Source organism: Rhizobium sp. AAP43 (genome assembly GCF_001296045.1).
Taxonomy (GTDB): domain Bacteria; phylum Pseudomonadota; class Alphaproteobacteria; order Rhizobiales; family Rhizobiaceae; genus Allorhizobium.
Map to the genome: position 1 here is coordinate 57,672 of NZ_LJHS01000007.1, position 56,704 is coordinate 114,375.

General features: G+C 58.5%; 53 protein-coding genes and 4 pseudogenes (2 of these 57 only partly in view). 35 read left to right on the forward strand and 22 right to left on the reverse strand.

Features of this window, described 5'->3' with window-relative positions:
- The 3 genes in view from IP76_RS06865 to IP76_RS06875 are tightly spaced (at most 22 nt apart) and all read right to left on the reverse strand, a layout consistent with a single transcriptional unit that may run on beyond the window.
- A protein-coding gene (locus tag IP76_RS06865) for a sarcosine oxidase subunit alpha family protein (protein WP_054157466.1) crosses the window boundary here: on the reverse strand, positions 1–1,564 show its 5' portion. Its footprint begins 1,400 nt before the window's first position; 1,564 of the gene's 2,964 nt are visible here — the first part of the coding sequence; its start codon is at positions 1,562–1,564; the stop codon falls past the left edge of the window.
- Positions 1,561–1,833, reverse strand: a complete 273-nt coding sequence (locus tag IP76_RS06870; RefSeq protein ID WP_054157467.1) for a sarcosine oxidase subunit delta — start codon at positions 1,831–1,833, stop codon at positions 1,561–1,563. Before IP76_RS06870 ends, IP76_RS06865 begins: the two co-directional genes overlap by 4 nt.
- 22 nt (positions 1,834–1,855) lie before the next feature.
- Positions 1,856–3,106 carry a sarcosine oxidase subunit beta family protein gene (locus tag IP76_RS06875; RefSeq protein WP_054157468.1) on the reverse strand — a complete coding sequence of 417 codons (1,251 nt, stop codon included), beginning with the start codon at positions 3,104–3,106 and terminating at the stop codon, positions 1,856–1,858.
- Positions 3,107–3,200: 94 nt separating this feature from the next.
- Here IP76_RS06875 and IP76_RS06880 point away from each other — a divergent pair, with 94 nt between their 5' ends.
- The 10 genes from IP76_RS06880 (at position 3,201) to IP76_RS06925 (ending at position 14,498) form a co-directional block, all read left to right on the forward strand.
- On the forward strand, positions 3,201–4,172 hold the full coding sequence (locus IP76_RS06880; protein ID WP_054157469.1) for a GlxA family transcriptional regulator: 972 nt from the start codon (positions 3,201–3,203) through the stop codon (positions 4,170–4,172).
- 31 nt (positions 4,173–4,203) lie between these two features.
- Complete coding sequence (locus IP76_RS06885; RefSeq protein WP_054157470.1) at positions 4,204–4,863, forward strand: XRE family transcriptional regulator; 660 nt, start codon at positions 4,204–4,206, stop codon at positions 4,861–4,863.
- A 90-nt stretch (positions 4,864–4,953) separates the two neighbouring features.
- Positions 4,954–5,859 carry a glutamine amidotransferase family protein gene (locus tag IP76_RS06890; RefSeq protein ID WP_054157532.1) on the forward strand — a complete coding sequence of 302 codons (906 nt, stop codon included), beginning with the start codon at positions 4,954–4,956 and terminating at the stop codon, positions 5,857–5,859.
- 33 nt (positions 5,860–5,892) lie between these two features.
- Positions 5,893–6,579 carry a GXGXG domain-containing protein gene (locus tag IP76_RS06895; RefSeq protein WP_054157471.1) on the forward strand — a complete coding sequence of 229 codons (687 nt, stop codon included), beginning with the start codon at positions 5,893–5,895 and terminating at the stop codon, positions 6,577–6,579.
- Positions 6,580–6,593: 14 nt separating this feature from the next.
- Positions 6,594–7,922 (forward strand): FMN-binding glutamate synthase family protein, encoded by a 1,329-nt coding sequence (locus tag IP76_RS06900; protein WP_054157472.1) that lies wholly within the window; start codon positions 6,594–6,596, stop codon positions 7,920–7,922.
- An 87-nt stretch (positions 7,923–8,009) separates the two neighbouring features.
- Positions 8,010–9,317: a type III glutamate--ammonia ligase gene (gene glnT / locus IP76_RS06905; protein ID WP_054157473.1), complete on the forward strand. Its 1,308-nt coding sequence runs from the start codon at positions 8,010–8,012 to the stop codon at positions 9,315–9,317.
- 142 nt (positions 9,318–9,459) lie between these two features.
- A complete protein-coding gene (purU, locus tag IP76_RS06910; RefSeq protein WP_054157474.1) occupies positions 9,460–10,341 on the forward strand; it encodes a formyltetrahydrofolate deformylase in 882 nt (293 codons plus the stop codon).
- A 153-nt stretch (positions 10,342–10,494) separates the two neighbouring features.
- Positions 10,495–11,592, forward strand: coding sequence for an ABC transporter ATP-binding protein (locus IP76_RS06915; protein ID WP_054157475.1), 1,098 nt, complete (start codon positions 10,495–10,497; stop codon positions 11,590–11,592).
- Between the two features lie 234 nt (positions 11,593–11,826).
- Positions 11,827–12,807, forward strand: coding sequence for an ABC transporter substrate-binding protein (locus IP76_RS06920; protein WP_054157476.1), 981 nt, complete (start codon positions 11,827–11,829; stop codon positions 12,805–12,807).
- A gap of 5 nt (positions 12,808–12,812) precedes the next feature.
- Positions 12,813–14,498 carry an iron ABC transporter permease gene (locus IP76_RS06925; protein WP_054157477.1) on the forward strand — a complete coding sequence of 562 codons (1,686 nt, stop codon included), beginning with the start codon at positions 12,813–12,815 and terminating at the stop codon, positions 14,496–14,498.
- A 165-nt stretch (positions 14,499–14,663) separates the two neighbouring features.
- Here the strand turns inward: IP76_RS06925 and IP76_RS06930 are convergent, their stop codons facing one another.
- The 6 genes from IP76_RS06930 to IP76_RS06955 all read right to left on the reverse strand — a co-directional run bounded on the left by IP76_RS06930 (position 14,664) and on the right by IP76_RS06955 (position 21,544).
- A complete protein-coding gene (locus IP76_RS06930; RefSeq protein ID WP_054157478.1) occupies positions 14,664–15,782 on the reverse strand; it encodes a glycoside hydrolase family 105 protein in 1,119 nt (372 codons plus the stop codon).
- A gap of 35 nt (positions 15,783–15,817) precedes the next feature.
- Positions 15,818–17,218 (reverse strand): hypothetical protein, encoded by a 1,401-nt coding sequence (locus IP76_RS06935; RefSeq protein WP_054157479.1) that lies wholly within the window; start codon positions 17,216–17,218, stop codon positions 15,818–15,820.
- A gap of 77 nt (positions 17,219–17,295) precedes the next feature.
- Positions 17,296–18,375: an ABC transporter ATP-binding protein gene (locus IP76_RS06940; protein ID WP_054157480.1), complete on the reverse strand. Its 1,080-nt coding sequence runs from the start codon at positions 18,373–18,375 to the stop codon at positions 17,296–17,298.
- Positions 18,376–18,434: 59 nt separating this feature from the next.
- A complete protein-coding gene (locus IP76_RS06945; protein WP_245281413.1) occupies positions 18,435–19,211 on the reverse strand; it encodes a carbohydrate ABC transporter permease in 777 nt (258 codons plus the stop codon).
- Positions 19,212–19,302: 91 nt separating this feature from the next.
- Positions 19,303–20,208 (reverse strand): carbohydrate ABC transporter permease, encoded by a 906-nt coding sequence (locus tag IP76_RS06950; RefSeq protein WP_054157533.1) that lies wholly within the window; start codon positions 20,206–20,208, stop codon positions 19,303–19,305.
- Positions 20,209–20,254: 46 nt separating this feature from the next.
- Positions 20,255–21,544: an ABC transporter substrate-binding protein gene (locus IP76_RS06955; RefSeq protein ID WP_082352441.1), complete on the reverse strand. Its 1,290-nt coding sequence runs from the start codon at positions 21,542–21,544 to the stop codon at positions 20,255–20,257.
- 233 nt (positions 21,545–21,777) lie between these two features.
- Between IP76_RS06955 and IP76_RS06960 the strand changes: the two genes are divergently transcribed.
- From IP76_RS06960 to IP76_RS06970, 3 genes are all read left to right on the forward strand, one after another.
- A complete protein-coding gene (locus IP76_RS06960; protein WP_054157482.1) occupies positions 21,778–22,701 on the forward strand; it encodes a LysR family transcriptional regulator in 924 nt (307 codons plus the stop codon).
- Between the two features lie 158 nt (positions 22,702–22,859).
- Positions 22,860–24,503 (forward strand): phosphoethanolamine transferase, encoded by a 1,644-nt coding sequence (locus IP76_RS06965; RefSeq protein ID WP_054157483.1) that lies wholly within the window; start codon positions 22,860–22,862, stop codon positions 24,501–24,503.
- Positions 24,500–24,889 (forward strand): diacylglycerol kinase, encoded by a 390-nt coding sequence (locus tag IP76_RS06970; protein WP_054157484.1) that lies wholly within the window; start codon positions 24,500–24,502, stop codon positions 24,887–24,889. Before IP76_RS06965 ends, IP76_RS06970 begins: the two co-directional genes overlap by 4 nt.
- Before the next feature lie 305 nt (positions 24,890–25,194).
- Here IP76_RS06970 and IP76_RS06975 read toward each other — a convergent pair whose 3' ends face one another.
- Positions 25,195–25,461 carry a PepSY domain-containing protein gene (locus tag IP76_RS06975; RefSeq protein ID WP_054157485.1) on the reverse strand — a complete coding sequence of 89 codons (267 nt, stop codon included), beginning with the start codon at positions 25,459–25,461 and terminating at the stop codon, positions 25,195–25,197.
- 156 nt (positions 25,462–25,617) lie between these two features.
- On the opposite strand from IP76_RS06975, the gene IP76_RS06980 reads away from it, so the two are divergent.
- The 4 genes from IP76_RS06980 to IP76_RS06995 all read left to right on the forward strand — a co-directional run bounded on the left by IP76_RS06980 (position 25,618) and on the right by IP76_RS06995 (position 31,590).
- On the forward strand, positions 25,618–26,286 hold the full coding sequence (locus IP76_RS06980) for a response regulator transcription factor (RefSeq protein WP_054157486.1): 669 nt from the start codon (positions 25,618–25,620) through the stop codon (positions 26,284–26,286).
- Complete coding sequence (locus IP76_RS06985; RefSeq protein WP_054157487.1) at positions 26,276–27,637, forward strand: histidine kinase dimerization/phospho-acceptor domain-containing protein; 1,362 nt, start codon at positions 26,276–26,278, stop codon at positions 27,635–27,637. Before IP76_RS06980 ends, IP76_RS06985 begins: the two co-directional genes overlap by 11 nt.
- A gap of 138 nt (positions 27,638–27,775) precedes the next feature.
- Positions 27,776–28,714 carry a FecR domain-containing protein gene (locus IP76_RS06990; protein ID WP_054157488.1) on the forward strand — a complete coding sequence of 313 codons (939 nt, stop codon included), beginning with the start codon at positions 27,776–27,778 and terminating at the stop codon, positions 28,712–28,714.
- A gap of 125 nt (positions 28,715–28,839) precedes the next feature.
- A complete protein-coding gene (locus IP76_RS06995) occupies positions 28,840–31,590 on the forward strand; it encodes an EAL domain-containing protein (protein WP_054157489.1) in 2,751 nt (916 codons plus the stop codon).
- Positions 31,591–31,613: 23 nt separating this feature from the next.
- Here IP76_RS06995 and IP76_RS07000 read toward each other — a convergent pair whose 3' ends face one another.
- Complete coding sequence (locus IP76_RS07000; RefSeq protein WP_054157490.1) at positions 31,614–32,255, reverse strand: TetR family transcriptional regulator; 642 nt, start codon at positions 32,253–32,255, stop codon at positions 31,614–31,616.
- A gap of 223 nt (positions 32,256–32,478) precedes the next feature.
- Here IP76_RS07000 and IP76_RS07005 point away from each other — a divergent pair, with 223 nt between their 5' ends.
- From IP76_RS07005 to IP76_RS23445, 12 genes and pseudogenes are all read left to right on the forward strand, one after another.
- A complete protein-coding gene (locus IP76_RS07005; protein ID WP_245281410.1) occupies positions 32,479–33,348 on the forward strand; it encodes a shikimate dehydrogenase in 870 nt (289 codons plus the stop codon).
- Between the two features lie 115 nt (positions 33,349–33,463).
- Complete coding sequence (gene dctP, locus IP76_RS07010; RefSeq protein ID WP_054157492.1) at positions 33,464–34,456, forward strand: TRAP transporter substrate-binding protein DctP; 993 nt, start codon at positions 33,464–33,466, stop codon at positions 34,454–34,456.
- A 68-nt stretch (positions 34,457–34,524) separates the two neighbouring features.
- Positions 34,525–35,043, forward strand: a complete 519-nt coding sequence (locus IP76_RS07015; RefSeq protein WP_054157493.1) for a TRAP transporter small permease — start codon at positions 34,525–34,527, stop codon at positions 35,041–35,043.
- Positions 35,040–36,341 (forward strand): TRAP transporter large permease, encoded by a 1,302-nt coding sequence (locus tag IP76_RS07020; protein ID WP_054157494.1) that lies wholly within the window; start codon positions 35,040–35,042, stop codon positions 36,339–36,341. Before IP76_RS07015 ends, IP76_RS07020 begins: the two co-directional genes overlap by 4 nt.
- A 9-nt stretch (positions 36,342–36,350) precedes the next feature.
- A complete protein-coding gene (locus IP76_RS07025; RefSeq protein WP_054157495.1) occupies positions 36,351–36,800 on the forward strand; it encodes a type II 3-dehydroquinate dehydratase in 450 nt (149 codons plus the stop codon).
- A 37-nt stretch (positions 36,801–36,837) separates the two neighbouring features.
- Complete coding sequence (locus IP76_RS07030; RefSeq protein ID WP_054157496.1) at positions 36,838–38,724, forward strand: bifunctional sugar phosphate isomerase/epimerase/4-hydroxyphenylpyruvate dioxygenase family protein; 1,887 nt, start codon at positions 36,838–36,840, stop codon at positions 38,722–38,724.
- Between the two features lie 393 nt (positions 38,725–39,117).
- Positions 39,118–39,312 (forward strand): annotated as a pseudogene (locus IP76_RS23440) (type II toxin-antitoxin system HipA family toxin); the annotation flags it as partial.
- 235 nt (positions 39,313–39,547) lie between these two features.
- Positions 39,548–39,949, forward strand: a complete 402-nt coding sequence (locus IP76_RS07035; protein ID WP_054157497.1) for a DUF350 domain-containing protein — start codon at positions 39,548–39,550, stop codon at positions 39,947–39,949.
- A 10-nt stretch (positions 39,950–39,959) separates the two neighbouring features.
- Positions 39,960–40,541: a DUF1190 domain-containing protein gene (locus IP76_RS07040; RefSeq protein WP_054157498.1), complete on the forward strand. Its 582-nt coding sequence runs from the start codon at positions 39,960–39,962 to the stop codon at positions 40,539–40,541.
- Between the two features lies 1 nt (position 40,542).
- Entirely contained in the window at positions 40,543–41,700 is a 1,158-nt protein-coding gene (locus IP76_RS07045; RefSeq protein ID WP_054157499.1) for a glutathionylspermidine synthase family protein, read from the forward strand.
- Between the two features lie 82 nt (positions 41,701–41,782).
- The gene (locus tag IP76_RS07050; RefSeq protein WP_054157500.1) at positions 41,783–42,742 is read left to right on the forward strand and encodes a DUF808 domain-containing protein; all 960 of its coding nucleotides are present in this window, start codon (positions 41,783–41,785) and stop codon (positions 42,740–42,742) included.
- Between the two features lie 363 nt (positions 42,743–43,105).
- Positions 43,106–43,374, forward strand: a pseudogene (locus IP76_RS23445) (SDR family NAD(P)-dependent oxidoreductase); the annotation flags it as partial.
- A 36-nt stretch (positions 43,375–43,410) separates the two neighbouring features.
- Here the strand turns inward: IP76_RS23445 and IP76_RS23450 are convergent.
- Both IP76_RS23450 and IP76_RS07060 read right to left on the reverse strand, forming a co-directional pair.
- A pseudogene (locus tag IP76_RS23450) lies at positions 43,411–43,659 on the reverse strand (alcohol dehydrogenase catalytic domain-containing protein); the annotation flags it as partial.
- A gap of 27 nt (positions 43,660–43,686) precedes the next feature.
- Entirely contained in the window at positions 43,687–43,965 is a 279-nt protein-coding gene (locus tag IP76_RS07060) for a metal/formaldehyde-sensitive transcriptional repressor (RefSeq protein ID WP_054157501.1), read from the reverse strand.
- Positions 43,966–44,357: 392 nt separating this feature from the next.
- Here IP76_RS07060 and IP76_RS23265 point away from each other — a divergent pair, with 392 nt between their 5' ends.
- Positions 44,358–44,891, forward strand: coding sequence for an antibiotic biosynthesis monooxygenase (locus IP76_RS23265; protein ID WP_054157502.1), 534 nt, complete (start codon positions 44,358–44,360; stop codon positions 44,889–44,891).
- 23 nt (positions 44,892–44,914) lie between these two features.
- Here the strand turns inward: IP76_RS23265 and IP76_RS07070 are convergent, their stop codons facing one another.
- Positions 44,915–45,829, reverse strand: a complete 915-nt coding sequence (locus IP76_RS07070; protein ID WP_054157503.1) for a LysR family transcriptional regulator — start codon at positions 45,827–45,829, stop codon at positions 44,915–44,917.
- Positions 45,830–45,959: 130 nt separating this feature from the next.
- Here IP76_RS07070 and IP76_RS07075 point away from each other — a divergent pair, with 130 nt between their 5' ends.
- The 3 genes from IP76_RS07075 to IP76_RS07085 all read left to right on the forward strand — a co-directional run bounded on the left by IP76_RS07075 (position 45,960) and on the right by IP76_RS07085 (position 47,680).
- Positions 45,960–46,958 (forward strand): alpha/beta fold hydrolase, encoded by a 999-nt coding sequence (locus IP76_RS07075; protein WP_082352443.1) that lies wholly within the window; start codon positions 45,960–45,962, stop codon positions 46,956–46,958.
- Positions 46,959–47,024: 66 nt separating this feature from the next.
- Positions 47,025–47,222, forward strand: a complete 198-nt coding sequence (locus tag IP76_RS07080) for a tautomerase family protein (RefSeq protein ID WP_054157504.1) — start codon at positions 47,025–47,027, stop codon at positions 47,220–47,222.
- A 92-nt stretch (positions 47,223–47,314) separates the two neighbouring features.
- Positions 47,315–47,680, forward strand: a complete 366-nt coding sequence (locus IP76_RS07085; protein WP_054157505.1) for a putative quinol monooxygenase — start codon at positions 47,315–47,317, stop codon at positions 47,678–47,680.
- Between the two features lie 714 nt (positions 47,681–48,394).
- Here IP76_RS07085 and IP76_RS07090 read toward each other — a convergent pair.
- The 7 genes from IP76_RS07090 to IP76_RS07120 all read right to left on the reverse strand — a co-directional run bounded on the left by IP76_RS07090 (position 48,395) and on the right by IP76_RS07120 (position 54,303).
- Complete coding sequence (locus IP76_RS07090) at positions 48,395–49,429, reverse strand: LLM class flavin-dependent oxidoreductase (protein ID WP_054157506.1); 1,035 nt, start codon at positions 49,427–49,429, stop codon at positions 48,395–48,397.
- A 13-nt stretch (positions 49,430–49,442) separates the two neighbouring features.
- Positions 49,443–50,060: an alpha/beta hydrolase gene (locus IP76_RS07095; RefSeq protein ID WP_054157507.1), complete on the reverse strand. Its 618-nt coding sequence runs from the start codon at positions 50,058–50,060 to the stop codon at positions 49,443–49,445.
- 13 nt (positions 50,061–50,073) lie between these two features.
- Complete coding sequence (locus tag IP76_RS07100; RefSeq protein ID WP_054157508.1) at positions 50,074–51,033, reverse strand: glutathione S-transferase family protein; 960 nt, start codon at positions 51,031–51,033, stop codon at positions 50,074–50,076.
- A 3-nt stretch (positions 51,034–51,036) separates the two neighbouring features.
- Positions 51,037–51,903, reverse strand: a complete 867-nt coding sequence (locus IP76_RS07105) for a VOC family protein (RefSeq protein WP_054157509.1) — start codon at positions 51,901–51,903, stop codon at positions 51,037–51,039.
- Between the two features lie 30 nt (positions 51,904–51,933).
- Positions 51,934–52,341: a DoxX family protein gene (locus tag IP76_RS07110; RefSeq protein ID WP_054157510.1), complete on the reverse strand. Its 408-nt coding sequence runs from the start codon at positions 52,339–52,341 to the stop codon at positions 51,934–51,936.
- 106 nt (positions 52,342–52,447) lie between these two features.
- Positions 52,448–53,365, reverse strand: a complete 918-nt coding sequence (locus tag IP76_RS07115) for a LysR family transcriptional regulator (RefSeq protein ID WP_054157511.1) — start codon at positions 53,363–53,365, stop codon at positions 52,448–52,450.
- Between the two features lie 38 nt (positions 53,366–53,403).
- Entirely contained in the window at positions 53,404–54,303 is a 900-nt protein-coding gene (locus IP76_RS07120) for a LysR family transcriptional regulator (protein ID WP_054157512.1), read from the reverse strand.
- Between the two features lie 91 nt (positions 54,304–54,394).
- Between IP76_RS07120 and IP76_RS07125 the strand changes: the two are divergent.
- Both IP76_RS07125 and IP76_RS07130 read left to right on the forward strand, forming a co-directional pair.
- A pseudogene (locus IP76_RS07125) lies at positions 54,395–55,027 on the forward strand (NADPH-dependent F420 reductase); the annotation flags it as partial.
- A 120-nt stretch (positions 55,028–55,147) separates the two neighbouring features.
- Positions 55,148–55,843, forward strand: coding sequence for a hypothetical protein (locus IP76_RS07130; protein WP_197278315.1), 696 nt, complete (start codon positions 55,148–55,150; stop codon positions 55,841–55,843).
- A gap of 267 nt (positions 55,844–56,110) precedes the next feature.
- On the opposite strand, the gene IP76_RS07135 is transcribed toward IP76_RS07130, so the two are convergent.
- Positions 56,111–56,704 carry the 3' end of an efflux RND transporter permease subunit gene (locus tag IP76_RS07135; protein ID WP_054157514.1) on the reverse strand. 2,541 nt of this gene lie beyond the right edge of the window, so only the last 594 of its 3,135 coding nucleotides appear in the window; its start codon lies beyond the right edge, outside the window; its stop codon occupies positions 56,111–56,113.

The following is a 56,704-nucleotide window of genomic DNA, read 5'->3' on the forward strand; positions in this document are numbered from 1 at the left end:
GAACAGCCAGCCCGAAATCCTTGACATGCACATCGTTCTGGAGGTCGACAAAGGCCTTCGCTTTGATACCAGGAATGGACCAGAGCGGTGGGGCTGGTGCGAGCACACTGTCTCCCTCGATCACTGGGATGTCACAGGCTTTCGCGGAAACGCCAAGCTCGGCAAGAGCCTGAACGGCTGTCTTGCTGGCCGATTCCATGGATGACCTGATGCCCGATACACCGGCGGCGGCACCCGCGATCTGCAGATCCGTCAATCCATCCGGCGCCAAGAAGGCGGCATGGTCATCCGACCAGCGCGGCTTGCCGCCCCGATGGCAGGCCAGGTGGATCACAGGCGAGAAGCCGCCTGACATGGCGAGGCTGTCTACCCCAATCCGTTCGGTTTGCCCTTCATGCCAGATCTCGATCGCTCTAACACGCTTGCGACCCGATACATTGGCGACGAAACCGCCCCTTACGAGCCGCGCGCTACCCTTGAAGTCAATCGCCGCGTCGCGGCGGCTGTCGACGACAACGGCAACCTCGACACCAGCTTTTTCCAAGTCGGCAGCAAGCGCATAGCCACTGTCGTTCGTTGTAAAGATTGCGGTCTTGCGACCGGGCGCCACAGCATGGCGGTTCAGATAGGTGCGCATGGCACCTGCCATCATGACGCCGGGAACGTCATTGCCGCCGAAGACCAGCGGGCGTTCTTCCGATCCGGTCGCCAGAATTGCCTTCCTGGCCGCAATCCGCCATAGGCGCTCAACCGGGCGGTTGGCGTCCGGCGATGCAACATGTTTTTGCACGCGCTCCACGGCACCGAAGACCTGGCCGTCGTACCAGCCGAATGCCGTGGTCCGCGGCATCAGCCTGACATTATCCAGCGAGGCAAGTTCATCCAGGGCACTGGCAACGAAGATCGCTGCCGTCTTGCCTCCGATGCTTGCCGTCTCGCTCAAGAGGAACCCGCCGATTGCGGCATTCTCATCGATCAGGATGACGCGTGCTCCGGCACGCCCGGCCGTCAAGGCGGCCGCAATCCCGGCAGCACCACCGCCGACAATCAGCAGGTCACAATGCGCCCAGCATTTTTCATAGGAGTCGGGATCGGCTTCATAGGTCGCACGGCCAAGCCCCGCCGCCCTGCGGATGACGGGCTCATAGAGCTTTTCCCAGAACTTGGCAGGCCACATGAAGGTCTTGTAATAGAAGCCCGCCGACAGAAAGGGCGAAAGAAGCCCGTTTACGGCACCCATATCGTAGTCGAGAGAGGGCCAGCGATTCTGGCTGTTCGCCTCGAGCCCCTCGTAAAGCTCCTGCATCGTGGCACGGCTGTTGGGTTCGGTACGACCACCGCTGCCAATGGTCATCAGCGCATTGGGCTCGGCCGATCCTGCTGTCAGAATGCCGCGTGGGCGGTGGTATTTGAAACTGCGTCCAACGAGTTGGCGACCATTCGCCAGAAGTGCGGAGGCGAGCGTGTCGCCGGCAAAGCCGCTCATCGGGCGGCCGTCAAAGGTGAAGTTCAGCGGAGCGGTCCGATCGATCAGGCCGCCCTTGCCGAGACGGTACGAGCTCATGCCATCACCGCCTTTGCGTCGGATGCATCCCGGCAGGAGCCCACCTCGTGCGTGGCCGTATCGCGTGTGACGATCAACCAGCGTCGGCAGCCGGCGGTGTGGTGCCAGTATTCATTATAGGTGCCATACGGGTTGTCGCGCAGATACACATAGTCGTGCCAGACTTCCGCGCCGGCCTCGGCATCAGGGCGCGGTAGTGCGGCCCCCTTCACGGTGAACTCTTCCTTGGGTCGAAGCCCGCAATGGGGGCAGGGGATACGGCTGGCCATCGTCGTTGCGCTTTCGGAAAACTCAGTGAAGGTTCGGCTGGGCACCCTGGCCCTTTTCGTCGATCAGATAACCGCGGCGGAAGCGATCCAGCCGGAAGGCCCGCGCAGTCTCATGCGGTTCGCCCTTTGCAATGAGATGGGCAAAGCAATAGCCGGAGGCCGGCGTCGCCTTGAAGCCGCCATAGCACCAGCCGGCATTCAGATAGAGATTGTCGAGATGGGCGCGGTCTATGATGGGCGATCCATCCATCGACATGTCCATGATGCCGCCCCATGATCTCAGCACGCGGATCCGCGACAGGGCAGGGATCATCGCCTTGCCCGCTTCCGCGACATGCTCGACCGTCGCCAGATTGCCGCGCTGGGCATAGGAGTTGTAGCCGTCGATGTCTCCGCCGAAGACAAGGCCGCCCTTGTCGGACTGGGAGACGTAGAAGTGGCCTGCCCCGAATGTGACGACCCCGTCGATGAAGGGTTTGAGCCCCTCGGAGACGAAAGCCTGGAGGACGTGACTTTCGATCGGCAGCTTGAGGCCCATCATGTCGGCAACCCGTGAGGAGTTTCCGGCGGCGGCGACTGCAAGCTTGCCGCAACCGATGAAGCCGCGTGTCGTCTCGACGCCGATGGCCTTTCCGCCCTCGCGGCGAATACCGGTAACCTCGCAGTTCTGCAGAATATCGACGCCATGGCTATCGGCCCCGCGCGCATATCCCCAGGCGACGGCATCATGGCGAACCGTTCCGCCGCGCCTTTGCAGGATGCCCCCCTGGATGGGGAAGCGGGCATTGTCATAGTCGAAGAAGGGCAGCATCGCGCGCACAGCCTCACGATCCAGAAGCTCCGCATCCACCCCATGCAGGCGCATGGCATTGCCGCGCCGCGTATAGGCGTCGCGCTGCGCATCCGAGTGGAAAAGATTGAGGACGCCGCGCTGCGACACCATGGCGTTGAAATTGAAGTCCTGCTCGAGCCCCTCCCAGAGCTTCATCGAAAACTCGTAGAAGGGGTTGTTGCCGGGCAAGAGATAGTTGGAGCGGATGATCGTGGTGTTCCGACCCACATTGCCCGAACCGATATAGCCCTTCTCGACCACGGCGATGTTGCGGATGCCGAATGTCTTCGACAGGTAGTAGGCGGTTGCCAGTCCATGACCGCCGCCGCCGACAATGATTACATCGTAGTGCGGTTTTGGTTCCGGCTGGCGCCAGTGGGCCGCCCAGTTGCGGTTGCCAAAGAGCCCGTTGAGAAAGATCGAGAGTGCCGAATATCGCATCCACTGCTGCCCGGTTCGAAGAATGGGGCTCAGCCTAACGGCGCATCGGAAACTTAAATTGCAGGTTAGAGCCATTTTGCGATACATTGAAGACATGACAGTCTCCCTTGCTTCGTCTCAGCGCTATGGCTTCGTGCTGATCCCGAATTTTGCATTGATGTCCTATGCCTCGGCGACCGAGCCGCTCAGGGCCGCGAACCTGATTGCCCAGACTGCACTTTACGAGGTGGTTCCCCTGTCGTTCGGCGGCCAACCGGTTCCATCCTCGTCGGGATTCGCGGTCCCCTGCGAAGATCTCGCCAAAGCCGGTACGCTCTGCCACACGGTGTTCGTCGTCGCCGGCGGCAATCCGGAGGACTGGAGCGAGGCGGCGGCGCTCCAACCCTTGCTCCGACGTCTCGCCCGCCAGGGCGTTCGCATCGGGGGGATTTCCAGCGGATCCTTCATTCTGGCCGCTGCCGGCCTGCTCGATGGTCGCGATTTTACCATTCATTGGGAGCACGCTCCGGCCTTGCGCGAAGCCTTTCCTCATCTGTCTCCGCGCCAGGCCCGCTACGTAATTGATGGTGACCGGGTGACATGCGGTGGCGGCGTCGCACCGCTCGACCTGATGCACGCCGTGATCGGAAGTCGGATGGGCGCCGCCTTTGCCCGCCGTGTCAGCGACTGGTATCTGCATACGGCTGTTGCCGACCCGACAGCGCCGCAGCGGGGGTCGTCGAGCGAACGCTACGGGACGCATCACCCCGCTCTGATCACGGTCCTCGAGAAGATGGAAACGACGATCGAACAGCCGCTTGATCGACGCAGCATGGCCCGGCTTGCATCCGTGAGCCCCCGACATCTCGATAGGTTGTTTTCGGAGCATCTTGGCGTGAGTTTTCACGATACCTACCGGCGGATAAGGCTCGATCACGCCCGGCGCCTGCTGGAGCAAAGTCCGCTCTCACTCTCTGAGCTGGCCTTTGCCGCAGGCTTTTCGAGCGCCTCGCATTTTTCCCGCGCCTTCAAAGAGCATTTTGGACTGACGCCAAAATCCGCTAGAGCAAACAAACGGACGTCTTGAGGGCGTGCCGAGGCCCGGAGGAAGAGACACGATGGCAAAGAGCGGGAAAGAGCTGGTGAACCCTGCCAAGGCGGCACTTGCCCAGGATCCCCATGCAGTTCGTGAGCCGCGTGCCAACAATCTCGAAATGGCAATCGGCCATGAGGTGCGCACGTATCGCAAGAAGCTCGGCATCACGGTCGCCGACATGGCCGCCGCCACCGGCATGTCCGTCGGCATGCTGTCGAAGATCGAAAACGGCAACATTTCGCCTTCGCTGACAACCCTTCAGGCATTGTCCAAAGCGCTTGGCGTGCCGATCACCGCCTTCTTTCGGGGCTTTGAGGAACCGCGTAGCGCAAGCTTCGTCAAGGCCGGGGAAGGCGTGCATCTGGAGCGTCGGGGAACTCGTGCCGGCCACCACTACAGTCTGCTCGGTCATATCGAGAACAACACATCAGGCGTCATCGTCGAACCCTATCTGATCACGCTGAACGCCTCCTCCGATGTCTTTCCGACGTTCCAGCACGAAGGCATGGAGTTCCTCTACATGCTGGAGGGCGAGGTGGTTTATCGCCATGGTGATAGCCTCTACCGCATGGAAGCCGGCGACAGCCTGTTCTTCGATGCCGATGCGCCGCACGGCCCGGAAGAACTGGTCAAATTGCCGGCGCGCTACCTGTCCATCATCTCCTATCCGCAGCAACAATAGTTGCCTAAAAAGAAAAAAATATTCCTAAGGATTGATTTTGCTAACGCCCACTGCTAGGTCTGTCTCCAACGAAAAATGGAGATCACGGCCATGTGCGGCATTGTGGGTTTGTTCCTGAAAGACAAGACGCTGGAGCCCCGTCTAGGGGATCTGCTGTCGGATATGCTGATCACCATGACCGATCGTGGACCGGATTCCGCCGGTATCGCGATCTATGGCGGCACGACCGACGGCAAGGCCAAGGTGACGATCCAGTCTGCCGATCCGGCCAGCGATTTCCCGGGCCTCGACGCAGATCTGGCGAAAGCCGGCATTGACGCTGCCGTCACGATCAAAAGCACCCATGCGGTCATCGAGATCGCAGCGTCCCGGCTTGGCGAAATCCGCGCAATCCTGAGCGATATCCGTCCCAACACCCGCATCATGGGTTCGGGCGAAAGCGTCGAGATCTTCAAGGAAATCGGCCTGCCGAAGGATGTGGTCAGGCGCTTCGACGTCCGCTCTATGGGCGGCACGCATGGCATTGGCCACACCCGTATGGCCACCGAAAGCGCCGTCACCACGCTCGGCGCCCACCCCTTCTCGACAGGGGCGGACCAGTGCCTAGTCCACAACGGCTCGCTGTCGAACCACAACAATCTGCGCCGTGAACTCATCCGTGAAGGCATGAGCTTCGAGACCCAGAACGACAGTGAAGTCGCCGCCGCCTATCTCACGGCGGAGATGGCCAAGGGCAAGGACCTCGGTGAGGCGCTGACCGGCGCGCTCGACGATCTCGACGGCTTCTTCACCTTCGTCGTCGGCACAAAGTCGGGCTTCGGCGTTGTGCGCGATCCGATCGCCTGCAAACCGGCCGTCATGGCCGAGACCGATCAGTATGTCGCCTTCGGCTCGGAATACCGTGCGCTGGTCAATCTGCCGGGCATCGAGACCGCCCGCGTCTGGGAGCCGGAACCGGCAACCGTCTACTTCTGGGATCACGACAAGGCCGCTTGAAGCCTCGCCTCACACGACACGAAAGTTTGCTCCATGCCTGTTTTCGATCTTTCTCAGACGCCGCTGCGTGACCTGAACAGCGCTCTTCACGCGCTCAGCGCCGGCGCCAATGATACTGCCTTCGAAGTCGTCAACCCGCGCGGCAGCCATGCCGTCGCCGTCGGCATCGACGCCCCCGTCACCGTCGAGGTCAAAGGTTCCGTCGGCTATTACTGTGCCGGCATGAACGACGGCGGCACCGTCACGGTCCATGGTTCCGCCGGACCGGGTGTTGCTGAAAACATGATGTCTGGCACCGTGATCATCGAAGGCGACGCTTCGCAATATGCCGGCGCCACTGGTCGTGGCGGGCTGCTCGTCATCAAGGGTAACGCCGCCTCGCGTTGCGGCATCTCGATGAAGGGCATCGATATCGTCGTCAAAGGCTCGATTGGCCATATGTCGGCCTTCATGGGCCAGTCCGGTCACCTCGTTGTCTGTGGCGACGCCGGCGAAGCGCTCGGTGACAGTCTCTATGAGGCAAAGCTCTTCGTGCGCGGCACGGTGAAGAGCCTCGGCGCCGACTGCATAGAGAAGGAGCTGCGACCCGAACACCTCGAAAAGCTCGCCGAGCTTTTGGCAAAGGCCGGCATCACGGACGTGAAGCCGGAAGAGTTCAAGCGCTACGGTTCGGCCCGCAAGCTCTACAATTTCAATATCGACAACGCTGACGCGTACTGAGGCGAGGAACAGCCATGAGCTACCACAACCCTTTCACCCCGCCGCGCAAGTCCGCAACCTTCGACGATTACACGCTGGCCGAAATCCGCCGCGCAGCCGCTACCGGCATCTATGACATCAGAGGCGCCGGCACCAAGCGCAAGGTCCCGCATTTCGACGACCTGCTCTTCCTCGGTGCGTCGATCTCGCGTTATCCGCTCGAAGGCTATCGCGAGAAATGCGACACGTCCGTGGTGCTCGGTACCCGCTTTGCCAAGAAGCCTATCTACCTGAAGACCCCGATCACCATTGCCGGCATGTCCTTCGGCGCTCTCTCCGGCAATGCCAAGGAAGCGCTCGGCCGCGGCGCCACACTTGCCGGCACATCGACCACCACAGGCGACGGCGGCATGACCGACGAGGAGCGTGGCCACAGCCAGACGCTGGTCTATCAGTATCTCCCCTCGCGCTACGGCATGAACCCGAAAGACCTGCGTCGTGCCGACGCGATCGAAGTGGTGGTTGGCCAGGGTGCCAAGCCCGGCGGCGGCGGCATGCTGCTTGGCCAGAAAATCTCCGACCGCGTCGCCAACATGCGCAATCTGCCCAAGGGCATCGATCAGCGCTCCGCCTGCCGCCACCCGGACTGGACCGGTCCGGACGATCTCGAAATCAAGATCCTCGAATTGCGCGAGATCACCGACTGGGAAAAGCCGATCTATGTGAAGGTCGGTGGTGCCCGCCCGTACTATGATACGGCCCTTGCCGTGAAAGCCGGTGCCGATGTCGTTGTGCTCGACGGCATGCAGGGCGGGACGGCCGCCACCCAGGACGTCTTCATCGAGAATGTCGGCATGCCAACGCTCGCCTGCATCCGTCCTGCCGTGCAGGCGCTGCAGGATCTCGGCATGCATCGCAAGGTGCAACTGATCATCTCTGGCGGCATCCGCTCCGGTGCCGATGTGGCGAAAGCCCTGGCACTGGGCGCCGATGCGGTGGCGATCGGCACGGCAGCGCTCGTTGCCATCGGCGACAATGACCCGAAGTGGGAAGAGGAATATCAGAAGCTCGGCACCACGGCCGGCGCCTATGACGACTGGCATGAAGGCAAGGACCCAGCCGGCATCACCACCCAGGATCCGGAACTCGCCGCCCGCCTCGATCCGGTGGCTGCCGGTCGTCGGCTTGCCAACTACCTGAAGGTCATGACGCTGGAAGCCCAGACGATTGCGCGCGCCTGCGGCAAGAACAAGCTGACCAATCTCGAGCCGGAAGATCTCTGCGCGCTCACCATGGAAGCTGCCGCCATGGCGCAAGTGCCGCTCGCCGGCACCAGCTGGTATCCCGGCAAGGGAGGTTTCTAACACCCTGATGGCCGCATCCGACCTCCCACGGATGCGGCCATTTCCTTTCAACCAATGTGTCTCAATCCATAAAAACAGGGGAACGACGTGACACAGGATCTTGCAAGCTTCGCCGCCGAGCGCGGCATCAAATATTTCATGATCAGCTATACCGACCTCTTTGGCGCCCAGCGCGCCAAGCTGGTGCCGGCAGAAGCGATCGCCGACATGCAGAAGGATGGTGCGGGCTTTGCCGGCTTCGCAACCTGGCTCGATCTGACACCGGCCCATCCCGATCTTTTCGCCATTCCCGACGCCTCCTCGGTCATCCAGCTTCCCTGGAAGAAGGATGTCGCCTGGGTCGCCGCCGACTGCGTGATGGAAGACAAGCCCGTCGAACAGGCACCGCGCGTGGTGCTTAAGCGGCTGGTCGCGGAAGCCGCAGAGCTGGGCCTCAGGGTCAAGACCGGCGTCGAGCCGGAATTCTTCCTGATCTCGGCTGATGGCGAAAAGATCTCGGATGAATTCGATACGGCCGAAAAGCCCTGCTACGACCAGCAGGCTCTGATGCGCCGCTACGATGTCATCGCCGAGATCTGCGACTACATGCTGGAACTGGGCTGGAAGCCCTACCAGAACGACCATGAAGACGCCAACGGCCAGTTCGAGATGAACTGGGAGTATGACGATGCGCTTGTCACGGCTGACAAGCATTCCTTCTTCAAGTTCATGGTGAAATCCGTCACCGAAAAGCATGGGCTGCGCGCCACCTTCATGCCGAAACCCTTCAAGGGCCTGACCGGCAATGGCTGCCATGCGCATATTTCGGTCTGGGATACGGACGGCAAGTTCAATGCCTTTGCCGACAAGGCCATGCCCTTCGGTCTCTCGGCCAAGGGCAAGACCTTCCTCGGCGGCATCATGAAACATGCCTCGGCGCTCGCTGCTATCACCAATCCGACGGTCAATTCCTACAAGCGCATCAACGCGCCGCGCACGGTCTCCGGGGCCACCTGGGCACCGAACACTGTCACCTGGACGGGCAACAACCGCACCCACATGGTCCGTGTGCCCGGTCCCGGCCGCTTCGAACTGCGCCTGCCGGACGGCGCGGTGAACCCGTACCTGTTGCAGGCGATCATCATTGCAGCCGGCTTGAGCGGCTTGAAGTGTGATGCCGATCCGGGTCCGCACCACGATATCGACATGTACCGCGACGGGCATCTGATCAAGGATGCGCCGAAGCTGCCGCTCAACCTGCTCGATGCGCTGCGCGCCTATGAGGAAGACAAGGGCCTGCAGGCAGCCCTCGGCACTGAATTCTCCGCCGCCTATCTCAAGCTGAAGCACGGCGAGTGGAATACCTATTGCTCGCAGTTTACCGCCTGGGAGCACCAGACGACGCTCGACGTCTGACATCGTTGAAAGATCCGCAGATGTCTCGGTTCCGATCCGAGGCATCTGCACCCTCTCGCCATCATTCCCGTTGCAGATCCGCGCCACACCGGCGAGGATGGCGGCGCAACACCGACCTATGCCCAGACCGGAGCCTGAACCGATGAAACACGTCCTGACCGTATCCTGCAAGTCGACCCGCGGCATCGTCGCCGCGATCACGGGCCTGCTTGCAGAGAAGGGCTGTTACATCGTCGACTCATCACAGTTCGACGATCTCGACACTGGCCTGTTTTTCATGCGGCTCAGCTTCATCATCCAGGATGGCGCGACGATCGACGAGATCGTGGCCGGGCTTGAGCCGGTGAAAAAGAGATTCGGCATGACCGCCGAATTCCATGACGGCGATGCCAAGATGAAGGTGCTGTTGATGGTCTCGCGCTTCGGCCATTGCCTGAACGACCTTCTCTATCGCTGGAAGATCGGCGCGCTTCCGATCGACATTGTCGGCGTTGTCTCCAACCACTTCGATTACCAGAAGGTCGTCGTCAACCACGACATCCCCTTCCACCACATCAAGGTGACCAAGGACAACAAGCCTCAGGCCGAGGCGCAACTCCTCGATCTGGTCGAACAGACCGGCACCGAGCTCATCGTTCTCGCCCGCTACATGCAGGTGCTCTCAGACAGTCTGTGCCGGAAAATGTCGGGCAAGATCATCAACATCCACCACTCGTTTCTGCCGAGCTTCAAGGGCGCGAACCCCTACAAGCAGGCCTATGAGCGCGGCGTGAAGCTGATCGGGGCGACGGCCCATTACGTCACCGCCGATCTCGACGAAGGCCCGATCATCGAGCAGGACACCGTGCGCGTGACCCATGCCCAGTCGCCGGAGGATTACGTCTCGATGGGTCGCGACGTGGAAGCCCAGGTTCTGGCCCGCGCCATCCACGCCCATATCCACCACCGCACCTTCATCAACGGCAACCGCACCATCGTCTTCCCGCCGAGCCCGGGCTCTTACGCCTCCGAGCGCATGGGGTGAGCACAAAGCGGGTTCGGTTTGCGTGACCAGTTTCGGGCGTTTCGCTCACTGGATTTTCGTCGGCGTTCCCATCGCCACTATTACAATTCTCAGATTTCATCTGGCTGTCACGAGCCGGTGGCAAGGCGATCTCGAACGAACGAGAGTTGTGCCGTGCCCCGTCTGACCCTGAATACAATCACCAAACACTTCGCCAACTTCCAGGCGCTGCACGATGTGAGCCTGTCTGTCCCGGATGGTGCATTCCTGGCGCTGCTTGGACCTTCAGGCTGTGGAAAGACAACACTGCTTCGAATGATTGCCGGGCTCGATGTGCCGGATCGCGGCGAGATCCGCTTCGATGATACTGTTGTTGCAGGGCCGTCCGCATTCATTCCGCCGGAACAGCGCGAGGTCGGGATGGTGTTCCAGTCCTATGCGCTCTGGCCGACCATGACAGTCAGGGGAAATATCGAATTTGGTCTCAAGGTCGCTGGTCTCTCATCGCGTGAGCGTAACGCCCGGATCGAGGAGGTTCTCGAGGTTGTCGGTCTGAGGGGGTTCGGAAGTCGCCGACCGCATGAACTCTCGGGCGGCCAGCGTCAGCGGGTGGCGCTGGCGCGATCTCTTGCAATGCGGCCAAAGCTCATTCTGCTCGATGAACCGCTCGCCAATCTCGACGCACATCTGCGCGAGACCATGCTCGCCGAGTTTCGCCGCATCCACAGCCTGACGGGGGCGACCTTCGTCTTCGTCACCCACGACCAGGATGAGGCTATGGCTGTTGCGACCCATGTCGCGGTGATGGATCGTGGCAAGCTGGAACAGATGGGGACGCCTGAAGACCTCTATTTGAGACCTGCCACGCCGATGGTGGCACGGTTCATAGGCCGCGGCCGCACATTGCCGGTCAACGTCCTACGCTCGCAGGGCGATCGAGTGGTCGTGCAACTTGGCGGGCATGTGCTTGAACTGCCGGGACAGGCGCGGGTTGGTCGCGGATGGCTCTGCATCCATGCGTCCGATCTTTCGCGCGTGGCTGAGGGCGGCCACCTGAAGACGGAGCTCGCAGGGCAAGTTTTCCAGAACGGCGCCTGGCTTAGTCACTGTGTGCCGACCGAAATCGATGGCGATATAGTCAGTCTCCCGCTGAAGGATAGGATAGCCCCGGGCACGCCAATTGACCTTGTCGTCAACAGCGGATGGGTGATCGGACATGCTGATAAGGAATCTGCCTTGATGCCGGCAGGGGAGAATGTTGAGAGCGTTTGATCCCCGGATCATGCTGTCCCGTAGCGACGGGCATGTCTACACAAGACGGATGTAACGCCTCCTCACCAAAGAGCCGGTGAATGTCACGGGACGATCATCAAACTGTAGTCTAGCCGTCATCGGTGCGCGTTAGGCGGAAGGGGCTGGGCCGCCGTAATCCGGCGTCGCATTTGCTTTCTTTCGTCTGGTCTCGGCCGCCCTACAGCGTTCCTAGACTTTTCCAACGAGGTTTCCATGTCGTTCATCCGAATGCTTGTCGCCACCACCGTTCTTGCCGGTTTTGCTTTTCATGCTCAGGCAGAGGACACGATCACCGTCTACACGTCGCAGCCGCAGGACCAGATGACGGATGTCATCAAGGCGTTTAACGTTGATCATCCGGAGATCAAGGTCGAGCTCTTCCGTTCCGGCACGACGGAAGTCATGGCCAAGCTGCAGGCTGAATATGCTGCCGGCAACAGCCCTGCCGATGTGATCCTGATCGCCGACACGGTCGCGATGACGCAGCTCAAGAATGATGACCGACTGCTCGCCTATACCGACGCGCCGGTCGAAGGCATCGATCCGAGCTTCTTCGATGCCGACAAGACATTCTTCGGGACGAAGGTCATAACCACCGGCATAGTCTATAACACTGACCTGGTGAAAACCGCACCGACGAGCTGGAACGACCTCCTGGCTGCCGATACGGCGAAGAGCCTGATCATGCCGAGCCCGCTTTATTCGGGTGCCGCCGTTATCCACGTGGGCACGATGGCGCAGCAGCCTGAGTTCGGCTGGGCCTATTACGAGAAGCTGGCGGATGCCGGAGCCGTCGCCGGCCAGGGCAATGGGACAGTCATCGAGGCCGTTGCCCGCGGCGAAAAGGCCTACGGCATCATCATCGAATACATGGCGCTGAACGCCAAGAAGAAGGGCTCGCCTGTTGACTTCGTCTTTCCGGCCGAAGGCGTCAGCTCGATCACCCAGCCGGTTGCCGTGCTCAAGGGGTCGGACGCAGCCGAAGCGGCCAAGACATTCGTGGCCTGGCAGCTTTCCAAGCCCGCCCAGGCACAGGCAGCAGCGCAAGGCTACTTCCCGATCCTGCCGAGTGTTGCGCAGCCGGAAGGCTATCCGGCACTCACCACACTGAAAATTCTCCCCGCCGACAGCGCAGCCATGCTGAAGGCTGACACCGAAAACAAGGAAAAATTCGCCGAACTCTTCGGTGGCTGATCTCCATGCGCGTGCCAGCATTTTCGGGAGGCGAGCGGCTGCTCGTCTCCCTTCTCTTTCTTTATGTGGTCACGACCACGCTTTGGCCGCTTGCCCGGCTTTTCGCCAGTGCTTTCCAGTCCGGCGAGGATGGGGCAGCTCTCGGGTTAATGCTTTCGACACTCACCAGTCGATCGACGCTTCGGGCGCTGACCGGCACATTGCAGACGGCGGGACTTTCTGTGATTGTTTCGCTTGTGCTCGGTGTTGCCCTGGCATTCGCCATCAGCCTGTTGAGGCTTAAAAGCCGAACGGCACTTACGTTTCTGATCCTGATGCCGTTGATCGTACCGTCGCAGACCATGGCGTTAGCATGGATCGAACTCTTCGGCGCCAACTCGCCCATCCTGAAACCGCTGGGCTTCGCTCCTCAGCCGGGCACGACCAATCCGCTCTATTCGATCGGTGGCATTGCGCTCGTCATGGGTATTGAACACATGCCGCTTGTCTTTATCGCAGTCCGGTCTGCCTTGCGGGCACTCCCTGCCGATCTGGTCGAAGCCGCTCGCATCCTCGGAGTTTCACCGCATCGGATTGGAACAGGAATCGTCCTGCCGATCGTCATGCCTTCCGTCCTTGCGGGCGGCTTGATCGCGTTCACCGCCGCGATCGGAAATTTCGGCGTACCGGCGCTTCTCGGCATACCAGGTCGCATCTCGGTGCTGACGACATTGATCTATCAGCGCCTGAATGGTTTCGGACCGGCTGCGGCTGGGCAGGTGGCGACACTTGCCCTTACCCTTGCGCTCATGGCTGCGCTTGCCATCTTTCTGCGCAATATCGTGATGACGCGCATCGCAGTGCCACTTCCCGCTGGTGCGCCGTTCATGTCTCAACGACAGGCCCCGCTTGTCGAGGTGCTGCTTTGGTGTGTGGTGCTTTTCTTGTCGATTCTTCCGCTCGCAGCTCTCATGATGACCGCGTTGCTGCCGGCGATTGGCGTTCCCATTCGTCTTGACACAATCGGTCTCGAGCAGTTCCGCGCGGTACTCGAGAATGCAGCCGTCCGGCGCGCCTTTGGCAATTCGCTGATGTTGGCGGGTGTTACGGCTTTCACAAGCGTCGCGGTTGCTATCCCCTTTGCCTATCTTGCGGTCGGACGATCAAACACTCTTCTCAAGGTCCTGGACGTCGCCATTGAGGCGCCTTGGGTGATCCCCGGCACCGTCGTGTCGCTTGGCATGATCGTCGCTTTCCTGCAGCCGCTTCCGCTGGTCGGGGTGTCGATCTATGGCACGATGGCCATCCTTGTTGTCGCCTATCTTGCCCGTTTTTTGCCGCTGGTCTTGCGACCTGTTGCTGCGGCTGCTCAGTCTGCCGATCCCTCGCTGGACGAAGCCGGTCGGGTGGTCGGCGCCGGCCTTGCCCGACGTATCCTGTCGATTTTCCTGCCGGGTATCTTACCGGCGGCGATGGCCGGCGTAATCCTTGTCGTGATGACCGCGCTGAATGAACTGACGCTTTCGGCGTTGCTCTGGTCCTCAGGCAATGAGACGATCGGCGTTATGGTATTCGCGCTGCAATATGAGGGCAACTCGACGGCGGCGGCGGCGCTTGCCGTCTTGTCGACTTTTCTCGTCTTCGTGTTGGCGGCGGCTGCAACGATCCTTGCCCGAGTCCTGCCCAGGGGCGCGCTTCCCTGGATGGACTGAGGCGTAGGCGATATTGCAGGCGGCTTGAGGGAGCGCTTGAGAAAAAATGCGTTCCATGAACCGGCTCAGAGCGTTCACTGAGGTAAAGCCGAGCCGGTTCTTGACCCCTTGTGATGCCGAGAATGCGGCGCACAATCTCAATGCGGCCGTGATGGGGTCAGGCCTTTAGATGTAGCTGTGCAGATACTCCGTCAGGCAGAACATCGCCATGGCCTGTCCGTAGGGCATGGAAGTCCGCGGAATGGTCCGATAGTAGTCGAGATCGTCCGAGACGCCGGTGCCGAACGACACCTGCTGCAACTCACCTTTTGCGTCGATATTGGCCACGACCGCTTGGACGGCGCGTTCAGCCACGACCGCAAACTCCTCTGGCAGATAGCGTTTTCGTACAGCCTTCATCAGGCCATAGGCAAATCCCGCGGTCGCGGAAGCCTCCAGGTAGCTCTCGGGATCGTCGATCAGCGTGTGCCAGAGACCGCTGGCATCCTGGTATTTCCTCAGCGCTTCGGCCTGCGCGCGCAACACGGCAAGCAGATGACGCCGGATTGGATCCCCTTCCGGTAGATTGAGCATCTCGATGAATTCCGGGATCGCGATCGTCACCCAGCTATTGCCACGCGCCCAGAGTGCCCGGCCGAAGTTGTTCCGGCCGTTAAAGGTCCAGCCGTGGTACCAGAGACCAGACGAGGTGTCGGCCAGGAACCGGGTATGTGCCAGAAACTGGTACTTGGCTTCCTCGACATAATCGGGACGCTCGAGAAGCAGGCCGATCTTGGCAAGCGGCAGCACGCTCATCATCAGCGTATCGTCCCAAAGCTGCTGGTCGTTCACCAGATGATAGACGATGTGCTGCAATCCACCGTCCTCAGTCTTCGGCATCCCGTGCATGACCCATTCGGCCCATGTATCGAGATAGGGGATCCAGGATTGGTCCGGCCGGCACTCGTACAGACATGCAAGTGTGAGGAATGGTGCGACGGTATTGACGTTTTTCGTTGGCGTACCTTCTTCGAACCGCGCGGCGAACCATCGTGTTATGATGTCCAGTGCCTTGGGATCGTTGGACATCTGCCAGTACTTGAACAGGCCATAGAGGCCGATGCCATGGGTCCATTCCCAGCCATTCCAGCCTTTTGTATCGATCTCGCGGCCATCCTCCAGACGCAGGAGAAAGGCGCCGGTCTCGTCCTTGATGTTGATGAGGTTCTCGGTGAGGCGGCCAATCAGAGAGATGATCTCCGGTCGGGCTGCGATATGGGTCTTCTGGCGAAGCAGGGGATGCATGGAATGTCCTCTCTGGGCGATCAGATGTTGGCGGGTCAGGCTGCGATATCTGCGAGCCCGGCCGGGAGTTGCTTTGCCGTAGCGGCGATCATCGCCCGGAACAGTTCGCTGGCTCGCTCCGCACCGATCGGAGCGACGAGGGGGTCCGCCAGGAAGAGGCCTTCAAGTGCGGCGGCGTCTTCCGAAATCACCGCGGCGAGAAGGGCGTTTTGACGGTCTGCATGGGGGCGTACCAAGGCCTCAACCGCTGCCGGCAGTCGTCCCGCCCGGATGGGGCGAATGCCATGGCCCGAGAAGAGAACATTGGTCTCGACGATTGTCCCCGGCGCCAGACCTTCCATATGGCCTGTATTCGGCATGTTGGCATTGACCACCAGGACGTCTCCGCGGGTGAGGGCCCGGATCTGGGCTACGAGCGCTTCTTCGGATGGCGGGCGGGGTGTCGGCGCAGTATTGGCTGTCTGAACCCTTTCAGCGGCAGCCTGCCGCTCGATGCGGTCCCGGCGACGCCAGTCGACTGGGGTGAGTGCGAAACCCCAATCCGTGCAGCGATCAAGGTACCAGCTCTGCGGCACGAACTCCGCCAGGTGCCGGTCGCCGGCCGCAGCAGCAATGCCGTAGCGCGCCGCGAGGTCGAACTTTACCTGGTTATGGTCCTCATAGAGCCGGGCGAACTCGTTCGTCTGGTCAATCGGCTCGGGGCGCCAGCCCTTTGACCGGTGTTCGGCCGCGAACGCCAGATAGTCCGGCATCCAGTCCCGTCCACCAACAAAGGCGCGGTCAACAAAGGTGAAGTGATTGATGCCAAGCACATTGGTCTGAACGTCGTGGAAGCCGAAGCGGTCGGTGCCTTCCGCGCGGTTGGCGAGCCAGGCGATGATTTTGCGCAGCTTCGTTACCTCATGGCATTCGCCCCAGGCCTTGATTGCGGGAAATGCCGCGTAAAGCGCACCGGTCAGGACTGACATGGGGTTTGTCAGGTTGCACACATAGGCCTTTGGGCAAAATTCACCGATGGCGCGACCGATTGCGAGCATGGCTGGAATGGCACGCATGGCCCGGAGATACCCGCCGGGGCCGACCGTATCTCCTACTGATTGGAGAATGCCCATGGAGGCCGGCAGATCGATGTCATGAGCCATGTCATCGAAGCTTCCCGGCAGGATGGACACCACGACGAAGTCGGCGCCAATGAGGGCATCGTCGATATTGGTCGGTGCCGAGTAACGGATCGAAAGGCCTGCTGCCTCTGACATGCGGTTGCCGATCGTGGCATTGCGCTGGGCGGCTTGGTTGTCGATGTCGAACAGCCGAACTTCGCCGGCGATCGTGCGGTCATGGATGAGATCTGACATCAGGACCTGTGCCCAATTCAATGAGCCTCCGCCGATATAGGCAAGAACGATTTCGGTATCGGAACGGGATCGGTTGAGCATGGCGGTTCCTCCTGGACACAGGTGTTCGTTCGGCAAAGGTCGATGCGACTGACCGCAGAGTTAAATTGTTGTCGACTTCAGTTTCGACGCAGGGAGAGACCCGCCGCATCGAAAAGATGGCATTGGTTGGGGTCGAAACGCAGCTCGACATCCGCGCCGTGCCGGATCGCCAGTTGGCCTGGCACGGAAACGGTGAGGTTGGTCCCAGACACCGTCGTGACATACAGAACAGTCGCGCCACCGAGTTGCTCGACAAGTTCGACCTTCGCAGCCGTGAGTGAGATCCCCTCGTCGCCGCCAACGGTGATGTGCTCTGGTCGAACGCCGAAGGTGATGTGGGCACCCGCCATCAGCCCGGACCAGCCGGGATTGAGTTTCAGGCTCTGACCGCCGATCTCGATCGTGTCCTGTCCAATGACAGTGCCATCGACAAGGTTCATTTTCGGCGAGCCGATGAAGCCAGCAACAAACCGGTTGGCCGGATGATTGTACAGATCGAGCGGCGAGCCTGTCTGCATGATCTCGCCGGCCCTCAGCACGACGATTTTGTCAGCCATGGTCATGGCTTCCGTCTGGTCATGGGTCACGTAGATCATCGTATTGCCGAGGCGCTCGTGCAGTTTGGTGATTTCGACGCGCATCTGGACGCGAAGTTCGGCATCGAGGTTCGAGAGTGGTTCGTCGAAGAGAAAGATCTTCGGATCGCGCACAATCGAGCGCCCGATTGCCACACGCTGGCGTTGGCCGCCGGACAGGGCCTTCGGCCGACGCTGCAGGAGGTGCGTGATCTGCAGAATTTCGGCCGCCTGCATGACGCGGCGCTCGATTTCCTCGCGCTTGTAACGGGCGGTTTCGAGGCCAAAGGCCAGGTTCTTGTAGACGGTCATGTGCGGATAAAGCGCATAGCTTTGGAAGACCATGGCGATGCCACGCTTGGAGGCTGCAACATCATTCATCCGCTGGCCGTCTATCAGCAGATCCCCATCCGATATGGTCTCTAGACCTGCGATCATCCGCAGCAGGGTCGACTTTCCGCAGCCGGACGGGCCGACGAAGACGGTGAATTCACCGGGTGCGATATCCAGATCGATCCCGCGAATGATCTCCAGCGCCCCGAAGCGTTTGACGACCTTCCGCAACTGAATAGGTGTAGTCATGGTTTTCCATCCGAATGTCTGTTGTCGGTCCATCTTTCAGGAGCCGTATATTCTCGTATTCAGCGCTTCATGCCGGTGGTCGCGATCCCCTCGATGAGGAGGCGCTGGCAGCACAGGAAGATGAGGAAGATTGGCACCAGCGAGAGCAGGGACATCGCAAAGAGTTCGCTCCAGCTCGACGATCCGCTTGAATCCACGAAGGAGCGCAGGGCGAGCTGGACCGTGTATTTGCTCATGTCGCTGATGTAGATGAGGGGGCCGAAGAAATCCTCCCACGTCCAGATGAAGGAGAAGATCGAAGCGGTTGCGAGCACAGGCAGCGATAGAGGCAGAATGACCTTCCAGTAGATGCGCCAGGGACTGCATCCGTCCATCATTGCCGCCTCGTCGAGCTCGCGCGGGATGCCGCGGAAGAACTGGACCATAAGGAAGATAAAGAAGGCATCCACGGCGAAATATCTGGGCACGATCAACGGCAGCCAGCTGTTGATCCATCCCAGTTCGCGAAAGAGCACATATTGCGGGATAAGCGTCACGTGATACGGCAGCATCAATGTTCCGAGCATCAACGCGAACCAGATGCGTTTTGCCGGGAACTCCAGTCGGGCGAAGGCATAGGCGGCCAGCGAGCAGGCGACGACATTGCCGACCGTGGCCAGAACCGACACGATCAGGGAATTCAGGAAGAACTGTCCAAAGCTGACGCTGAGGCCGAACCAGCCGTTCGAATAGGCTTGTAGCGTCACTTGCGATGGGATCAGCCCGCTGTCGGCGGCGAAAAGCTCTTCAGCTGGCCGGATGGAGCCCGACGCCATCCAAAGGATGGGGTAGAGCATCACGAAAGAGGCGACGATCAGGATCAGGTGGCTGAGGCCACCACGAAGCCGCGGAAACCTCGGCTCAGTGCCGGGCAGGGCGGGCGTCATATCACTCATCGTAATGGACCCAGTATCTTGTTGAGGCGAAGGAGAGGGCCGTAACGCCCGCGATGATGACCACCAGTACCCAGGCGAGGGCCGAGGCATAGCCCATGCGGAAGTAGCCGAAGGCCTCCTGGTAGAGATAGAGTGTGTAGAAGAGCGTCGAATTGATCGGTCCGCCGGTGCCGCCCGAAATGATGAAGGCAGGCGTGAAGGCCTTGAAGGCATCGATCGTCTGGATCACGACATTGAAGAAGATGACGGGCGACAGGAGCGGCAGGGTAATCTTGACGAATTGCCGCCGCGCCGAAGCGCCGTCCAGGCTCGCAGCCTCATACATGTCCGTCGGGATCTGGCGCAGGCCCGCAAGGAAGATGATCATGGGCGATCCGAACTGCCAGACCGATAGGATGACAAGAGTGTAAAGCGAATAGTTCGGGTTCGATATCCAGCTCGGGCCTTCGATGCCAAAGGTGGAGAGGGCGCTGTTGACCAAGCCGTTTGCGGCGAACAACTGGCGCCACAGCACGGCGATCGCGACAGACGCGCCGAGAAGCGACGGCAGATAGAAGATCGCGCGGTAGAGGCTGAGGCCGCTGAGGCCACGGTTCAACAACATCGCCACGCCGAGCGCAAACGTGAGTTTGAGGGGAACGGACAAGGCGACGTAGAGAAAGGTCACCTTCATCGCTGCGGTGAACTTCGGGTCTGCGGTCGCCATTCGCACGTAATTCTCGGTACCTACCCATTCCGGGCTGCTGAGCAGGTCGAAGTTGGTGAAGGACAAGTAGAGCGACATTAACGCCGGACCCAATGTAAGCCCGAAGAAGCCGACCAGCCATGGCAGGAGAAACAGGTAGCCCGTGACGCCGCCGTGGAACCACGAACGTCCGGTGGGTATGGATGAGCGCATAGCGCCCGGATCACGGGTGCTCTCTGACTGGCTGGTCGGCATGGGATCAGCCTCGCTTCAGATTTGCCGAGGTTTCGGAGACGAGTGTTTCGCCGGCTTGCTCGGGCGTCGATTGCTCGAAGGCAACTTCCTGGCTGATCCGGGTCAGAACATTGTAGTTCTCGCCCGAACCCTTCGGCGGCGGCGGCGGTAGCGGCCCGGAATAGGCTTCTATGTGGCTGATGAACGCAAGTGCTTTGCGACCCACGTCGTCAACCTTGCTGGCCAGCGCGTCGCGGATTTCCGGTGCCGCCGGCACGCCGCGTTCGATGCCAAGGATGAGGGCACCTTCGGGCTCGCGGGCGAGGAAGTTCGCCAAGGCGACAGCGATGTTCGGGTTTTTGGCGCCCGCCGTGACCGACAGCATCTGGGATGGCTTCAGGTAGTGGCCCGGCTTGCCCCCATCCAAAGTGGGGCAGGCAATCAGATCGAGCGTGGATTTTGCCAGCTTTTGATATCCAGCGAACTGGTTTGAGAAGGCAAAATCGGTTGCCGCAGTGCCAGTTGTTAGTGGCGCAGTCTCGATCGTGTTCTTGTAGAGCGCCTGGACGTCAGGCGGGACGCACCCGCCCGATGCGCGAATTTCGGACCAAAGCTTGAACCAGTCCGTAGCATCGGTCACGTCATAACCCAGGTTCCCATCGGCCGTATACAGCGACTTGCCGCGCTGCAGCAGCCAAGCCTCGAACGTGTTTTCCTGGCCGCTGCTGTCAGCCGTAGCGTAGAAATTCTTGCGTTTGCCGGCCTTGGCAAATGCCGCGCATTTTTCGGCGAACTGCTGCCAGGTCGTGCCGGAGGTTGGCGCCTCTACGCCCGCCTCTGCCCATGCGGCATTGTCGATCAGTGTCGCAAAGGAGTTTACGCCAAGATTGACGCCGAACAGCTTGCCGTCGACGGAGCACGAGGCAAGGTTGGCGGCGCCGAAGTCGGCGATCTTGAGTTCTTTGCCCATGAAGTCGTCGAGCGGCACGATGGCCCCACGGCCTGCATACTCGAACAAATAGCGGTAATCCATCTGGATCAGGTCCGGCGCATTTCCGCCAGCTACCTGGGTTGCCAGCCGGGTCCAGTAGTCGTCCCAGCCCATGAATTCGGTTTCAACGCTTGAGCCACCATTCTTCTGCTCGAAGAGGTCAACCGCTTCATTGGTTCTGCGCGCGCGCTCTTCCGAGCCCCACCAAACCATCCTGATGCCGCCGTCCTGGGCGAAAGCGGAAATTTTGCCAAGCAGGGGCGTGAGTGAAACGCCAAGGCCGGCGACAAGAAGGTGCCGTCGTTTCAAATGCATGTTGTTCATGAAATCCTCCTCCCAATAAGATGGTGCTGGCATCCGCCTCGCACCTAAAGTTGCATGGTTTCCCCGGGATGCCCCTGCAATCTCTGACTGAAACTCCTCACGATAGCATGCCTCCCAGCTCGCTTCGTCCCGCCTGGTCCTCTCCAGACTGACCACAGGCTAGCGCAGGGTTTCAATCAGCACCAATACAAAATTTCCCTTGTCATATAAGTGCAGCTTATTATGCTGTCCTCATGGACAAATTCCTGCTGCAGTTCATGGCGATTGTCGAGGCTGGCTCGTTTGTCCGGGCGGCGGAGACGTTGCTGATCTCGCAACCTGCCCTCACATACAACATGAAGAAGCTTGAGGAGGGTCTTGGTGTCCGGCTTCTCGAGCGCTCCTCACGCGGAATCCGACTGACGGAGTATGGCGAGACGCTGTATCAAAGCGGCGAAATGATGCGCCGGACCTATTCCAATGCACTCGACCGGATCGATCGGCAACGCGCAGAACTCGATCATGGTATCAGCATTGGAACTGGTTACTCGGTGTGGATCCTGTTTCTTCGAGACATGATGTTCGAATATGCTGCGCGGCATCCGAAGGCCCCGATCAATGTCAATATAGGCAACGCTCTCCGCGGTATGGATCAGCTTCTGGCAGGCGATATTTCCATTCTCGTCTCGCACCGGATCGAAAACCTGTCACGCGAGGAGGAACTCGTCTTTCGACCGCTGGGACTGACCCAGGACGAGTATTTCGCCCGCGAAGGGCATGTGCTGCATGAATGCCCGCGAAGCCGTGCCGAAATTCTGTCCTGGCCGACCACAATTGCATTTCCGCCCGAAGCGCGTCCGCGCCGGTTGCTTCGCAGTGGCGCCAGCACCGCCGCCGATCTCCCGCCCGGCAGTGCCGGTCACCAGTTCACGTCGAGCTCACTTGGCGCATGCATCGATTTCGCCCGTGCCACGAATGCGGTTTTGATCCACAATAACATCTTGAAGGGGCATCTGCGCGAACAGGGCCTGCTGCCGATCAAGACCTTGCCGGGCGACGAACTCAGGCCCTGGCCCATGGGAATCTATACCCTGCGCGAGTTGCGCCGGGATGCGACGATCGATCTTTTGCTGGAAGACATCGCTCGGCGATGGAGCGGTATTGGCGCTCAGCAATAAGGGTCGGCCGCGTCGTTCTATTACCCGGCCATCGATGACCTATAGCCGTGGCATGTTTCGACAAAGGAGCTTTTTCTTCGATCCGGTCAGGACCGGTGTTCAGGTGTCTGTCAGCTTTCAACGTCAGTGCAGGATCAAACGATCCATGACGGAAGGATATGGTCTTGCTGAAGACACTGCTGGCTTTCAGGCCCCGCCTGCGGAGCGAATGGTTGAGCGTGGCTGTTGCGGCCTATCTTCTAATACTGCTCAACGGCACCTTCTGGCATAAGTCGCTTGCCTACCTCAACGGCGAGACATTTGCGCTTTTGACGCTGATGATTGGCTTGTTTGCCGGCTTTGTCGCGATCAGCGTGACCTTCTCGGCAAAGTTTGTCATCAAGCCCGTCTTGATCCTGTTCGTGATCTCCAGTGTCGCATCTGCCTGGTTCATGGATCACTTCGGGGTCGTCATCGACGGCGAAATGATTCGCAATGCCGTTGAAACGAACACCGCCGAGGCAGGGCATCTGATCACCGGTGCGTTCATCATCCATATTCTGCTTTATGGTGTTCTGCCGTCGGTATTCATCCTGTGGGTCAAGGTCGTCCACCGTCCGATCCTTGCCAAGGTTGGGGTCAATCTCCTCGTCATCTTGCCTTGCGTTCTGGTGTTGGCTGGCTCGGCCTATCTCAACAGCGGTACTTATATCTTCAACATTCGCGAACATCGCGACTGGTTCCGCACGCTTAATCCCTTCTTTCCCATGGCGAGTGCGGCGGGTTTCGTAATCGGTCAGACGAAGGAACGAAACGTCGTCGTGGAGTCCCTCGGTACGGATGCGAAAGTGGCGGATGAGCGGAAAGCCAGCGGCCGTAAGGCGCGTGTGACGATCTTGGTTGTCGGCGAAACCGCGCGTGCGCAGAACTTCCAGCTTGGTGGGTATAGGCGAGAGACCAATCCGCAGCTTGCGAAGCAAGACATTGTTTATTTCCAAGACACATCGAGCTGTGGCACGGCAACGGCGGTTTCGCTTCCTTGCATGTTTTCGGTCTATGGCCGCTCGGGATATTCCCACGCCAAGGGGCTGGCCACCGAGAACCTGATGGATGTGCTCAAACATGCGGGCGTTAAGACGGAATGGTGGGACAACAACACGGGCGACAAGCACGTGGCTGACCGAACGCAGAAGACGGAATTCTTCAAGTCGGATGACGCGCGCTTCTGCTCCGGCGGGGAATGCCTTGATGACATTCTGCTCGATGGTCTCGGTGCCAGGTTGGACAAGGTCGACGGTGACACCGTCCTTGTGCTGCATCAGTTGGGCAACCACGGGCCCGCCTACTATCTGCGCTATCCCGAAGCCTACCGAAAATTCGTTCCCGACTGTCAAACCGTTGAGTTTGAGTCGTGTTCGCCGGAGACGATCACGAATGCCTATGACAATGCGATCCTGTATACTGACCACATCCTGTCTGAAGTGATAGAGACGCTGAAGGCGCGTCAGGACCGTTTCGACGGTGCCATGATCTACATGTCGGACCACGGCGAATCCCTTGGAGAAAATGGTCTCTACCTACACGGCGCTCCATACATGTTCGCACCTGAGCAGCAGACGAAAATCCCCTTCGTGGTTTGGACTGCGCCTGGACTCGATCGCTCTGTCGGCATCGACAAGGCTTGTCTTGGGGGGAATGTGAAAACACCGCACTCGCATGACAACCTCTTCCATAGCGTCCTCGGACTGATGCAGGTGAGAACCCAAGTCTATGACCCCCGGCTGGACATCTTCGCCGGTTGCAAGACTGGAGCCACGTCATGAGCACGGGCACGCGCGTCCGGTACCGTAAGCTTGATGGCTTTGCCCATCTTCGTGCGGCTGCCGGTTATTCGGCCGGCGGTCTGTCACGCCTCTGGAAGGAGGCCGCTTTCCGCCATGAAATCCTCGCCGGGATCAGCCTTGCCGTGATCTATGGCTGGCTGCATGTGAAGCCCTCCATTGCGCTAGCCGCTGTTGTACTCTTCCTTCTTCTGATCGCTGCAGAGGCACTGAACACAGCAATCGAGGAGATCATTGACCGGATCTCGCCGGAGATCTCCGAGACGGGGCGCCATGCAAAGGATCTCGGTTCGCTTGCCGTCTTTTGCATGATTACGGCCAACGCTGTGCTACTCGGCTATGCCGTGGCGACCTTCCTCCTTGGGTAGGGCTTTATCCTGCGGTTTGCCGCGAATCGTCTTCCATGGCTAAAGGTCAAGAAAAGAAAATGACGGGTGGACCGCATCTCTGGTTGTGGGAGGCAAGTGGATCCCTCAAACGTCGCGAAGCGCATGAAGAGACTGCCGGGAGATTGCGAGCAAATCGAGGTCTGATCAAGATTTTTGCTGATGCGCATACCATTTGGTGCAAGCTTTGACGTCGTCCGCCACAATCGGGGACGAACCGACTCTGCCAGCCAGGGCCCAGCGAGAAACGCTTAGGTTTGTTCTATCCCTGACTGCAGGTGGTTCGCTCAGTCGCTATTTTGCATGATGATGAACTGGAAGGTCTGCGGGTCGAAAAAGGCTTCGACCTTGTTGCCCTCGGCATTGATAGCGTCGGCTTCGTAGCAGCCGTCTTCGGCCTTGATTGACAGAACATCCCAACCTGCGGCTTCAAGCTTGGTTTCCAGCGCTTCGCGTGGTTGCCAGTCAGCCATCGGCACGGAACATTTTTCAGAAGCGAGTGCGGTGCCGCCAAGACCGGCAAAGAGGAAAAAGGATATGGTGATAGGGCGCATCTTGGCGTGTAGCTTTCCATTCTGGATACGTCACAAAGGTGCCGCCAGAAGCTGACAGCCACCTGAAGCCAGACTGCACACCTTGCGGGTGGTTCAGCAGCCTGTCAGTTTCCAAGGCGACAGGTGTTGGTGGGTTGCTTCTCTAAGGTTTGGAAGATGCGCGTTTTGTTGGTCGAGGATGACGATCTTCTGGGGGATGCCGTAAGGACGCATGTTCACCGCCAGGGCCATGCAATCGACTGGTCTCTGTCTTGCGACGAGGCTGAGGCTAGCCTTGCTGCGGCAAATTATGATCTCGTCCTGCTCGACCTGCGGCTGCCTGATGGCAATGGCCTGGACATTCTAAAAGGCTTACGCGCACGCCGGGACGCCACACCTGTCATTATCATGACGGCGCATGACCAGGTTTCCGACAGGATTGCCGGGTTGAACGCTGGAGCCGACGACTATCTGGTCAAGCCGGTCGACCTCGGAGAATTGCAGGCTCGCATTCACGCTGTTGCGCGCCGCTATGGAACGCACAAATTACCCGCCTTCGTCGTGAGAGGCATATCCATATATCCGTCAGACCGTCGAATCACGGACCAGAATGGTGAGGACATTGCAATTTCTTCCCGGGAATGGGCCGTTCTCGACCGTCTGATTGCAAGAAAAAAGGCGATTGTCTCGAAGGCGCAGATCGAGGAGGCGCTTTACGAGTTTGGTGCCGAAGTGGAGAGCAACACGGTCGAGGTCTATGTGAGCCGGCTGCGTCGGAAACTGGGTAAAGAGACAATCGAGACGGTGCGCGGCGTCGGCTACAGGATGTCCGCCGATGCGTCGTAATCAATACAGCCTTTCCGGACATCTTGTCCTGTCGATCTCTGTCATGCTCGCTATCCTGTGGGCTGTCGGTGTCGGACTGGCAATCCATGTCATGCGCGGGGAATTTGACGAGGTTTTCGACAGTGGCCTGCAGGAAACGACCGAGCGGCTTGCCCCGCTTGTCGTTGACGATTTCTTCCGTCGAGACACAGTCGATGAACCCTATCGGATTGCCCAGTTGCGCAGCGACAGCACCGATGAGTACCTGACTTACCAGGTGAGGGATGCGAGCGGGCGGGTTCTGATGCATTCGCATAATGTCGATGCTGTCCCTTATCCGGCGCCGCTTGTGCCTGGCTTCTGGAGTGAGGGCGATCGCCGCTTTTTCACAGTCGCGACGATCAAGGACACCTTGTTTATCCAGGTTGCGGATTCGCTCGAGCACCGGCAGGAAGCAACGCTCGAAAGCGCGATTGCCCTGCTGTTCCCAATCCTGTTTCTCCTGCCGATCGCCATGCTCGCGACCGGCTGGATCGTCGTGCGTGCGACCAAACCTATTGATAACCTTCGCGTGGCGATCAGTGCGCGAGACGGCGCAAATCTGGAGCCGATCAACATTGCCGGACTGCCGGCCGAAATTGCAACCATTCCGCTTTCGGTCAACACCCTGCTTGGGCGATTGAAATTGGCGATGCAGGCCGAGCGCGATCTGGCAGCAAACAGTGCTCACGAGCTGAGAACACCTCTGGCAGGCGCACTTGCACAGACCGAACTTCTCGCCGGGCAGTTGGAGCGACCGTCCGACAAGGCGCGTGCCGATCGCGTGCTCGAGGCATTGCGCCGCCTGTCTCAGATGCTGGAAAAATTGCTGCAGCTATCGCGCGCTGAGGCTGGTATTGGGCTGGCCGACAGTGTCCTCGATCTCTGGGCCTTGTTCGATTTGCTTGTCGAGGAGTTTCGCCGGACGAACCCTTCAAGCCAAGTGGAGATCGTGCGGAAGGGAAGTCAGGCGCCGATCGTCAGGCGGCTCGATCCAGATGCTTTCGCCATCGCCTTCAACAATATTCTCGAAAATGCGCAGCGTTACGGCATGCCCGGGCACCCAATCACCATCATTCATGATCCCGCAGGCCGGATCACCGTCAGTAATGTTGTCGTCGATCCGCTCGAACCGGACGTAAACATTTATCGCCGCCGCTTCCGACGTGGCAATTCCCGCGCACCCGGTTCCGGTCTGGGGCTTGCAATCGTCGATACACTGATGAGCCAGATGGGCGGCGCTCTGGTGCTGGGGTCGCGAAACGCGGCCAATGGCGATGTCGTGTTTGAATGCACACTCGATTTGGACGCGTCCAATGCTGCCACTATGTAGGCAAGGTAACCGGATGCCGAACAGACTGGCTTTGTTGCGACACCATGCTGATTGTCCCAATACCTCAATTCTACGGGATCACTTCAGAGATATCTTAACAAAGCTGTGCTGAATTGGCTCTCAAAGGAGAGTTTGTTCATGCGCTTTTTGTTCAGTCTGGTCTTCGGACTTATCGTCGCAATGACCCAGCACAGTGGTGCCTTGGCTCAGCAGCAGTGGGTGGCAGCCAACGCGACGAAGCAGGTGAACTATACGCTCGACAATGTCAGTTGGGTGCCCCTTACCAAGGGAATGTCTGTTCCGGACAAGGCCTGGATTTCAACAGGTCCGCGTGGTCGCGTGCAGCTGGTCCGCGGTACAGAGAGCATTTCCTTCCAACCCAATACGGTGGCAGCGATTGTCGACCGCAGCGGTCTCTTCACGCGCAAGACCGAAGTCGTCCAGCAGATCGGCGAAATTACGCTGCAGATCGAGAAGCGGCAGAAGCCGCACACCACTGTTCAGACCCCTTTTCTCGCGGCCGTGGTCAAAGGAACAGGATTTACCGTCTCTGTTACCAAATCGAGTGCGAATGTCGCCGTCGATCATGGGCTTGTCCAAGTGACGAGTTTTGAAAGCGGTCAGCGTAGCGATGTCGGCGCTGGACAGGGTGCCCGGGTCGACGCTGGCGGAATGACGGTCGTTGGCGTCAAGAGTAAGCCGAGTATCACACGCGTAGCCAAATCGCCTGCCGTTGTCCCCGCGATCGGTGCACCGCCCAAGACCAATGCCTCACCCGCCAAATCGAATTCCAAATCATCTTCTGACAAGTCGGACACTGGGAATGGTTCGTCGAACTCCAACTCGGGCGGCAATGGAAACAGCGGTGGCAATGGAAATGGCAATTCTGGTGGGAACGGGAATGGCAATTCCGGGGGTAACGGCAATGCTGGAGGAAACGGCAATGGGAACGGTAACTCCGGTGGAAACGGGAACGGAAACGGGAACGGGAACGCTGGGGGCAACGGGAATGCGAATGGCAACGGGAACGGCAATGGTAATGGCAACAACGGTGAAGATGAAGACGATGATGATTGATGCGCTCATCGCCCCGGCCGTAGTCCATAGTCCTTACTCGAAGGGCCAATAGGCCGAAGCTGAGCATGAAAATATTCAGCCACGTTTTCCCTGGAGTGGGAAGATCCTCGGCTCTCCGGATCGCCGTGATTGCTCTGATTATGGCGCTTCCTCTGGTCGTGCCGGGGCTTTCCCTCACCCGCCATGTTGACAACCAGTTGTCAGAGTTCCGCTTCGCGGCGGCGCCACGGTTGGCCACGGGCGGCTTCGTCTACGCGGCCATTGATCAGAAGAGCCTGCAAGCGGTCGGAACCTGGCCTTGGCCACGCGACGTGCATGCACAGCTTGTCGATCGTCTGATTGCGGCAGGTGCCCGCGACGTTTTTCTCGACATAGATTTCAGCACGCCCTCTTCTCCATCTGGCGATGCTCGTCTCGCCCGCGCGCTCGAAGAGGCAGGCGGCGGCGTCATCTTGCCGCTGTTTCGCCAAAACCTCGGTGCTGCTGCCTCCGACCCATTGATCGTGACGGCGCCAATCCCTCAGCTTGCCGAACATGCCTGGCCGGCTTTGGTTGATGTCACGGTCGATGACGATGGACTCGTCCGATCCTTCCCAGTGACAGAGGCGGTCGCAGATGTTCCGACGCAGTCTGCGGCGGCAGTTCTATCAGGCTTTTCCGATGCTGTGGTCTCTCGCCTTGCCATCGACTATTCCATACGGCCTGAGACGGTTCCGGCCTATTCTGTGTCGGACATCCTCTCCGGGAAAGTTGCAGAGGCGGAGCTGAAGGATCGGGCAGTCGTCGTCGGTGCGCATGCCACCGAATTGAAGGATCTCTTCACTGTTCCAGTTTACGGCATTCTAAGCGGCCCGATGCTGCATGTACTGGCGGCAGAAACGCTGGCACAGGGACGAATTCTCAAAACTCTGCGTATTGAACCCATCGCGTTCCTTTTTGCGGCACTGGTGGTCACCTACTCTCTTTTTCTACGCCATCGTTCACTGATGCTGCCCCTGGCATCTGCTTTCGCCCTCATTTCCACCACGGAAATGGTTGCCTTCCTGCTGTTCAAACAAATGGCATTGGTCATTCCGACAGCGACCTTGTGGGCCATTTTGGCTGCTGGCCTGATTATGCTGCTGACCGAACGCATGGGCCTTAGCAGCTGGATTGCCGAACTTGTAACAGCCGAAAACCGGGATATTCGGCGTATCTTGAAGCGCGTCATCAGCGATAGCGTCGATCCCGTGATCATCCTGGACGAGAACCTTAAACTTCTCGATGCCAGCGAAACCATGGTGACCATGCTCGCGCTTCCGGGGGCTGTCTCTCGTGGCACCTCGCTTGAGGCCTTCGCTCCGTCGGGCATGGTTGCGGCTGTCCGCGATCTGCAGGCGCGTCACAAGCAAGACGCGTCGCGCGTGCGCAGTGATTGTGTTGAGTTCAGCCAGCAGACAATGGAGGGATCGCGCCAGCTAGAATTGGCCATCACCATCTCGTCTCTCGAAACCAGGCTTGGCGGCGAGACCTCTCCTGCCGGCTCTCATGTCGTGTGTCTCACCTTGCGTGATGTGACAGCGCGGCGGATCTACGAAATGCGCCTTAAGGAGATGGCGCGTGTCGATGAATTGACTGGTGCGCTTACGCGCCGAGGTCTCGTGGAAACGATCCAGGAGAGCCCTGGCGACTGGTATTATCTCGCGGTCGACTTGCATCGCTTCAGCCAACTCAACGCGACCCTCGGCCGAGAAAAGGGCGATATGGTGCTTAAGGCGGTGGCCGCCCGCATCCGCGAGCATGCGGTGCCAAACGGGGTGGTCGCTCGCATCGATGGTGATGTGCTTTGCTGCGCCCTTCCCGCAACCGCGGGTCCTGCCGGTCTGACGGAGCAGGCGGAACGATTGATGGCGCTTTTCAACTGGCCTTTCGAGGCTGGTGGGATCAAGGTCGAGCTTGATGCCAGGGCCGGCATATGCCTGGGCTCCTCCAGCCTTGGACCTGCATCGCGCTGGATCGAGGCGGCTGAAATGGCGCTGGACGATGCCAAGCGCGTGGTCGGTCGCGGCTGGCGTTCATATGATCCGGCGACGGCTCTCCGGCATGCCCGGTCACGAATGATCGAGGCCGAAATGAAGACTGCGCTCGAACGGGGCCATTTCTTCCTCCTTTATCAGCCGCAGGTGGACCTCTCCTCCGGTCAGCTGACAGGAGTTGAGGCGCTGATGCGCTGGCAACATCCGGGCCTTGGCATGATCTCGCCGCTGGAATTCGTAAATATCGCTGAAGCCAATGGTTTCATCTGCGATCTGGGACGTTTTCTATTTGAGGAGGCATGCAAGGCGGCCATGGCCTGGCCATCGCATGTCAGTGTTGCCGTCAATGTATCGCCTGTCCAGTTCGCCAGAGGCACGGTTCTAGATGATGTCGTCCGGGCCTTGGAGACGAGTGGTCTTTCTCCGGAGCGGCTGCATCTCGAAATCACCGAGTCCACCATGCTGGATCGCTCCGAAGCGCTGCTTGCGACGCTTCATGCCTTGCGCAGCCTTGGCGTCAGTCTTGCGCTGGATGATTTTGGTACCGGCTATTCTTCGCTGAGTTATGTCTCTGGCCTGCCATTGGACAAGCTCAAGATCGATCAGGCCTTCGTGCGTAATCTTGTCAACGATCCTGCCATGCAGTCGATCGTCATTGCGGTGACGTCGCTTGCCCATGGGCTGGGTCTTAAGGTGGTGTGTGAGGGAATTGAGACCGTCGAGCAAAGCCGGATGCTTCTCGATTTCGGATGCGAGCAGGGGCAGGGTTATTTTTTCGGTCGCCCGGCAACCGCCCAGCGCATTCTCGAAATGGCGACGGCCTCTGTCGCACGATCCTTTGGAAATCGGGTAAACGGCTGAAGCGCGGTCTTTGCCGGCAACCGTTAGGGCGCCTTGAGATAGGCCAGTACCGATTCTGAAATCATCGCCTTGTGCCGTGCATAGACCATAGGCTCCGTCAGGTCCCTCTGGAAGATGGTGCCGAATGTGTAGCGGTTGGACACGCGAAAGAAACAGAAGGCACTGATCAGCATGTGCAGGTCGATGGCATCGGCCCGCCGCCGGAAGATACCAGCGTCAATGCCTCTGTCGATGATGTTTTGAATTGTGCGGATGACGGATATGTTGAGATCTGCAATCTCGCTGGACCGCTTCATGTGCATGGCGTGATGAATGTTTTCGATACTAACGAGGCGAACGAAGTCCGGGTTCTGTTCGTCATGGTCAAAGGTCGTGCTGATCAGTTGCCGAAGCGCTTCCTCCGGGGGCAGTTCGGCCAATTGAAGATCGGCTTCCAGCGAGCGGATTTTTCGATAGGCCTTTTCTAGGACGGCGAGATAAAGGCCTTCCTTGCTGCCGTAGTAGTAATAGATCATCCGCTTTGACGTGCGGGTTTTCTCGGCGATCGAATCCACGCGGGCGCCGGATAGGCCGAACTCGGCAAATTCCCGCGTGGCGACCTCGAGGATGTCATCCTTCGTTCGCTCGGGATCATTCTTTCGCATGTCCCTTGTCGTCTTCGCCATGTCTTCCCCCATTCCCGCCAGCGCGAACTGGCTCGTGTCGTGCCTGTTCCAAGACATGCAACAGCTCGTTCATAGTGTCCGCAAACGAAGGGATCAATCTACAACGCATTGACACTAACTAGTTAGTACATTATTCAAGCGGTCATGGAGAAGCCGTCTGGGTGCAAAAATCTACGCACCTACCCATCAAGAAGCAAATACAGTGATGGTCGGAAGCAGAGATATGAAGCGAGCGGGGCTCATCGGTTTCGGGATACAGCGGTCTTTGACGCCAGCCATGCACATGCGTGAGGGTGCGGCTCAAGGGTTCGACTATCAATACGAGCTGATTGATCTGGCTGAGCGCAATCTGTCGCCCGATGCGCTGGCAGACCTTCTTGCAGAAGCCGAGGCGCGTGGCTTTTGTGGTCTGAATATCACCTATCCCTGCAAGCAGAAGGTTTTACCGCTGCTCCACGAAATGTCCGTGGATGCGCAAAAACTCGGGGCGGTCAACACTGTCGTACTGCGGGATGGCAGGCGGGTCGGCCATAATACCGACTGGTGGGGTTTCGCCGAAGGTCTCCGGCGGCAGTTGCCCGAAGCTGACCTGTCCTCAGTGGTTCAGATCGGGGCTGGAGGTGCAGGTGCTGCAACTGCATTCGCCATCTTGCAGATGGGTGCAGCCGCCCTGACAGTTTTCGACCTGGATGGCGCGCGCGCTCGCGAATTGGCAGGCATCATGGGGGGGCTTTTCCCGAATGCTGTAGTAAGAGGCGGCATTGATCTTGACGCGGCCATGGCCAAGGCAACGGGATTGGTCCACGCGACGCCGATGGGTATGGACAAACATCCCGGCCTGCCGCTGCCCGCTGAACTGCTCAATCCGCCGCTATGGGTGGCGGAGATCGTCTATTTTCCCCTTGATACGGCGCTTGTGAAGGCGGCCCGTGATCGGGGGTGTCGGGTGGCGAATGGCGGTGGCATGGCCGTGTTTCAGGCGGTTGGGGCATTCTCGCTGTTTACCGGGCTTGAGCCCGATGTGGATCGCATGCTCAATCATTTTCAGCAGTTGACGGGGGGCAGCGATACCGCGCTTGCACGCATGGCCTGACCACCATCAGTATTGTGTGTCGCGCTTGAAAGATTTTTGGTCGATCGGCCATCCGGCCGATCAGGGAGAAGCAGGTTCCGAGCCCGAGGAGGGGCAGGGACAAGAGGAGGATGACATGAATTTTGCAATTTCACGCCGCAAGTTTCTCGCAGGCTCGGTCGCCATCGGCGCCCTGGCAGGGACGTCCATGGCCGCTACGGCTCAGGAGGCGGTAACCCTGAAACTGTCCGCAGTGTTCTCCGAGCAGGACATCCGTGCGGGCATGGTCAAGATGTTCGCCGAAGAACTCAAGGATGGCTTCAAGGTAGAAGCTTTCTTTGGCGGCACTCTGTTCAAGCAGGGTACGGAGCTCGTCGCGCTGCAGCGCGGCAACTTGCAGATGGGCAACATCGCGCCACAGGATATTGCAAAACAGGTACCGGAATGGTCTGTTCTGACCTCCGCCTATCTGTTCCGCGATGCAGCCCATGTCCGCGCTTTCTTCGCCAGCGATATTGGCGCCGAGTTCAAGGCAATGGCTGAGGAAAAGGCCGGTGTCCACATTCTCGGCCCGACCTATTTCGGTGCTCGCCAGGTGGGCCTGAAGTCTGACAAGAAGATCACGACTCCGGCCGACCTTTCCGGCGTCAAGTTGCGCATGCCGGGTGGCGACGCTTGGCAGTTCCTTGGCGAAGCTCTGGGGGCGAACCCCGTGCCCATGGCCTATGCTGAAGTCTATACCGGCTTGCAGACCGGCGCGATCGACGGTCAGGACAATCCGCTCCCCAACGTCAAGAACATGAAGTTCTATGAAGTCATGTCGCAGATTGTCATGACATCGCATCTGATCGGCTACGATCTGCTGACTATCTCTGCAGAGGTCTGGAAGGGGCTTTCTCCTGAACAGCAGGCGAAGGTTCAGGCAGCCGCCGACAAGGCAATGCAGTGGAGCGAAGAACAGCACCTGGCGCAGGAAAAGACTCTGCTTGAGGAGTTCAAGGCGGCTGGCTTGCAGATTTATGAGCCTGATGTTGCAGCCTTCCGCAAGTTTGCCCAGGAAAAGTATCTGGCGTCCGATCTTGCCAAGTCCTGGCCAGAAGGGATCCTGGACAAGGTCGCCGCCCTCTGAGGCGCATCCCGTTGTTGCATGCGAGCCGGCATCAGTCGGCTCGCATCACAATCTGAAAGTCGTCGTCAATGGACACTCGATTTGCCAATTGGGGTGGGTGGCTAAGGCACCGTGCGGAAAATCTGCTCGCGGCCATGCTTCTCGCCATGTTCGTGATCTTCCTGTTGCAGATCGCGTCACGATACGTCTTCAACCTGTCCATCGGCTGGACCCACGAGGTGAGCGTCGCGCTCTGGATCTGGATGGTGCTGTTCGGCTCCGCCTTTGTCGTCCGTGAAGTGGATGAGATCCGCTTTGATCTGTTCTGGGGAAGCGCAAGCGCTAACGGCCTGCGGGTCATGCAGATCATCGGCTCGCTCTCGCTAGCTGCACTGTTTCTTTGGTCGCTGCCCGCAGTCATCGACTATGTGATGTTCATGAAGGTTGAGAGCACGGCCTATCTGAAGATCCGGTTCGACGTTCTCTATTCCATCTATGTCGTCTTCGCGATTGCCATGATTATCCGGCATATCTGGCTCTGTGTGCTCGCATTTCGCGGTAAGGCACCTGAAGGCTTCGACCCGACGAAAGCGAGTTCAGGCGTATGAACCTTGCAAGCCCCTTCTCCATCTCGATCGTAGTCATCACGATCCTCGCCTTCCTCGGCCTGCCGATCGGTTTGTCGATGATCTGCGGTTCAATTCTCTATCTCGGTCTGTCCGGCGCCGACATGGGGATTGTTGCCGAACAGTTCCTGAACGGCATGTATTCGAACTATGTCATTCTGGCGGTGCCTCTGTTCATTCTGGCTGCCGAGCTAATGAACATTGGCTCGATGACCGAACGTCTTCTTTCCTTCTGCAACGTCCTTGTTGGCCGCTTTCGTGGCGGGCTCGCCCAGGTCAACGTGGTGCAGAGCATCATCTTTGCGGGCATGTCCGGCTCGGCCATTGCCGATGCCGCCGGAACGGGCAGCATGATGCAGAAGCTGATGACACAGGGTGGCCGCTACACGCCGAGCTTCGCCGCCGCTTTGACGGCCGTGACCGCAGTCATCGGTCCCATTATTCCTCCGTCGATTCCGATGGTGATCTATTCGCTCGTCTCTGATGCATCGATCGGCTACCTCTTTCTCGCTGGCATGGTGCCGGGCCTGATGATGGCTGCCGTGCAGATGGTGCAAGTAGCGATTACCGCCCGCCGGCAGAACTTCCCGGTCGAAGCCCCCGTACCCATGAAAGAGATCCCAGGTATTACCTGGCGGGCTGCGCCGGCACTGTTCATGCCGATCCTCCTGCTGGGATGCATATATTCCGGCATCACGACACCGACAGAAGCGGCCGCGCTGGCCGCGGCCTATGCGCTGTTCATCTCTGCCGTGATCTACCGGAGCATCAGCGTCGACGCGCTCTACCGGGCACTCCTGGTCAGTTCAAAGACCACCGCATCGATCGGCATGCTGATCGCAGGCGCGCTCGTCTTCAACTATGTTGTCACCATCGAGAATATCCCGGAAAGCATCAAGGTCCTGCTGACCAGCTGGGAAATGTCGCCAACGGTCTTCCTGATCTTCGTCAATGTGCTCCTGCTCCTCCTCGGATGCTTCCTTGAGGGCACGACCATTCTCCTGATCGTCGTACCGGTGCTGATCCCCACGGCCCAGGCACTTGGCATTGATCTGGTCCATTTCGGCGTCGTCGTCGTCGTCAATATCATGCTCGGTCTGATCACGCCGCCCTATGGGTTGCTGCTGTTCATCGTCGCGAAGATTTCGGGCGCCCCCCTGCGCGATATCGTCCGCGATGCGGCACCCTTCATCTTCTGGATGGTCCTGTGCCTTGGCATCATCACCTTCATTCCGGCGACGGTGCTCTGGCTTCCCCGTCTGATGGGCTATCAGGGTTGAGGTGTGAATATGGCAGAGAACAAGCCGCTCTACATCCTCAATGGACCCAATCTCAATCGGCTGGGTCGCCGCGAGCCTGAAATCTATGGCCACCACACGCTGTCGGATGTTGAAGGCTGGTGCCGGGAGGCGGCAGGCGATTGGCCGGTCGTCTTCCGGCAGACGAACAGCGAAGAGCGATTGATCGAAGATGTCCATGAGGCGATCGACGAGGCCGCGGGGATCCTGATCAATCCTGCCGCCTTCACCTTCACATCTCTGGCCCTTCTCGATGCGTTGAAGATGTTCACAGGGCCGATCATCGAATTCCACATCAGCAACGTCCATAGACGCGAGCCCCTCTATCACAAGTCACTGGTCTCGACCACGGCGACCGCCGTGATGGCGGGTCTCGGGGCGACGGGATACCCGCATGCCGTCAGAGCCTTGACGCTTTTGGTGGCGGAGGGCCGGCGCTGAAGCGATCCGGCTTTGGCGATTACGAAGGAGATCGACGATGAAAACCTCGATTGCGACCGTTTCGATCAGTGGTGAATTCGAGGAGAAGCTCTCGGCGATTGCCCGGGCCGGTTTCGATGCCATCGAGATTTTCGAGAATGATTTCTTGGCCTTCGACCGCTCGCCGGCCGATGTCGGCAAGATGGTCCGCGATCATGGGCTGACCGTGTCACTCTTTCAGCCCTTCCGCGATTTTGAAGGCATGCCAGAGCCGTTCCGAAGCCGGAATTTTGATCGGGCCGAGCGCAAGTTCGACCTGATGGCTGAGCTTGGAACGGATCTGATGCTGATCTGCTCCAACACCTCGCCAGTCTCTTTAGGCGGCATTGACCGCGCTGCGGCCGATTTTGCTGAACTTGGCGAGCGCGCGGCCAAGCGTGGTCTGCGCGTCGGGTATGAAGCTTTGGCTTGGGGGCGTCATATCCACGATCACAGGGATGCCTGGGAGATCGTGCGGCGAGCCGATCACAAGAATATCGGCTTGATCCTCGATAGCTTCCACACGCTGGCGCGCAAGATAGAAGTGAATTCGATCCGCTCCATTCCGGGGGACCGCATCTTCATCGTTCAGCTCGCCGATGCACCGCTGATCGAGATGGATCTGCTCTACTGGTCGCGACATTTCCGCAATATGCCTGGCGAGGGGGATCTGCCGGTCGCTGCCTTCATGCAGGCGGTGGCGGCGACAGGCTATGACGGCTTTCTCTCGCTTGAGATCTTTAACGACCAGTTCCGTGGCGGGTCCCCGGAGGCGATTTCCAAAGATGGTCGGCGCTCCCTTGTCTATCTGATGGATCAGGTGAAGAGGGCGGAGCCCGACATCCGTATGCCGGCTCCCGTCATGCCAGCACGGGCTGAAGTCTCCGGGATCGCCTTTATCGAGTTTGCCGTCGGCGAAAATGACGGACAGGACCTTGAAGCCCTGTTTTCGATCCTCGGCTTCAGACCAGTCGGTCAGCATCGGTCAAAGGCTGTTACGTTGTTTCGTCAAGGGGATATCCAGCTGATCGTCAACAGGGAGGAGAAGGGCTTCGCCAATGCCTCCTACCTTGTCCACGGTGCCAATGCCTATGCTTTCGGCTTGACGGTCGATGATGCAAAGGCTGCCCATGAGCGTGCTTTGCAATTGGGAGCCGAGGATTTTTGCCAAGCTGTAGGTCCCGGAGAGATGCAGGTTCCAGCCATTCGTGGGGTGGGCGGCGGCATAGTCTACTTCCTCGACACGAAAAGCGAACTTGCGAAGATCTGGGATGCCGAATTTGTACCAATCGCGAACGAAAATTCTGTTTCTGATATTGGGCTGATCCGGATCGATCATCTGGCCCAGACCACGCGCTACGAAGAGATGCTGACCTGGCTTCTCTTCTACACCTCCCAGCTAGCCACCCGCAAAACACCCATGGTCGATATCATTGATCCGGCCGGTGTCGTGCGAAGCCAGGTGGTGGAAACACCAGATGGCAGCCTGCGGATCACGTTGAATGGTGCTGAGAACCGCAACACACTTGCCGGCCGTTTCATCGCGGAGACCTTTGGCTCGGGTATCCAGCACATCGCCTTTGAAACGGGCGATATATTCAAAACCGCACAAGCCCTTGCGACCAAGGGCTTCAGGTCTCTGGTAATCTCCCCGAATTACTATGAAGACATCGAAGCACGATTTGGCCTTGAGCCCAGTCTGATCGAACGGATGAAGTCTCTGAACATCCTCTATGACAAGGATGACACCGGTGAATATTTCCAGCTCTATTCGCCAACCTATGGGGAAGGCTTCTTCTTCGAGATTGTGCAGCGAAAGGGCTATTCCGGCTACGGCGCTCCCAACGCAATTTTCCGCATCGCGGCCCTGCGGCGTTATCTGCGGCCCCAGGGAATGCCGAAATAGGCTGATTTTCTGCTCCATGAAAAGATCCTGAAACATATCTTTTCTAGACCAAGACACCGTGTCGGATCAGTGCCCTTGGCCGCATCATCTGAATGATGCGTATACGGTTCACAGATGGCCCTGATGTTCCCTAGGGGCATCTTTATGAGGTCGGAATCGGAAATTCTGGCTGCGGTTGGGCGCCGATTGAAGGCCGTGCGCGTGGCAGCGGTGCGCGCGACCACACTGCTGAAAGTCGCCTGTGTACTCGGTCTGCAGATGATGCTCATACCGCAGGCAGGTCCCCGCAGTCGACGCTCTTCTGCATCGGGATGCAGAAGATGAGCGCCCTGCCTTCAGTTCCCAGGGCGAGGAAGCCTAGAATGCCCCCAGTGCGCGCAGCCTCCCAAATTTATCCTGTCTCTCAATTTGCAGGGCAATTATACTCGGCTTGGCACGATCGTCAGGACGCCTTGCGATTTCAACGCGTTCAGCTTCGATGATGCCTATGTGGCGACAGGCGGGTCACCCGTTCTCAGCCTGTCATTTCAGGCTGCCATGGCCGGGTTGCGCAAGGATCCGATGCCGCTTGTCTGCGCACTGCCGGCTTCAGGGACAATCAGCGCAAGAAAGGTCGATTTCGGTCCTTCGCAGTGCCGAGCAATATAGGGCTGCCGAAACGAGCGAGAACAGAGAGACTTTCTGCATCGCCGAAGCGCGCGGCCTTGACGGGTGTCGCACGCCAATTGCCAACGCGCTACAGTGTGATTAGAGGTCAGAATTATAAGTCTGTTTTCGATGCCGTGCGGATTTCTCTGTTCTCATATCGCCGAGGTTTTTCAGGATGACGAGTTACTTAGCGGGCCTGCTGGCCTTTCTTACCTACTTTTCCATCGGCCTCTCTTGCTACGCGGCTTTTGCGGCGATCTACACGCGTTTGACGCCCCAGAGGGAAGCGCAGTTGATCCGTGAGGGCAATCTTGCGGCTGTCGTGGCGTTTCTCGGTGCGCTGCTTGGCTTCAGTCTACCGCTTGCTTCAGCGGCAGCGCATTCCGTGAGCCTGATCGACTTTGTTATCTGGGCTTTGATCGGTATCGCGATCCAGGTTCTTGCATTCTACATTGCCAACTTCACCATGCGAGACCTGCACAGAAAAATCACCGATGGGAACATTGCAGCCGGCCTCTGGGGTGGCGGCATTGCTGTGGTGGTCGGCATCCTCAATGCCGCCTGTATGACATATTGAGAGTTTTCCCATGCGCAGACGTCTGATCGGGGATCACCCGTATCTTGCCTTGGGTACAATTGCCGCGACGGCATTTGTGCTGTCGACTTGCTCGGGTGATGAGGCGGTCGTCTTTTCCTCAGCTGACCAATGCCTGACCTCTGACATGGACCCCGAAGTGTGCCGCGTTGCGGCTGCGGATGCCATGCAAGCCCACCTTGCAGCAGGTCCGCGCTACCGGAACATGCCGGCCTGTGAAATGGACTATGGCCCTCGCAAATGCGCCGAGCATGCGGGTAGCACGGTTCCCAACAATCTCGACGGGAAAAGTGTGTTCATTCCGAAGTTGGCTGGGTTCGTCTTGTCCTCGGGGATCGATGACATCGAAGACTACCGCAGGTTCCGCAGTCGTCAGGAGGAAGAGGGCTCCTCCCACGGCGCGACAGCGATCTATGTCAATCGATGGGGTGAGATGGTCACGCCTGTTGTCGACAAGCACGGCGGAGGACGATCGCTCAAGGTGCCCGGTCCTTTGAGCGTCCAGTCCTTCAATCCTCGAACGCATGCAACCGGCCGCGGCGGTTTTGGTGGTCGCCTTTTCTCTGGAGGATAGAATGCGGCGCATCTCCATCCCTCCGCGTCTGGACTGGCGCGTGAAAGCTGACGCTGTCGGCTTTCACTTTCATGACATGTATGGTGAACCGTACTGGGTTGATGATGCCGCTTTTTGTTTCGAACTTGAAGAAATAGAAAGACAGATCGAGGATCCGAGTCAGGAATTGCACCAGATGTGCATGGACCTCGTGGGGGATATTGTCCGAAGCGAGGAAGCGCTCGATCGGCTGGCCATTCCCGCACCTTACCATGATGTCGTACGCGGTTCTTGGGAGCGGGGAGACCGGCACCTCTACGGACGCTTCGATCTCGCCTATGATGGAGCCGGGCCGGCAAAGCTGCTCGAATACAATGCCGACACCCCAACCTCAGTGTTTGAGACGGCCTATTTTCAGTTCAACTGGTTGACCGACCAGATCGCCCTCGGCCAACTCGCGGAGGATGCGGACCAGTACAATTCTCTGCAGGAACATCTGGTCGAGGCTTTCGGCCAGTTCTCGCGTGACAGGATTTTTCATTTTGCGGCGGTAACAGACAGTCCGGAGGACCAAGGCACCAGCGTCTATCTCATGGACTGCGCGATCCAGGCGGGCCACCGCGCACAGTTTCTCGACATTCGCGAAATTGGTATCGACCAGCAGGGGCGGTTCGTCGATCTCCAGAACCGCGTCATTGAGCGCTGCTTCAAGCTCTATCCTTGGGAATTCATGCTGCGCGAACCCTATGCGCCTTATCTCGGCGGCCAGGGGGCGGTCTTCGTCGAGCCTGCCTGGAAGGCGGTCCTGTCCAACAAGGGCTTGTTGCCGATGCTGTGGCAGCGCCATCCGAACCATCCCAACCTGCTGCCGAGCTTTTTTGTTGATGATCCGCAAGCGCATGAGCTGAATGACTATGTCATCAAGCCACTTCTCTCGCGCGAAGGGGAAAATGTGCGCCTCTTTCGCGCCGGGCGTGAAGTGGCTTCGGCGTCGGGGAACTACGGTGCCGAGGGTCACGTTATCCAGGCGTATGCGCCGCTGTTCGAGAGCGATGCCGGTCACGCCGTGCTTGGCAGCTGGATCGTTGGGGATAAGGCCTGTGCGCTAGGCGTAAGGGAGGATCGATCGCGGATCACAGCCAACCTTTCTCGTTACGTTCCGCATGTCATCCTAGGGTGAAGACGCCTGCCGATGGCATTCCCCGTTGGACAAACCGTTACAAACACACTTACTTTGCCGACCAAACAGATTGGGACAACACATGGCCACCGGACTAATTGCACTTCTCGACGACGTTGCCGCCATTGCCAAGCTTGCTGCGACCTCCCTTGACGACGTGGCCGCGCAGACTGCGAAGGCGGGGACCAAGGCGGCTGGCGTGGTGATCGATGATGCGGCTGTAACGCCACGCTATGTGGTTGGGCTTTCTCCGGCACGCGAGCTGCCGATCATCGGAAAGATTGCGCTCGGCTCTCTGAAAAACAAGTTGATCTTCCTGCTGCCCGCCGGGCTTTTCCTCGGCTACTTCGCACCGTGGTCGATTACGCCGCTCCTGATGCTCGGCGGCCTCTATCTTTGCTATGAGGGTGCGGAAAAGATCTACGAAATCGTGATGCCGCATGACGCGCATGAGCATGAGGCGGCGGTTTCCGGCACGGTCGATCCCGTGGCTCTCGAAAACCAGAAGGTCTCCGGCGCGATCCGCACAGACTTCATTCTTTCGGCTGAGATCATGGCGCTGACGTTGGCCAATGTCTCCCAGTCCAACATCTATACCCAGGCGGCTGTGCTGGCGGCTGTCGGCATCCTGATCACTGTTGCCGTTTATGGCGTCGTTGCTCTGATCGTGAAGGCGGATGACGTGGGTCTCGCTCTTGCACGGACGTCACTTGGTGTACTGCGCCTGGTCGGGCGGGGACTGGTGGCCGGCGTCCCGATCTTCCTCAAGGTTCTCGCCATGGTTGGCACTGCAGCGATGTTGTGGGTTGGGGGAAGCATTCTCGTCCATGGGCTGGCCGAACTCGGCTTCCACGGCCCCGAGCACCTGATTGAAGATTTTGCGACCACTGTCAGTTCGCTACTCGGGTATCTTCCCGAAGTCCTGCATTGGTTCGCGACATCTGCCGCTCAGGCTCTGCTCGGGATTGTCATTGGTGGGTTCGTGATCGTGCTGGTGCAATTTGCAGCGCCGATTATCCGCCGTTTTAAGCCGGGGCATTGAGCCCTGGCTTGCTCTTCCGTGTGAGGCAAAAAAAATGGGCCAGCGGAAGACCGCGGCCCATGAAGTGTGAAGGTCAAAAACCTCCAGAGGGGAACAGTTGGTGCGGCGGAACTGGGAGGAAAGCCGCCGTGTGCATCAACTGGAGGCGTTATGCCTGATTTTTGACCAAACGGAAAACATTTATTGTGCAATGCAGCTATGCACGAGATGCGTTGCTGGATGCGCATAAGACCTTCGCGTGCAAGTCTGGTTCACGAAGCAGGGAGATTAAAAGCGATGAAAACCCGAATGGCATCGCCATTGTTTGATCTTTCTGGCCGTCGTGCGCTTATCACGGGATCGTCGGAGGGCATCGGCTTTGCTATGGCAGAAGGTCTCGCGTCGCATGGCGCTGAAGTCGTTCTCAATGGACGTGACCTTGGAAAGTTGCAAGCAGCGGTGGAGACAGTGCGAGCGCAGGGTGCGGTTGCCTCGGCATGCAATTTCGACGTAACGGACAGCGATGCCGTGACTGCTGGTACGCGATCGAAAAGGATCTCGGTCCGATAGCCATTCTCATCAACAACGCCGGCATGCAGTTCCGCGCGCCGCTCGAGGATTTCCCTGTCGACCGTTGGGAGCAGTTATTGAAGACGAACATCTCGAGTGTCTTCTATGTCGGTCAGGCGGTGGTCGCCGACCTTCAGCGACGTGACACCTGCGCCGACCTCGCGCACAATGCCGGCACCTTCGTGCCCGAGAATTGCGGGAAACTTTCCCTCGGAATCAAGCCCAGAGAGCGTGTAGGCATCGGTATGGCATACGCCGGTTGCCATGACCTCGACCAGAACCTCTCCCGCTTTCGGTCCGCCGATCTCGATCGTTTCGATGGTGAGGGGCTTGTTGGCCTCCCATGCTACCGCTGCTCTGCTTTTCATACTGCAATTCCTCGCTGGGCTGCGGGCCTATTTCAGATAGGCGCGCAGAATCTTCACAATGTCTTCCATCTGGTCTTCGCCAACGGATGACGTCATTTCTCCAGCGGATGCCACCGTCTCCCGAAGATGGATCTCGAGAACCTCTGCCATCAGGCCTCCTGCAGCACCACGCATCGCGGCGATCTGCTGCAGGAGAAGCTTGCAGTCGGTTCCGGCTTCAATCGCTCGTTCCAGCGCTTCGGCCTGCCCCTTGATCCGACGGAGACGGGTCGTTGCACGCTTTTTGTCCTCGATGGAGTATGGCATCTGCTGTCCTTCCTCCGACCTCACATACTGGGTGGAGTATGTCAATATACTGGGTGCAGTATAAGGGTTCCGATGGGTTTGTCATAGTTCTTGAGATGGTTTTAGCGGAAATCGCAAAATTGAGTAGCTTCAGTATCTTGCGCTTTGATCCTGACGCCAGTTGCCGCCGGATTGTAGCGAAAACGGCTACTCTGTGTCGCCAGCGGCTAAATTTATCCGCCTGCACGGAGGGACTAGCTAAAAATGAAGCCGCCGGCTTTTGGCATCTTCGTGCCCCGCAAGCGTTTTCGAGAACAATACGGGCTTCGACATTTACCTCCGAAGCGGCCAAGTGCCCGCTGGATGCTGATCCATCCGCATGCGGCACTTTTTGCTCAGGAAAAAGTCTCGTTATGACACCGATAACACGCATCATTCATCGCCGTGCCAATCCCGCTCAGGCAGCCCAGTACGAGCGTCTCGTCCGGCAAATGCTCGCCACTTGCTCACAGTCACCGGGTTATCTGTTTTCGACCGTGATCCCACCCAGAGTAGATGGCGAGGAATTTCATATCGTACAGTGCTTCACAACTCAGGCTGCACTCGACGTTTGGCGCAACTCAAAGGAGGCTGCGATCTGGCATGAACGCTTGCGGCAGGTCTCGGATCATGATCCCGAATACCGCGTATTCAACACGACGGATTTATGGTTTTCTGCCACAGGTTTGGAAGGTCAGAAACAACCTGCAAGGTGGCGGATGGCGATTATCACCTGGATGGGGATATTTCCGCTTGCATCCTTGGCTGTGGCTTTCTTGTTTCCCCTGCTGACGGCACTGCCATTTATTCTCAGAATGATGCTGCTGACCGCATTGATCGTCCTTGCGATGCACTGGATTGTCATGCCGCGCCTGTTGCGTTGGCTTGCCAACTGGCTCAAGCCGTAAACGCGGCTCAGAGATCCGCCAGTCTACTCGCCAAGGTTTCCACGGCGGCCCTCATCAACGAGAATTTCGACCACATGCCTGACGCGAGGGAGAAGTTGCTTCGTCGATGGCCAGATGGCAGAGATCTCGATCTTGGCGCCTGTGAACGCATCCAGCACGGATATGAGCCGTCCTTCGGCGATGTGTTTTGTAACCAGTGAACTCGGCATCTGGGCGAGCCCAAGGCCGGCCACGGCAGCATCGACGATGGCGGCACCATCGCCGATCTCATGGGTCGGTGGTGGTGTCACACGAACCACAAGACCATCATTCGCCTTGACCCGCCACGAATTGGGGATATCCCGCCGAAATCCGACAATGCAGTCATGCTCCTGCAAGTCCTCGATTGTCAGGGGCGTGCCGCGCGCTTTCAAATAGCTCGGTGAGCCCACGATCAAGGCTCGCTGTTCGGTCAGCTTGCGGGTAATCAGTCCTGTGGTGCTCTTCGTCTCCCCAAATCGGATAGCAAGGTCCACACCTTCCTCGACCGGATCGATGATCCTGTCGGTGAGAGATAGGGAGAGAGTGAGACCTGGATGCTGTTTGGTGATTTTCGCAAGCACTGGCAGCAGGATCTTTCGGCCCCAGGCTGCCGGCGCATCAATACGCAACCGTCCAGCAAGTTGCTGGCTCTTTGCGGCTAACGCCTCTTCAGCGGAACCGATTTCCTGAAGAGCGTGGCGGCAACTGGCCAGATAAGCCTCACCATCTGGTGTCAAGGTTAGCTTGCGCGTGCTTCGATGCAAAAGCTTCACGCCGAGTCTTTCTTCCAGTCGCGCAACACTTTTGCCCACGGCGGACTTGGTTACACCCAGCTTGTCTGCCGCTGCTGTGAAGCTCAACAAGGTGCCTGCTTCAACAAAACTGATGATACCGTTCAATTGCTCCAATTGAGCCATTGTAGCGAATTCCTCTACGCAGCGTGTAATTCCAGCCGTTTATTATCGTTCCGTTTTACATTAGCAAAGTCCCGTCGGCAAGGTTTGCAGATGACCGCAAACTCAACGTTCAACTCTAAGGGTCTTTGAGATGCCACGTAAATCACTGTCCATGATGATCGCCCTTTCCGGCCTCATCTTGTCCTCGACGATGACATTTGCGGCGCCGGCCATCGAGGTTCTTGGTCAGGACTATGTCTTCCCGAACAAGATTGAGGGCCTCCCTGCAAAGCTCTCCGACTTCAAGGGGTTGGAGATCAACAGCTTCATGACAACGGACGGGGTCAAGCTCTCCTATTGGGAGGCTGGCCAAGGGCGACCGCTGATTTTCATCCCTGGCTGGTCGGCCAACGGGGCCGAATACATCAATGTCATGTATCTGCTCAGCCAGAAGTATCATGTCTACGTCATCGATCCGCGCAATCAGGGTCTCTCCCAGAACGTCGAATACGGCACCCGAATTGCCCGTTTCGGGGCAGACCTCAACGAATTCATCGAGCATCTCGGTGTCGAGAAAGTTGACCTTTGTGGCTGGTCGATGGGGGCCTCCGTCGTGTGGAGCTATATCGACCTGTTCGGCACGGATACGATCCGTAAGGCAGTGTTCATCGACGAACCGATCTCGATCTATACGCATGCCGACTGGTCGGAGCAGGAGCGGCAGCAGGCCGGGGGGATGACGACCTCGGCCGAGCGCATGATCGCGGCTTTCGGCGGTGCGCCGACGAATGACCAGATCGTCGATATGAACGCCATGCGCCGCTACATGGAACAAGGATCACCCGCCTTCCAGAATTCGGAAGCCTTCGCGCAGACGTTCATCAAGAGCGACCCGAAGTTCATGAGCCTTGTGTTGTTCGATCACGCCATGAACGACTGGCGTGACGTCGTTCGCCACAAGATCGATGTGCCAACGGCGATCTTTACGGGCGAGAATAGCAACAATGTTCCGAGCCAGAAGTGGATGCAATCCGTCATTCCCGGCGCGGAACTCCATGTCTACAGCGCCCAGGATCAGGGCGATCATTTTCTCGCTTTCAAGAACCCAACGAGATTTACGGCTGATCTCGCATCATTCCTTGAGCGCTGATCGGTCCTCGAGAGCCAAGCCACACCAGAAGGCGGTCTGTGACCGCTGCATTCAAAGGAGACTATCATGCCTGTCGTACGCGTAAGCTGGTTCAGCGGTAAGGATGCCAAGGCGAAGAAGGCGGTTGCCGCGGAAATCACCGAAAGCATCGTCAAGAACACAGGAACGGATCCGAACTACATCTACGTCATTTTCGAAGATGTTGCGCCGTCAGACTGGGCAGGCGCCGGAAAGATCTTCGGAGAAGAGACCGACAAGTCCTGAATCCATGCCGCGCAATCGGGCGAATGCGGCGCGCTTTAGCCAGCCGCATTCCTCGCTGACACGTTGCTCCCCTCAAAACCAGAGAATGTCCCATGACCTATATCACCAACGTTTTCCATATGACGGTCGAGCCACAGGCTCTGGAAGAGTTTAAGACGCTGATTGCGCAGATCATCGCGCTCTCTAACAAGGAACCCGGCACGCTGATCTATGAATACTCCCTCGGTGAAGACGGGCGTAGCGTTCATATCGTCGAGCGTTATCTGACCGAAGGCGTGCTGCCGCATATCGAAGGAACCTTTGGCCCCTTTGCGGAGCAGTTCCTGAAACTCGCGACGATCAATGCGCTTTACGTATACGGCGAACCGCCGGCTGATTTGCGTGAGAAGCTTGCTTCTTTTGGCGCCGTTTTTATGGCGCCGCTGGCTGGCTTTGCGCGTCCGACAGTTGCCGCCTGATTGGCGTTTGTGGCCATCGTCGTGGTGGAATCACTAATCATGATGCCCGGAAGGCTCCCGCCCTCCGGGTATTTGCATTGCCGAAAGCGGTTCGCTCTTTTGTCAGGGGCTATCTCGTCCTGGTTGTCGGGAAAGCGCGTTCCGGGCCCGACCTGCTTGAATTGACAGAATGGGAGTGCCCGCTCCATCCGTCCTCAGCTGCTCTTGCCAGATTCCGAAGCCTCGGCTTTCCCTGACAAGGAAGGGACAATCAGCATGAGAAACAAGCTGTCGTGGGCTATTCATTCAGATAGCCGCTGGTCCTGCAGATTTACCCTGGCGATGCTCAGGCTGGTTTCGACCGCCCCCACGACTGCGGCAGAGGAGCATCCGAGCAGCCGTTTGTCACTGTCGATCTAACCATAGTCGAACAGTTTCCCGGAGCGATTGAGGCCTTCGTGAAAGCGGGTGATCCGAACGGCGAAAACATCCCCCATTGGCCGCCAATGACAGTCGACGGAAAGCAGGTCATGGAGTTTTGGAAAGTCTGCGGCAGTGTTCTGGTCCCTGCCAGAGGGTGCTGAAACGGTCATGCTGCTCGGGCTGCCACCTGCGCGTCTTTCGATGGAGTAACCTTGCACGGTGCGTCTGGCTATTCCTAAAACCCGCAGGCCGTCTCATCTGAACTGCGGGTTCTATTGTTCGGGAATTGCTGTCGTCCGGTTACGGCGCTCGTTAGCTTGAGGCCGTTGCCCGACGCACGACCGGCAGTACTTCGGTAGCCAACAATTCGATCGCGTCGGCAACCTTTCCGAAGGGCAAGCCGCCGATATCGATCTGCGCCATGAACCGATCATGTCGAAACATCTCGTGTTCGTATAGGATCTTGTCGATGATCTGCTGGGGGCTGCCAACGAAAAGCGCGCCGTGCGGACTGGCGAGACGCTCATAGTCTGCACGCGACACTTTCCAACCATTGTCGCCATTCGGTAGATTGTGGCCGATGTAACGGGCGTAGTGAGGGTAGAACTCGTCCATGGCCACCTGGCTGTTCTTTTGCACATGCAGATGGCCAGAAATGCCCACTTTCAATCCGCTCGGGTCATGCTCCGCATCCAGGAAGCTTTTCCGGTAGAGATCGATGAATGGCCGGAAGCGTGCCGGTTCGCCGCCGATATTGGCAAGGTTTAGCGGCACGCCCGCCCTGCCTGCGCGGATTGCGCTTTCCGGAGTGCCGCCGGCGCCGATCCAGATTGGAGGCTTTGCCACATAGGGGCGTGGGGCAATTTCGACATTGTTTAGGGCCGGGCGGAAGCGGCCATTCCAGGTGATGGCTTCACTGGCGGAGATTTTCAGGAGGAGGTCGAGCTTTTCTTCGTAAAGGGCATCGTAGTCCTTCAGATCGTAGCCGAAAAGCGGGAAGGACTCGATGAAGGCACCACGCCCAACCGTCAACTCCGCGCGCCCGGAAGACAGAAGGTCGATCGTTGCCAGTTCCTCGAAAATCCGAACCGGGTCAGAGGAAGACAGGATGGTGACGGCTGTGGTGATCCGGATGTTTTTGGTGACAGCCGCGATGGCCCCCATGATGGCTACCGGGACGGAGATCGTGTAGTCCGGGCGATGGTGCTCGCCGATCCCGAAAACGCTCAAACCAGCCTGGTCGGCAAGTTTTGCTGCCTCCACGATCTCCAGTAGACGCTGTCTGGATGGTTCCGGCCCACGGGTGCCGACCGGCAAGTCACCAAATGTGTAAAGACCGATTTCCATGTCGGCTGCCTTCCTATTCCGCAAATGTTTCCGCGAGGAAATCGCCGGCTTTTGCCGCCCCTTCGGCGGAAATTGTGTGCGGCACACCCGGCAGCAAGAGTGTCTCGACCTGAAGTCCCAAACTCTGAAGGGTGGCGGCAGCCTTGGTCGTCTCAGCCGCTGGGATCACGGGATCAGCGCTGCCATGGACCAAAAGAACGGGCGTTTCGCGTGCGGGCTGCAAAGGCAGTGGCGAAGCCAGGCGGCCTGAGAAACCTACCACGGCACCAACCGGCCAACGGCCTGATGCAGCGGCATCAAGCGCCATGATCGTGCCTTGTGAAAAACCGACAAACGCGACGCGGTCAAGCTTCCCGGCAAAGCCGTTTGCTTCGATGATCGACGTGATCACCTGATCAAAGGACGGCCGTGCGTCCGCAATCCGCGTGCTTCGATTCTCTTCTGTTACACCAGCGACGCTGAACCACTGGTAGCCCGAGCCAAAGCTGGAAGGGGCAGGGGCGTTGGGAGACATAAAGACGGCCCCCGGTATTCTGTCCTTCCAGGCATTGGCGAGCGGTGCAAGATCGTTGCCGCTGGAGCCGACGCCATGGAGCATGATGACCAGGATATTGGCAGCTATTGTTGACATCAGTATTGGTCCTTTATGAATGCTCGAAAGGCAACTGGGGGCCGACGGGCACGATGCCGTTCGGATTGAGTGCCTTGATGGAGTAGTAGCCGCGCTTAACATGGTCGATGTTCACCGTCCCACGAATGCCGGGTATGGCGAGAATGGCGGCGACGTAGCGACTGAGGCCCCGATAGTCTGCAAGCCGGCGTAGGTTGCATTTGAACAGGCCGTGATAGGCTGCATCGAAGCGTACGAGAGTAACGAACAAGCGTATGTCGGCTTCCGTCAATCGATCGCCAAACAGATATGGACCCTGATTGTCGAGGCGGGCTTCCAGCTCGTCAAGCGTCGAAAAGACATCGGCAAACGCTTCTTCATAAGCGATTTGCGTAACTGCGAATCCGGCCCGATAAACTCCATTGTTGAGGTTTGGGTAGATCCGTTCATTCAGCTCGTCGATGTCGGCGCGAAGCGCATCCGGATAGAGATCGACGCTTTCGTCGGCAAGTTTTCCGAAACCGGAATTCAACATGCGCAGGATGTCGGCCGACTCGTTGTTGACGATCGTGCCGCGGAGCTTGTCCCATAAGACGGGAACCGTCGCTCTTCCCGTATAGGCGGCGTCGGCACGCGTGTAGAGCTCATGCAGATAACTGGCGCCGTTCAGCGTATCCAAATGGGAGCCGGGGTAGTCGCCGAAGCGCCATCCCTGCTCGGATAGGGCAGGCTCGACGACGGATACCGAAATCGCGCTTTCGAGTTTTTTCAATGCGCGACCCATCAGCGTCCGCGCTGCCCAAGGGCAGATCAGCGCCACATAGAGGTGGTAGCGGCCAGCCTCTGCCTTGAAGCCTCCCTCGCCCGTTGGTCCAGCACTGCCGTCGGGGGTGATCCAGTTTCGAAAGCCTGAAATCTGCCGAACAAAGGCTCCCTTCTCGTCGCTTGCCTGGACGGGATGCCAGTCGGCTGTCCATTTACCTTCTACGAGCATTGTTCACCCCTTTAGGTTGTTGGCTGCCGACGAGACGATACTGATCTGTATCCCCCAAGGGTCGCTGATGGTGAGCCCCTGTGGCCGCTCGGCGGCTGGAGTTCCGGTCTCATCTGCCCTTGATTTTGCGGAAGCAGCAAAGTTGTCGCCTGCGAGGATTTCGATATCGGCAAGACCGGTGCTCGGGTACGTGCGTTGGGCCGCACCGCGGCTGTTCCAGATATTGGTCGCAAAATGATGGTGATAGCCGTCTGCGGCATAGAATGTGCCTCCGGGATAGCGTGACGTAACGGCAAAGCCGAGAACGTCGGCATAGAACGCCTCCGCCGCCGGGATCGCCCCCACCTGGAGGTGGACATGACCGACTATTGATCCCTCCGGGAAACCCCGCCACTCGTCGCTGCCACGCGCAGCAACCAAAGCATCGATATCCAGTGGATCACTCGGCATGTGCACCAGTCCGTTCTTCCATTGCCAAGATAGGACTGGTCGGTCAGCGTAGATCTCTACGCCGTTGCCTTCCGGGTCGGCGAGGTACAACGCCTCGCTGACAGCATGGTCGGATGCGCCTACGACGGGTGGCCGGGTCTTCATCGCATGCTGGACCCATCGAGCCAGGTCTGCGCGCGAAGGAAGCAGAAATGCGGTGTGAAACAAACCTGCCTCGCGATGCGAACGCCGGCGGGCTGTGGGGTCACGTCGCAACTCGAGTAGCGTCTTTCCCTCGACGCCGAGTTCTACGGCGCTCGCATCGCCCCGAAGGAGATGGAGGCCGACGGCCTCCTGATAGAAGCCACTGACCCGATCGAGGTCGTTGACAGTCAAGGTAACTTTGCCGATGCCGGTTTTCTGGCCCGAAGTCGAGTTCATGGCTTTTACCTTTCTCAATCGTCGCAGTGATTACTTGCGGAACGGAGTCGGACGCAGGGCCTTGGCACCATCGCCCGTCAGCGCCAAAACGATGAGGCCGATGATCCAGAATGCCGGAAATTCCCAGCCCCCGTTGGCATTGTTGAAGAAGAAGCCAGCGGCGCCGTGAACAGTGACGATCGCTCCGAGCAGAACGGGGATCATCGCAACTGCGGCAACGCGCGGCCAGATGCCAAGGATGAGAGCCACGCCGCCAGCAACTTCCCAAAGAATCGTGACATAGGCGAGCCAGCCAGGGAGGCCGAGAGATCCGAAAAAGCCAGCAGTGCCAGCCGGAGTGAAGACAAAGATTTTCAGGCCGGCATGGCTCAGGAAAAGCAGACCAAGTGTGACGCGCAGGACGAGTGCGGCGTAAGGAGCTGTGCGGGTGTCGATCATGGTAATTCTCTTCTCGTTGGATGAATTCGTGAGGAGAATATGCCCCAATTCCAGATTGATGATTATCCCGTCCACCAGAGGTAAATTGCTTCCAAAATGGAAGTAATTAAGTCCAGCCCTTGTCCCATTTGGGCTGGCCGCGAAAAGCGTCGGCGAGAAAGTCGACCAGCACACGCACTTTCAGCGCGAGATGACGTCCGGGCGGATAGACGGCATAAAGGCCACGCGGGACGTCTTCATATTGGGTAAGCACGGAACGGACTGTGCCTGCCTTCAGGCTCGCTCCAGCAATGAAACTTGGTACACGTGCGATTCCCAATCCAGCTTCTGCTGCTGCAAGGCAGGCTTCCGCATTGGAGAAATTCAGGCGACCTCGCACGTCGGTCTCGATCATTCCCTGGCGATCAATGCTGTTGAACCGCCATGTTTGCGGATCGCTGAAGTTCGTATCGACAATGCAGCTGTGAAGGGGAAGGTCAGCCGGACTTTCCGGTGTTTGCTGTGCCGCGAAATAGGAAGGGGATGCGACAAGCACGATTCTGACAGGACAAAGCTTCTTGGCAATTAGACTGCTATCCGCTGGCTGCCCAATGCGGATTGCTGCATCGAAACCTTCATCGACAAGGTTGACCAGGCGATCGGCAAAGCTGACATCCAATTGGATATCGGGAAATGCCGCGGCAAACGAAATGAGGACGGGGGTCAACTGGGTCGTACCAAAGGTAACGGGCGCGGTAATTCGAAGCCTGCCCGAAGGAGTGCCCGCCGCATTGCGTACGGATGCATCGAGTGCATCCAAATCCTCAATGATGCCTTTGATCCGATCATAGTAGGCACGGCCGACCTCGGAGAGTGCCAAGGCGCGCGTTGTTCGTTTGATCAGCTGGACGCCGAGTTCTTTTTCAAGTCGCGAAACAAGTTTCGAGGCTTGCCCGGTACTTGTTCCAAGGCGTGAGGCGGCAGCTGCGAAGCTGCCTGTATCTATGACTGCCGCAAACATGCGGTCGCATTCCAGTCTGTCCAAGGCCTATATCCTCTAAAAAATGGTCCGCGCTTGCACTGTCAAACGTCGCCCAAATGGGCGCCGAAATTTGCGACAGCGAAATCCAGGAAGCTTCGCAGCTTCGGTGTCAATCGTCGATCCGGCGCATAGAGGATGTGCAAGGGCCGGGTTGGGACCCTGTAGTTCGGAAGCAGTTCGACGAGTTGACCATCGGCAAGATAGTCGCGCACGAGTTCCAAGGGCTGCAACATGATCCCCAGTCCTTCCAAAGCCGCGCAAAGCAAAGGCTCGCCATGATCGGCAACCAGCCGGCTTGCAATAGGAATGACTTGACGTCCGTCCGGGCCATCGAAAGTCCAATGAGTGCGGAGTGCTGTATGGGAAAATCCCAGGCATTCGTGCGCTGGGAGGTCCTGCGGCGAGGTTAGGGGTGGTGCTTTCGCCAGATATCTGGGCGATGCACAAAGCGCGAGCCGGTAAGGTGAAAGCCGCCTTGCGATCAGGCCACTGTCGGACAGTTCTCCGACTCGAAATACGGCATCATAACCTTCTTCGATTAGGTCTACCGCACGATTGGCCAAGGTCAGTTCCACCGATACTTCCGGGAACTGCTTCATGAAACCAGGCAGGAGCGGGGAAAGGGTGCGCATGCCGAAGCTCACGGGAGCGTTGATGCGCAGGCGTCCTGCCGGAACAGCGCGTGTTTCTGCTGCCATGCTCTCGGCCGTTTCGACCTCAGCCAGGATTATTTTCGCGCGCTCATAAAAGATGCGGCCGAAGTCAGTCAGGCTTTGCCGTCGCGTTGAACGATGAAGAAGCTGAACCCCGAGATGCTGCTCAAGCTTCTGGACGTGTTTTCCGACAAGTTGAGGGGACATCTGCATAGCATCGGCCGCAGCGCTGAATGAACCGCAATCGACGGCTCTGACAAACACTTCCATGGCGGTTAGGCGATCCATTCGAAACGTTCCGTTTCAAGTGATGCGATATTTATAGGATTTATCCGAATTTGTTTCAGAGGCAAAGTGTCCCCCATCGAAAACAGAGGATACGGACATGAAAGTTGCAGTCATTGGAACAGGGAATATGGGCTCCGGATTCGCCCGGGCATTTGCTGCTTGCGGCATTGATGTCGTGATCGGACATCGCGATCCGGCGAAGGCGGCATCGCTTGCCGCAGACATCGGCTCGAATGTGGAAGGCGGGGGTGTTGCCGCAGCAGTCAAACTTGCTGATATCGTCCTATTGGCGCTGCCGTATCAGGCCGTTGGCCAGGTACTCGCGGATGCCGGCGATCTTACAGGCAAGATCCTGATCGACATCACCAATCCGATTACGGCGGATTACAAGGAATTGGTGCTGGGTCACACGACGTCTGCGGCCGAGGAGATCCAGAAGCTTGCCAGCGGTGCGCATGTCGTCAAAGCGTTCAACACGATCTTTGCAGGCTTGATCTCGCCGGAAGCGCGGGCCGCCAAGACGCTGCAGGTATTTGTGGCAGGCGATGATGAGGGAGCAACCGCGAAGGTTCGCGAATTGGCCGAGAAGCTCTCGTTCGAGGCCGTCAACGCCGGCCCGTTGAGCAATAGCCGCTTCCTTGAGCCGATCGGAGAAATGAACATCCATTTCGGTTTCTTCCTTGGTATGGGGCCGACTGTCGCTCCGTCCTGGGTACGCGTCTGACACGAATGCACGCGATGGACGGCGGCATCGCCGTCCATCTGCACGTGCGCTGATGGGACTTTGGCAAAGGGGAAGGCGGCGTGGTCCATGTGGTCATGAGACTGCCAATGGGGGGTACCGATGCACTTGAATGATTCAATCACATGGTTCCATGGCAGGCTCTTTGCCTCGGACAGCCCGCCAACGGGTAGTCATGGCCCTTCAATTGAAGACTTTCGCCTGTCTGGTGTTGCGCTCTTGGAAACTACCTACCAGGGCGTTCAGGCTTTCCAGATGACGATGCCGACGGAGGCCATACAGGATCCTCAGAGGGAAACCCTGACGGATCGTGATTTTATGGCATGGCTGCCAGTGGATTTCTCTGACGGGGTGATAGATGTCGAGATCGCTAGTGAGCTTGTGCCAAACGCTCCCGGCTATGCGCGTGGATTTATCGGTCTGACTTTCCGTATCGATGAAAACGGGCGGTTCGAGAGTATCTACCTTCGCCCGACCAATAGCACCGCCGATGATCAGGTCCGCCGCAATCACAGTATCCAGTATGTCGCATATCCTGACTATCGTTTTGACAGGCTGAGGCGCGAAGAACCGGAGAAATACGAAAGCTATGCGGAGCTCGATCTCGGTCGATGGATTCACATGCGGATCGTGGTTGCGGGTGCCAGAGCAGAACTTTATCTCGATGGGAACGCTCGCCCCGCCCTGATTGTCAATGACCTGAAATTCGGGGTGAATCAGCACGGCGGCGTCGGGGTATGGCTGGAATCTGGAACGATTGCCTACTTCCGAAGTCTACGCATATCGTCCGCTCGATAGCGATCAGACAGGAATTGCTAGGCGGTAATGCCGCCGCAATCCGACGAGGGCACTGTCACCTGACTTTTCAAGCAGGTGACGTTTCGATGGGTCGTCCTAAAGCCATTCTCCGTGTACTGTTCTTCTATCTCCACCCGATCATTGTTCTTGCCATACTCGTTGGCGGCCCCCTGAGCATTCTTTTGCTCCGCTGACCTCGAGAGGTCTTAGGCCTGATCGGCTGACGCCATGGCCGGTTGAAGTCCGGATGCCGTGTTGCGGCGTAGTTTACGCCCTCGATGGCGCGTCTTGATCATCATAATCATCAGGTGCCTTCGGCAGAAATTGCTGCAGGCGTTGGGTTACACTGTCTATGTAGGACAGGATCACCGGCACGATGATCAGGGTCAGGATTGTCGAGCTGATCAGCCCGCCGATGACGGCATGGGCCATTGGAGCACGCTGCGCGCCGCCGCCGGCCACCGCCATGCCGAGCGGTATCATCCCGAAGATCATCGCCAGCGTCGTCATGACGATCGGCCGGAAACGGATGGCTCCAGCGCTGATCAGCGCCTCATTCAGGGGGAGGCCACGCCGCCGTTCCTGGTTGGCAAAGTCCACCAGCAGGATACCGTTCTTGCTGACGAGGCCCATCAGCATGATGAAGCCGATCAACGAGAACATGTTGATCGTGCTGCCTGCGACCATGAGGCCGAGAAGGACGCCGGCGAGCGATAGAGGCAGCGCAGCCATGATCGCAAGCGGCTGCAAGAAGCTCCCGAATTGCGAGGCCAGTACAAGGTAGATGAAGATCACCGCCATTGCGAGGGCGGCTGCCATATCCCCAAATGTCTCCTGCATATTTTCGGATTCGCCCCCAAA

Bases quoted from the DNA above. Each gene is read 5' to 3' on its own strand.
- IP76_RS06870 (WP_054157467.1), bottom strand. From the start codon at position 1,833: ATGGCCAGCCGTATCCCCTGCCCCCATTGCGGGCTTCGACCCAAGGAA.
- IP76_RS07060 (WP_054157501.1), bottom strand. From the start codon at position 43,965: ATGCCATACTCCATCGAGGACAAAAAGCGTGCAACGACCCGTCTCCGT.
- IP76_RS23265 (WP_054157502.1), top strand. From the start codon at position 44,358: ATGACACCGATAACACGCATCATTCATCGCCGTGCCAATCCCGCTCAG.
- IP76_RS06935 (WP_054157479.1), bottom strand. From the start codon at position 17,218: ATGCTCAACCGATCCCGTTCCGATACCGAAATCGTTCTTGCCTATATC.
- IP76_RS07000 (WP_054157490.1), bottom strand. From the start codon at position 32,255: ATGGCGAAGACGACAAGGGACATGCGAAAGAATGATCCCGAGCGAACG.
- IP76_RS06980 (WP_054157486.1), top strand. From the start codon at position 25,618: ATGCGCGTTTTGTTGGTCGAGGATGACGATCTTCTGGGGGATGCCGTA.
- IP76_RS07095 (WP_054157507.1), bottom strand. From the start codon at position 50,060: ATGTCAACAATAGCTGCCAATATCCTGGTCATCATGCTCCATGGCGTC.
- IP76_RS06875 (WP_054157468.1), bottom strand. From the start codon at position 3,106: ATGCGATATTCGGCACTCTCGATCTTTCTCAACGGGCTCTTTGGCAAC.
- IP76_RS07075 (WP_082352443.1), top strand. From the start codon at position 45,960: ATGCCACGTAAATCACTGTCCATGATGATCGCCCTTTCCGGCCTCATC.
- IP76_RS06890 (WP_054157532.1), top strand. From the start codon at position 4,954: ATGTGCGGCATTGTGGGTTTGTTCCTGAAAGACAAGACGCTGGAGCCC.
- IP76_RS07105 (WP_054157509.1), bottom strand. From the start codon at position 51,903: ATGAACTCGACTTCGGGCCAGAAAACCGGCATCGGCAAAGTTACCTTG.
- IP76_RS06985 (WP_054157487.1), top strand. From the start codon at position 26,276: ATGCGTCGTAATCAATACAGCCTTTCCGGACATCTTGTCCTGTCGATC.
- IP76_RS07110 (WP_054157510.1), bottom strand. From the start codon at position 52,341: ATGATCGACACCCGCACAGCTCCTTACGCCGCACTCGTCCTGCGCGTC.
- IP76_RS06885 (WP_054157470.1), top strand. From the start codon at position 4,204: ATGGCAAAGAGCGGGAAAGAGCTGGTGAACCCTGCCAAGGCGGCACTT.
- IP76_RS06950 (WP_054157533.1), bottom strand. From the start codon at position 20,208: ATGCGCTCATCCATACCCACCGGACGTTCGTGGTTCCACGGCGGCGTC.
- IP76_RS07045 (WP_054157499.1), top strand. From the start codon at position 40,543: ATGCGGCGCATCTCCATCCCTCCGCGTCTGGACTGGCGCGTGAAAGCT.
- IP76_RS07020 (WP_054157494.1), top strand. From the start codon at position 35,040: ATGAACCTTGCAAGCCCCTTCTCCATCTCGATCGTAGTCATCACGATC.
- IP76_RS07035 (WP_054157497.1), top strand. From the start codon at position 39,548: ATGACGAGTTACTTAGCGGGCCTGCTGGCCTTTCTTACCTACTTTTCC.
- IP76_RS06895 (WP_054157471.1), top strand. From the start codon at position 5,893: ATGCCTGTTTTCGATCTTTCTCAGACGCCGCTGCGTGACCTGAACAGC.
- purU (WP_054157474.1), top strand. From the start codon at position 9,460: ATGAAACACGTCCTGACCGTATCCTGCAAGTCGACCCGCGGCATCGTC.
- IP76_RS07030 (WP_054157496.1), top strand. From the start codon at position 36,838: ATGAAAACCTCGATTGCGACCGTTTCGATCAGTGGTGAATTCGAGGAG.
- IP76_RS07050 (WP_054157500.1), top strand. From the start codon at position 41,783: ATGGCCACCGGACTAATTGCACTTCTCGACGACGTTGCCGCCATTGCC.
- IP76_RS06940 (WP_054157480.1), bottom strand. From the start codon at position 18,375: ATGACTACACCTATTCAGTTGCGGAAGGTCGTCAAACGCTTCGGGGCG.
- IP76_RS06880 (WP_054157469.1), top strand. From the start codon at position 3,201: ATGACAGTCTCCCTTGCTTCGTCTCAGCGCTATGGCTTCGTGCTGATC.
- IP76_RS06920 (WP_054157476.1), top strand. From the start codon at position 11,827: ATGTCGTTCATCCGAATGCTTGTCGCCACCACCGTTCTTGCCGGTTTT.
- IP76_RS07080 (WP_054157504.1), top strand. From the start codon at position 47,025: ATGCCTGTCGTACGCGTAAGCTGGTTCAGCGGTAAGGATGCCAAGGCG.
- IP76_RS06975 (WP_054157485.1), bottom strand. From the start codon at position 25,461: ATGCGCCCTATCACCATATCCTTTTTCCTCTTTGCCGGTCTTGGCGGC.
- IP76_RS06970 (WP_054157484.1), top strand. From the start codon at position 24,500: ATGAGCACGGGCACGCGCGTCCGGTACCGTAAGCTTGATGGCTTTGCC.
- IP76_RS06930 (WP_054157478.1), bottom strand. From the start codon at position 15,782: ATGCATCCCCTGCTTCGCCAGAAGACCCATATCGCAGCCCGACCGGAG.
- IP76_RS07100 (WP_054157508.1), bottom strand. From the start codon at position 51,033: ATGCTCGTAGAAGGTAAATGGACAGCCGACTGGCATCCCGTCCAGGCA.
- dctP (WP_054157492.1), top strand. From the start codon at position 33,464: ATGAATTTTGCAATTTCACGCCGCAAGTTTCTCGCAGGCTCGGTCGCC.
- IP76_RS07090 (WP_054157506.1), bottom strand. From the start codon at position 49,429: ATGGAAATCGGTCTTTACACATTTGGTGACTTGCCGGTCGGCACCCGT.
- IP76_RS07005 (WP_245281410.1), top strand. From the start codon at position 32,479: ATGAAGCGAGCGGGGCTCATCGGTTTCGGGATACAGCGGTCTTTGACG.
- IP76_RS06965 (WP_054157483.1), top strand. From the start codon at position 22,860: ATGGTCTTGCTGAAGACACTGCTGGCTTTCAGGCCCCGCCTGCGGAGC.
- IP76_RS06955 (WP_082352441.1), bottom strand. From the start codon at position 21,544: ATGAACAACATGCATTTGAAACGACGGCACCTTCTTGTCGCCGGCCTT.
- IP76_RS07040 (WP_054157498.1), top strand. From the start codon at position 39,960: ATGCGCAGACGTCTGATCGGGGATCACCCGTATCTTGCCTTGGGTACA.
- IP76_RS06990 (WP_054157488.1), top strand. From the start codon at position 27,776: ATGCGCTTTTTGTTCAGTCTGGTCTTCGGACTTATCGTCGCAATGACC.
- IP76_RS06960 (WP_054157482.1), top strand. From the start codon at position 21,778: ATGGACAAATTCCTGCTGCAGTTCATGGCGATTGTCGAGGCTGGCTCG.
- IP76_RS06925 (WP_054157477.1), top strand. From the start codon at position 12,813: ATGCGCGTGCCAGCATTTTCGGGAGGCGAGCGGCTGCTCGTCTCCCTT.
- IP76_RS07015 (WP_054157493.1), top strand. From the start codon at position 34,525: ATGGACACTCGATTTGCCAATTGGGGTGGGTGGCTAAGGCACCGTGCG.
- IP76_RS06945 (WP_245281413.1), bottom strand. From the start codon at position 19,211: ATGCTCTACCCCATCCTTTGGATGGCGTCGGGCTCCATCCGGCCAGCT.
- IP76_RS06900 (WP_054157472.1), top strand. From the start codon at position 6,594: ATGAGCTACCACAACCCTTTCACCCCGCCGCGCAAGTCCGCAACCTTC.
- IP76_RS07130 (WP_197278315.1), top strand. From the start codon at position 55,148: ATGCACTTGAATGATTCAATCACATGGTTCCATGGCAGGCTCTTTGCC.
- IP76_RS07120 (WP_054157512.1), bottom strand. From the start codon at position 54,303: ATGGATCGCCTAACCGCCATGGAAGTGTTTGTCAGAGCCGTCGATTGC.
- IP76_RS07070 (WP_054157503.1), bottom strand. From the start codon at position 45,829: ATGGCTCAATTGGAGCAATTGAACGGTATCATCAGTTTTGTTGAAGCA.
- IP76_RS07085 (WP_054157505.1), top strand. From the start codon at position 47,315: ATGACCTATATCACCAACGTTTTCCATATGACGGTCGAGCCACAGGCT.
- IP76_RS07025 (WP_054157495.1), top strand. From the start codon at position 36,351: ATGGCAGAGAACAAGCCGCTCTACATCCTCAATGGACCCAATCTCAAT.